This is a genomic window from Embleya sp. NPDC020630, from assembly GCF_044334985.1.
Lineage (GTDB): Bacteria > Actinomycetota > Actinomycetes > Streptomycetales > Streptomycetaceae > Embleya.
The window spans coordinates 115,343-173,013 of the sequence record NZ_JBIRUB010000015.1 but is presented as its reverse complement, the minus strand read 5'-3'; the positions used below and the strand labels follow the sequence as shown (position 1 = coordinate 173,013).

The window sequence follows — 57,671 nt, the reverse complement described above, 5'->3', positions numbered from 1 at the left end:
GCGACCACGCCCCCGGATCCGGCTCGTTCTTGATCCAACTCGCCGCCTGGGCCGGGCCCACGCTCGCCGTCAACGCCAGGACCGTCACTCCCGCCACGAACAGGCGCGCCGGGCGCACTTTTCGTTCGCGCCGAGACTTCGACCCCCACGACCAACGACCCATGCCGAACCCCCACCAGGACAGAACGGGCCCCGCCCCGAACAGGCGAAAGGCCATGGACGGAGCGCACCGTACGCGCCAAGTCCCTTGTCGGTAAAGAGAGTTCCCGCCGCTTGATGTGTGCTTCGTCACTACAACCCTGGTCGCCCATCGAACGTCCTCGCCTTGGCCGAATCACCCGTTGGGATCTATTGGCGACAATCCGTTCGCACGATTCGCCAAGATGAAGACTTGTCGATACCACGATCCACCCAAAGTGATCTGCGCCACATGGATAGGCGCTTTGCCAACCGGTTAGGTTTCGCGCACGCATGCGCGTTCCTGTTCGCCACCCGAACACCACACCCCTGGGAGCACTCCCCATGAGGCACTCGCCTCCCGCAACTTCCCCGAATCCACGACTATCCGCAGCCGTCTGCGGACTCGTCGCCCTGTCGCTGTCCTGTGGCGTGATCACTACCGCTGCGGCCTCCCCCGCAGGCCGCACCACCCCTACAAGCGTCCCGAGTTCGGCCCCGGCCGCGCCTGCGGCACCGTCCGCCGACGCGAAGGCACAGGCCGAGACGACCGCGTCCGAGCAGGCCCGGCGCACCGGACTCCCGGTCCCCGTACCGGAGTCCACCACCGAGACCGACACCGTCACCGCCCTGCCCAACGGCACCCTCGCCCTCAAACGCACCATCGAACCGACCCGAACCAGGAAGTCCGGAACGTGGCGCGATCTCGACCCCACGCTCATACGAGCCGCCGACGGAACCGTGCAGCCGGCAAGCACCACCAGTGATCTGAAGCTCGGCGGCGGCGGTTCCACACTGCTCGCGTCGATGACCAACAACGGGCGCAAACTGACCCTGAGTTGGCCCACCATGCTGCCCAGGCCGATCCTCTCCGGCAACGGCGCCCTCTACCCGGGCGTCCTGCCCGACATCGACCTCAAAGTCGTCGCCGGCGAACAGGGCGGCTTCACCCACACCCTCGTCGTCAAAACCCCCCAGGCAGCGAAGAACCCCCAACTCGCCACCCTGAAACTGGGATTGACCGGCGACGGCGTCACCGTCGCCACCAACCCCGACGGGTCACTGACAGCCAAAACCGCCGACAACAAGATCGCCTTCACCGCACCCACACCCACCATGTGGGACTCACGCACCACCACCGAACCCACCGGCACAACGCTCCGGACCACCCCCAACAGCGCCGGCGCCGAGAGCACGGCCGCAATACCCGCGACCGAACTCGCTTCCACCGAACGGCAACCCGGCGTCCGTGCGGCCACCGCTCCGGTGAAGACCGACGTCACGGCAGGCACTCTGGCGTTGACCCCGGACGCGGGGCTTCTCTTGTCGCCCGACACCGTCTTCCCGCTCTACATCGACCCCTCCTGGATCCCCATGCGGGACAACTCCAGCCTCTACGGCTGGGCCCAGGAGGCCTACCCCGACACCCCCGGCTACGGACGCACCGACTACCAACCCGGCGCCGGATACCAGCACTACCGAACCAAAACCGGCCTCGAACGCACCTACTACCGCGTCGACTACAACTGGCAGGGACGCCTCGACGGCAAAACCATCAACCGCGTCGTCTTCAACACCACCCAGGTCTACTCGGCCATCAGCAGCTGCGAAAACCAATACGCCGAACCCGTCAACCTCTACCTCACCAACGACACACTCACCACCAACACCACCTGGAACAACCGGCCCACCGAAGCCGGCCTGTGGGGCACCGCCTCCGTCCCCAGCTCCAACACCGACTCCCACTGCGGCAACCGACTCGTCGACTTCGACATCACCGCCAACATCGCCCCCCACCAGAACTGGGAATACCTCACCCTCAGCGTCCAGGGCAGGGAAACCCCCAGGACCACCGGCAACAACGGCTTCAAACGCTTCTCCCGCACCGCCGCCGACACCTTCATCTACATCGAATACAACACCCCTCCGGACGCCCCGACGAAGCTTCGGATGAACCCGACCCCGGTCAACGGCGGCGGCACCAACGGATGCGGCTACATCGGCGCGGTCAACCCCGCCGTCGGCGGCGTCACCCTCTACGCCACCCTCACCGACCCCGACGGCCAAGACCTCGACGGCCACTTCGTCATCCGCGACACCGCGAACGACTCCGTCGTCCACGACAGCCCCTGGACCCCACGCGGCCCCAACGGCCACGAAGCCCAAACCGCCATCCCCGTCGGCACGTTGGCCGGAGGCCACACCTACCGCTGGAGCGTGCAGGCCGGAGACGGCATCACCGCCTCCCCCTGGACCGACGGATGCACCTTCACCGTCGACGACACACCACCCACGACACCGACCGTCGCCAGCACCGACTACCCGGTCAACGGCGGCGGCAGGACCGCCGGCGACAAGGGAACGTTCACCCTCACCGCCACCGACGGCCAATCCGGCGTCGACACCATCGAATACGCACTCAACGGCCCCATCCCCGTCGGCGGCGCCACTCGCGCCACCTGGGACGACATCGACAAGACCTGGAAGATCAGGGACCTCCCCGTCGGCCTGTGGGGCACCAACCACCTCTTCGCGCAAACCGTCGACAAGGCCGGAAACCGCTCCCAACCCACCGACTACAAGTTCTACGCGCCCAGTGACCCCAAGGCCACCACCACCCTCGGTGACATCACCGGCGACCGGCGTATCGACCTCGTCGCCATCGACGACACCGGCTCCCTGCGCATGTACACCGCCGACACCGACCCGGCCACGGGTGGCGTCACCGCCTCCGCGCCCATCCACGGGCCGGCGACCGCCGCCGGCCAGGCCACCTGGACCGGGACACTGATCACCCACCGCGGCGGCGCCGGCATCTTCCGCGACAACCTCTACGCATACGCCGGCGGAAACCTGTACATGTACCGCAACAGCGGTGCCGACGCGAACGGCAACTACTTCGCCACCGGCAGCCGCCGCTCCACCGTCCCCCGGCCCTCGACCACACGCTGCGTCGACCCCACCAACCTGCCGACCAGGACCTGCACCGGCTACGCCGGCGACTGGACCAAGGTCGTCGCCATCCTCGCCCCCGGCAACGTCGACGCCGACACCGACGAGGCAGGCAACGCCCGCCTCGATCTGATCACCCTCGAACAGGACAGCACTGGCACCCGCCGCCTGTGGCTCTTCCACGGCACCAGCGGTGCGGCCTCCTTCGACCACGCCACCCTCATCGGCACCGGAACCACCTGGAACAACCTCGACCTCCTCGCCCCCGGCGACACCACCGGCGACGGACTCCCCGACCTGTGGACCCGCGACCGCACCACCGGACAACTCCACCAATACGCATCTCGCAGGAACTCCGACGGCACCGTCGACACCACCGCACTCGGCAACACCGCCACACGGACGATCGTCGGCACCGGGTTCGACGCCGCCGCCTACCCCAAACTCAACTCCGACGGCGACCTCAACGGCGACGGCAAGGTCGATCTGTGGGCACAAGCCGCCGACGGGCGCCTGTACGTCGCACTCGGGACCACCCCCGGACCGAACGGCAACGCGTTCGGGCCGATGCAGCTGATCGCCGACAACCAGACACCGTGGACCACCTGCGAGAAGTTCCCCAGCGCCGGAGACGCGAACGTCAAGATCGACCTGTGCGGACCCATCCTCGCCAAGTACAAGGCCACCGGCGGACCCACCGGGCCGCTGCGCCTGCCGACGACCGGGGTGCGCGACGACGGCAAGGGCGGCAAGTACGCCGACTTCCAAGGCACCGCCCAAGGCGGCACCACCAACGGCAACATCAACTGGTCGCCCACCACCGGCGCCTGGTACCAGCACGGCGGGGCCCGGACGAAGTGGATGCAGTCCGGTGGCCTCGACGGGCCCCTCGGCTACCCCGTCTCCGATGAGACCACGGTCCTGGACGGCGCCGGGAACGGGATCGGCTGGGTCACCCACTACGCCGGAAACAGCGGCGGGCCCGGGGCCATCACCTGGGCCGAGGGCGGGTACCTGATCACCGGCGACATCTACAACCGTTGGCAGGCGACCGGCGGGCCTCGCGGGGTCCTCGGCTTCCCCTCCTCGGACGCGATGCCCACCACGCTCAAGCCCGGGCAGTACCAGAACTTCCGGGCCCCCGGTGCGCAAACCGACACCGGATCCATCTACTGGTCCGCCGCCACCGGCGCCTGGCCCGTGCACGGCGCCAACCGCGCCGCATGGGTCGCCCAGGGCTACGAGGGTGGGCCCCTGGGCTTCCCCACGAGCGGCGAGTACACCGTTGCCGGCGGCGTACGCGGTGACTACCAGGGCGGGTACATCCGCTGGAACGCCCTCACCGGAATCTCCACGGTGCACAACCCTGGCGACAGCACCGCCACGCAACGCACGGAGTACGCCGGGGACTTCAACGGCGACAAACGTGCCGACGTGCTGACCGTGTACGACTACGGACAGGCCTCCACCGCGTTCTACGTCTCCTCCGCCGGGAGTGACGGCACCATCGGCGCACCCCGGCAGGCCTGGGTCAGTCACCTCGGCTGGTTCGACGCGGCCCATGCCAAGTTCGCCGTCGGCGACTACAACGGCGACGGGCGCGACGACGTCGCCGCCTTCTACGGCTACCCCGACGGGTCCACCCGCCTGATCACCTTCCTCGCGCGCCCCGACGGGGCCTTCGACGAAGGCGTCCAGAGCGCGTACACCGCACCCGGTACCCGCGACTGGGCCAAGGCCGTTCTCCTGGGCGGCGACTTCAACGGCGACCACCGCGCCGACCTCGCCATGATGTACGACCACGGCAACGAGACCACCGGTGCCTACACCTGGCTCTCCAAGCCCGACGGTACGTTCGACGACGCCACGGCGAGTTGGCAGAGCGGCGCCTGGAACTGGGGTCAGGCCCGCGGGAAGTACGTCACCGGGGACTTCGACGGCGACGGGCGCGACGACATCGCCGCCATGTACGGCTACGGGGACCCCAACGGCGGCGCGGTCGCCCTGTTCACCCTCAAGTCCCGGCCCGACGGCGGCTTCGACGGCACGGTCAAGTCCTGGAACGTTCCCGCCGGAAACTGGGAATGGAACCGCGTACAACTCGTCGCCGGCGACTTCGACGGCGACCACCGCACCGACATCGGCGCCATGTACGAATACGCGGGACGCGACACGGCCCTGTTCACCTTCCACGCCCGCCCCGACGGCACCTTCGACAACGACGTCAACAAGTGGCGCTCCGGACCCGGCCAATGGTCCAACGCCGAAGCCAAGGCCGTGACCGGGGACTTCGACAACGACGGACACCACGACATCGCCGCCATGTACGAGAACCCCGACGGCTCCACCACCATTCGCACGCTCCACACCAACACCGACGGAACCGTCAACGCGCCGGTCGACGGCTGGAAGGCGTCGCCGGGCACCTGGTAGCCGGTAGCCGGTAGCCGGTAGCCACCATCGAGACGACGGCCCGCTTTCACCCGTACTGGTGGGGGCGGGCCGTCCTGTGTCAGTTGGTGCAACGCGTCCGTGAAGCCGGCCCCGGCGCGGCCGGCCGGCATCAACGCCACCCGCCGAAGGGCCGCCTGTAGTCCCCGGCTCCGTCGGCCGTGGCGGAACGTCGGCGCCGCCATCTGCTCGGCGAACGTGGCCTTCGCGGTCCGTCTGCCGCAGAAGAGCTACGAGAGCGGTGCGCTCCGGCTCTTGATCCATCGCACGAGCACAGGAACCGGCGCCGCCAAAATCACCGAGCAAACCTTCGTTCCGGTAACGCCGCACAACTTCTTCCGGCTTGTGTGGTGATCGGCCTCCCTCCGTTCGGGGAGTGCGACGATTCAGCCCGCTTCGTCCCCAGCGTGCGCCCCCTCTACGTGAGTCTCCGGCGGAATTTCTTGCAGGCTCTCGATGCGTGGGTCACGACCGCTTCCGGGGCTTCGCCGGTTGGACTCGCGGTGGTGAGGCCAGGCGCATGATGGTCTCGTCGAGACGCAGTTTGTCGGGGGTGCTTCGAAACGACCGGATCGCCAGCAGAAGGTCTCGGTCGTCTCGGCGAGTCACTTTCGATTCGAGAATTCCCAGCAGGTCTTCCCACTGTCCTCGGGCCCTTGCCGTCTGAAGCCTGCCGGAGATCGTCGTGTCGACGAAGGCCCGCAAGGCCAGGCTGGCTTGCACCGAGTCAAGGCGTTCCAACATGGCCCTGTAGGTGGGCTCGGCGGCCCAGCACACACCATTCCCGTTGGTGAGGAACGCCTCCACGACGGCTTTCACGTACTTCGTGGACAGACTCTGGGGAACCTCGCCCTTCGCTCCTACCAACGCGTCCAGACGGCGAACGGCGGACGGCTCGGTGGCGAAGTTGTTCCAGCCCCGGTGTGCTTCGAGGAGGCCGTCGATGGCGTGATCGAGTTCGGCCACGCGAACGGGGGCCGGCAGGAAGGCGTCCGCGTCCACCAGGTCGAACAGTTCTCGCGCGCTCGTCGCCTGCGGGTGGTCGGCGTTGGCAACGAAACGCGCGATGCGGGTCCCGAAGTTGTATCTGGCCTCGTCGGAGACGTATGGCCACAGCTCGGGCCACAGGACCCGCACGTTGTCCGCGGTGTCCGGAGTCGAGGAGTCGGCGGTGTACAAGCCGAACAACCCGGCGGCCAGTGCGTCCGCGCGGTCGGGAGGCAACCGATCGAAGAAACCGGCTGTGGAGGACACCTCCTGTGACGACAGCCGTCGCTGCTTGATGTTGCGCAGCAGCTTTCCCGTCTCGGCGGTAACCGTGTCCACCGGGAGGGTAATGACCTGGAGGATGCACGTCTCCAACCACGTCACCAGTTGCAGGCCGGTGAGTTCCGTCTGGTTGGGATGCGCGGCGCTGGCGTGGTTCCGCATGTATCTCACGCTGTCGAGCTGGGCATGTCCGACATCGCTGAGCAGGCCGATGTCGCGTGCGGCGCGTATCAGGTCGACGTCCTGGATCTGATTGAGGTGGTCCGCGGTACTCAGGTGTTTGCGCTTCTCGGGAGCCGATACCGCGACGTCGAAGAAATAGTCGAGGTCGTAGCCGGCCACTCGGCGGCGGAGCTCCGCGATGGTCTCGTCCCAGAGGTAGTTCAGGGCCGCGTCGAAAAGACCGGCCGCAGCCGCGGCGATCATCTTGCTGATGTAGTACGATCGTGCGCGGTCGTCCATGTCCAAGCGCTCCAAGGCCCCATCGAGGTTCCCCAGGACACGCTGGCGTTGTGTCACCTCGACCAGGACGCCGTCCGTGGGCAGTCCCACCGCGCTGATGCTGTCGAGCAGAACCTTCTCGAATCTCTCGATGCCCGCACGTACATCGGTGGGTGCGACATCCGTGGCTTGGTGAAATTCCAACTCGCTCATGGCCGTTCACCGTAGCTCGTGCCCGTTGATGGCGCCCGACCATTACGCAGTTCCCCTGATGCCTCCGTGCATCGCGGTAGCCGGCAAACTCCCGACCTCCACGACGCTACGCTGCCGCACCGGCGCCCCGGCGCGCAGCCACTGTCACAGGCCGTGGAAGGCCTCCGACGCCTGGACGGTGTGCATCGACGGCGGGTGGGAATCCCTCGCTGCTCTGGACCGGGCTCTGTCTCAGGGTGATCCCGCGCACGCGCCCTACGGGCGCGGCGAGCTGTCCCGCACGCTCCGCGGCGAACGCGTCACGAACAAGGCGGACTTCGCCGAGCGTCTGTGCACCGCGCTGACCGGGTCACCGGGGAGGACGTGCGGGGGCGAGCCGCCGAAGGGCGCCGTCTCTTCCACGAGGCGACCCGCGACTCGCACCCGGATCGCTATCAGGCGTATCTCCTCGGTGAGCAACTGACCGCGATGGCTGCGGAACTCGCCGCCCGCGCCGAGCCGGCCGCCCGGCGGAAAGAGGATCTCCGTACCCGGCCGGCCGCCCTCGCGCACGATCACGACGCCCTCGCCGAGGAACTACGCCTCCGGTCGCGGGGTGTCGGAAGCGGAGGCCGCCGCGAGTGCCCGTCTGTGTGCGCTCGAGGAGGGGAACACCCGTCGACAGCCGCGCGCGGTCGGAGTATCGCTTCGCGGCGCGACTCGAACACCCCAACATCGTGCGGATGCTCGACATCCTCCATGAGGACGGCGAACTGTTCCTCGTCATGGAATTGCTGGACGGCGAGTCGCTCGACCGGATCCTGCTCCGACGCCGCCTCGACATCGGCCAGAGCTGCGCGATCGGTGTGGCGCTGGGCAACGCCCTCGACGTCGCACACCGGGCCGGAATCGTGCACCGCGACGTCAAGCCGAGCAACGTCGTCCTCTGCCGCAGCGGCAGGGTGGTACTCCTGGACTTCGGCATCGCCGTGGACTCCGTGGTCGCACGCGGTCTTACCGCCACCGGCCACGTGATCGGCACACCTCTGTACATGGCGCCGGAGACGATCGCCGGGTACGACATCGGGGCCGGCATGGATGTCTACGCGCTCGGCTGCATCGTCTACCGGATGCTCAGGGGGCGTCTGCCCGAGGAGTTCGACGGACGCAACGTCGCCCGCGTCCTGATGGCGAAGGTCTCCCAGGACATCGCTCCTCTGACTCCCGCAGACGTTCCGGGCATCCCGCGGGCGCTCGTGGGGTTGGTGGGCCGGATGCTGGAGCGCGACCCGACCCGGCGTCCGTCCGCGAGCGCGTGCGCGTCCGCCTTCGCCGAGTGGTCCGACGAAATCCCGCTTCAGGGCCTGCTCGTGGACATCGAACACACCCCGCCGATCGCGGCGGGGGAACCCTCCGCGATCGACCGCACGTCCACGCCACGCACTTTCCTGGGGTCGGCGGGCCTGACCGTGACGGGCGGCAACAATCGGTCCGCCGCCGATGTGGGGGCCGTCGAGAGACCTTGGTGGGCCACACCCGGGCTCAGTCACGCACTGCTGGACGAGGCCGGGCACGCGGAGGCGGGTGCGTCGCCGCACTCCATCGCACGCCATCCTCGACCACCTTCCGTGGAACGCATCGACAGTCGCTTCCACGAGGCGGTCGCCCTGGCCAAGCGGGGCGAGCTGTTGCCCGCGCTGCGGTTGCACGAGGACATCGCCGAGCTGCGCGCCACACTCCTGGGCGCCGACCATCCCCTGACCCTGGCCAGCCGCTTCTGGGAGGCGTGGTGTCTGGGCGCCCTCGGGGAACACGACCGCGCCGATGTGCTGTTGCGCCGCGTCGTCGAACAGGCGGAAACATCAGCACTGACCGAAACCACACACACTGCGGTATCCGGGTCTCGCACCCGGCGCGAGACCGGACTCTGACCTTGCCAGACGGGGGACATCGGATGCGCCTTGAGATCATTGTCGACCACCCGGATCGGGAGGGCGAACTCCGCGCCCTGCACGCATGGTTGCTGGCCGACGAGCGGCTCGCGTCGACGGGACCCGAGCTCGCCTCGTTGCGGCCGATCGGGGACGGCGAGATGGGGCCGGCTCTGGATCTGATCCAGCTCGGCATCGACGGAGGCCTCGGGATCGCCGACCTCGCGCTCGCGGTCGCGACCTGGCGCAGAAGTCGGGTCGAGCCGCCGTCCGTCGAACTCAGGCGCGGTGAGGTGTCGGTTGTCCTGCGGGGCGCCGACGACGACGATGTCCGGCGCATCATCGCCGCCCTGGACCGATGACGCGCCGGAGGAAGCACACCGGGAACCCGTAAACCATCCGGCGGTCACGACAAGGACGGGGAGAACCGGGTGCAGCAGCCTCCCGACCCTGAGGCCTCCCGCGCGGTCCTGATCGGCACCGCGGGGTACGCCAACCTGCCCGAACTCACAGCGGTGACACGGAACCTGGCCGCGATGCACACGATGTTGTGCGACGCGGATCTGTGGGGGCCGGCGGATGCGTCGTGCCGGATCATCAAGGACCCCGAACAGCCGGCCGATGTCGTCGACGGGGTGAGCGAGGCGGCGCGCGAGGCGAAGGACACGCTCGTGGTGTATTACGCGGGCCACGGACTCCTGGACGCCGACAACATCGATCTCCACCTCGCGCTGCGGCATTCGCGGGAGTTCCGCGGGTACACGGCGCTGTCCTACCACTACATCCGCCAAGCCGTGATGCGCAGCCCCGCGAGGCGTCGGATCGTCATCCTCGACTGCTGTTACAGCGGCCGAGCGGCACATCCGTTGATGGGCGCGAATGGAGACGACCTCGCCCAGCACGCGGTCGTCGAAGGCACGTATGTCCTGACGTCGTCATCCCGCGACTCCGTCTCCCTTTCGCCTGCCGGAGAGGTACACGGCGTTCACCGGCGAGTTGCTCTCGATCGTGCACGACGGTATCCCCGACGGGCCGGACCTGATCGACCTCGAAACCCTGTACACGCACCTCGACCGCCGGCTGCGTGCCCGCAACCGTCCCCCTCCGCAGCGGAACTGCCCTGTGGGGCGCCCGGGACACCGACAAGCCACCCGACGATCTCCATCTGCACCTGCACCTGCACCTGTCGCAGTTGTTCAACGAACTCGGCCAGGTCGACGAGGCCGCGGAGGTTCTCCGGGAGGTGTACGTGAACCTCGACGACAGGCACTCCCGCGACGTGCTCGCTCGGGTGTCGTTGGCCTACGCCAGGCTCATGCGCGAGCGTGGCGACTACGCGAAGGCATGCGACGTGCTGGAGTCGGCCGTCGAATCACTCGGCGGTACCCCGCCGGTATCAACCCGGTTCCCCGCTGCGAATGCGGGGTATTCGGGCGCCGTCGGCATGCGTCCCGAGGCGGAGGAAACCGCGAGGCTTCGACCGCTCGCCGTCCCGACGACCGACCTCCCGCGTCTTCGAATGTGCAGGGGGTGCGGGGCCCCGGACTCGGGAAAGCCGTTCTGCGCGTCCTGCGGGACCGTGCGGGACAACGGGTGACCCCGCCCGGCTGTCGACGGTGGTTGGTGGCCTCGTACCGGTCGAACGCGCGGGTGCACTCCCGGCGCGGGGCGGTGAGGGATTCGAAGAGGAGGTTGCGGGTCGGGTCGCCGTGGGTGCGTACACCGGGGCCGGTGACCTGGAATTCGGCTCCGTGGAGGTAGACCATGGAGTTGACGGTGGCCGGGTCCGCGGCCGTTTTCTCGACGGCGGCCAGGATGTCGGGCGGCAGGCCCGCGGCGACCTCCTCGAAGCCGGGCGGCCATTCCCAGGACCGGTCACTCACCGGCGATCTCGCGGTGCGCCTCGGCCCGCAGGCGGGCGATCTCGGTGCCCGCGGTCCGGATCTCCTCGGGGTCGTCGGACCGGGCGACGTCGCGTTCCAGTTCCCGCAGACGTCGGGCCAGGGCCGGGCGGCGCTCGATGGCGACGAACACGGCCCACTTGCGCAGGAAGAGCCGGACCGCGTTCGGCTGAAGGTTCTCGGCGACCCAGTCCAGGGCCTCGTCCTCCTCCTGCCGGAACTCGGGCAGGTAGGTCGGGCTCAACACGGCCACCGCCCCACGAAGCGCCCGACCGACCCACAGCCTTCGCGACCACGAACCCGCCGGGCCGAGAGTCGCCCACTGCGGGTTCTCGACCGTGCGTCGGCGTCGGAGCGAGACGATCCGGACGACAACCAAGTACACGGCTATGACTTCGGCATCACCGTCGGACCCCGACCGGCCATGGCCTGTGCCGAAGGGCCCGAACGGCGCTGCGAGATGTGGCCCTCCCCCGGAGCGGCGGCCGGCTCGGGGATCGCGGGGGTTGCGGACCGGCGCGCGTGGGATTGGTCCGGTGCTCCGTTCAGCAGTGCCCCGCCCAGGGGGGTGAGTGCGTGGAGGACGGCGCCGCCGTGGCGGGTTGTGGTGATGAGGCCGCTCTCGCGCAGGACCGTGGCGTGTTCGCTGGCGGTGGCCGGGGACATGGTCAGGCGTTGCGCGAGTTGTCCGGTCGTGCAGTGCCCGTCGCCGACGGCTTCCAGGGCTCTGGCACGTGTTCGGCCGAGCAGGGCCGCGAGGGCGTTGTGGTTTCGTGTGGTCTGTGGATCGGCAAGAAGCTGCGCGGCGTCGGCTGCGGTACGCATGACCGGGAGGAACACGACGGTTTGGTCCCCCTCGCCGCCGACGAACTCGTAGGACAGGGGGTATTGCGCGAACACGGAGGGCACCAGTTGCAGGCCGCGCCCGCCCAGGACGACGTCCCGCGTCACCGGGCCGCGTCCGATTTCCAGGTACGGGGGCCGCCAGCGGAATCCCGGGGGCAGTCCGGCGAGCATGGCCTCGACCCCGTGGGTCGCCAGCGCGTGGGCGCGGTCGGCCTGCTCGGCCAGGAATCGCGGGTGGATGCGCGACCAGTGGGGGGCGATCGCGATCCGGTGATGGTCCCTGAGGAATCGCACCAGGTCGCTCCGCCTGGACCGGTCGTGGGCGAAGTCTCCCATTCCCGCGCCGGGCCCCCGGTCGGGACGGCCGGTGTGCAGGGCTCGGATCCTCTCCCCGTACGCCAGTTCCGTGTGCAGGTGGTCCGGCCCGGCCGCCGACAACGCCTCCAGTCCTTCCTCGAGATGGGGCGTGGCTCCGGTCACGGTGAACAGGTCGAGCGCCTGACTGTCGAACAGGGAAGCGAACGGATGGACGCCCCCGGCGGACTCGCCCCGCACCCGGGTTCGCCAACCGCCCAGCAAAGCATGGGCGTTGCCCCGGCTCAGCGTCGTCAGGCTGAGCATCGTCTCGCCCAAAGGGCCCCAGCCATCCACCACGCGGGTCCGCGCCAGATCGGCGGCGGTGAAATGGATACGTAACATCGCTTCCTCGTTCTGCGGCCATCGGCTGGGACCGAGTCTCACCGCCGCGCGTTCGAAGCCACAAGAACCACTTTCGGTCGTTCCTCCGCCACTGCGGCGGCGATTCCCCGGCAGCGGAAGCCGGTCGGTCGCCGCCTGGATTCGCGCTCGCGGCCGACTGAGCCCTGGATGCTCCGGTATCGATGCGCCGGGTCCGGAACTGCCCGCCCCTGCCCATGTCCGGACGGCCGTCCGACCAGCGACATTCGGTCCGGGCCGAAAGCCTTCGTCGCCGTCGGTGTCGACTCGGGAGACTTCACCCAGGCGCGAGGCACAGGACACCGTGTCCCGCGCCCCTGGGCACAAGACCCCGAAGAGCACCACCGGTTGCTCGCGAATCGTCAATCGGCGTCCCGGTGTTCGGGACATGGGCCGGCCTGTGCCCGCTCACGCCGGGGAGTCCGCTACTGGAGGCTGGGAATGTTGGTGACGGAGTTCAGCACGGACGTCGTGGCAGCACCGGACCGGTTCGCGTTGTGGGAGGAAGCGGCGGAACAGTCGCACATACGCAATCGGCTGCACAGCAACGACCGCGACGACTTCCGCGCCGGGATGCGCGCCCTGGACTTGACGGAACTGGGGGTGGCCGCGCTCGCCTACTCGCATCTGGAGGTCGCCCGGACACCGCGGCTGATCCGACAGTCCGACCCCGAGGTGTATCAGATCAACTACTTTCTCGGTGGACACGGGGCCGTCTCCGTGGGCAAGGACGACACGGCACTGCGTACCGGCGACCTCTTGGTCATGGACAGCAGCCGCCCCTTCCGGGGCGAGGTCCACGCCGATCCCGGCAGTTGGTCGCACATGACTGTGCAGTGTCCGCGGGAGTTGCTGCCGTTACCCGCGAAGACGGTCCAGCGCGTGCTCGCCGTGCCGATCAGCGGGCGCAGCGGCATGGGCGGGGTGTTCGCCCGTTGGTTGTCCGACCTGAACGCGCGCGCCGACGAGTTGACGCCGGCCGATATTCCCACCCTGGCCTCGGTCACCCTGGATCTTTTGGCATCCGTGTTGGCGCGCTGCGTGGAGTCGGAGGAGATGCTGAGTCCGGATGCTCGAAGGACGGCTCTGCGTGCCCGGCTCGTCGCGTTCATGGAACGGCGCCTGGCCGACCCGGATCTCACGCCTCGGGCGGTCGCGGAGGCTCACCACATCTCCTTGCGTCACCTCCAGCAGCTTCTCGCCGAAGAGGACACGTCACCGGCGGCCTGGATACGCCGGCGCCGTCTCGAGCGTTGCCGCCTCGATCTGGCCGACCCCCGCGCGAGCGCCCACCCGGTCCAGGCCGTCGCCGAACGTTGGGGCTTCACCAACCCGACCCACTTCAGCCGCCTGTTCCGGGCGACCTACGGCATGCCGCCGCGAGACTTCCGCAATCTGGTGCTCACGGCATGCGCGAATGGTCAAGGACAGCGCGCGGAATGACTGGTCCGGGTGCTGTGGCGCTCGACATCCTGGATTCCTCGGCGAGAGCGGCTGCGGACGGGAAGCAGCCACCGCGATGCCGGCATTGAGCCCCGTGCTCACGCCGCGCCGGCATGGGCATCGTTCTCCCCGCCCACTCACCGAGGCAGGCCCGGATCCCTCGTTTCCCCATCGGACACTTCCCTGGCGGGCTGCGAGGGCTGACCCAAGAAGGAGTGGTCATGCTCGACAAGATCGGAAATCTCGGAACCTTACTGCTGGATCGGTTCCTCCCCTCCACCGACGCGGAAGCGCTCTCCTGCACGGTGCAGTGCAACTCGCGTCACCACTGGCAGGAGTTCTGCTGCCGCGACGGCGGGGGCTGCTACTGGAGGGGCGACGAGTCGATCAACCGCTGCTGACAGCGCGGTTCCAGTGACCGGGGAGGGCGCACCGCTCGGGACGCCCTCCCCGGCACGACGGGTCTCCGGCCGACGGGTCCCGAACCTGAGAGAGGCCGCGATGGACTACTTCGCTTACGGCGTGCGCGGGTTCGTGATCGCCGTGTTCCTGATCGCCGTTGCCGGCAAGGTCGGCGGGACCGGGGCATTCTCCGCCTTCGTCGACTCGTTGCGGCCCCTCGCCGTGGTGCCCGAGTCGGCCGTTAGGGCGGTGGGGCTCGCGGTGGTCGCGGTGGAGGGCGCGATCTGCCTCGCGCTGGCGTGGCCGTACGCCCCGGCGACACGGGCGGGCCTGGCGGCGGCCACCGCCCTCCTCGCGGTGTTCGCCGTGGTCATCGCCCGGTCGGTGAGCAAAGGAACCCCCGTGCTCTGCCGGTGCTTCGGCCGCTCGACCGCGCCGCTGGGTCGGGTGCACGTCGTACGCAACGGGTTGCTGGCGTCCGTCGCCGGCGCCGGCACCGCGGCGGTGGCGGCCGGCCCGGCGGGCGGATCGCACGTCGGAACGGCCGCGGTGGCGTGGTGCGCGGGCGTGATTGTCGGCGGCGTGGTCACCGTGCTGGAGGACCTGGTGAGCCTGTTCCGACCCGCTGTTCCTTCCTTCCCGACCGAGTGAGTAAGTGACTGAGAGGTGCCGGATGGCTGCTCTGACCGCGGCAGTGGTGCTCGTTGGCGCCCTGTGTGTACTGGATCTGCTGCTTACCATCGGAGTGATCAGGAGGTTACGGGGGTACGGCCCGGCCGGACCCACACCGGGGCGGGGGATGACGCCGCTGCGCCCCGGAGAGGAACTGCCCGCCTTCACCGCCGTCACGGTGGACGGCGCAGCGGTGGACCCGTCCGTGCTGCCGGACGAGGCACTGATCGTTTTCCTTTCGCCCACCTGCGCCCCGTGTCGCGCGAAGCTGCCGGAACTCGTCGCGTACGCCGCCGCCGAGCCCGCCGGCCGGGACCACACGCTCGCCGTCGTCGTCGGCGAACCGTACGAGTGCGAAGGTTTCGTCCGGGAGTTGAGCCCGGTGGCCCGGGTCGTCGTCGAGCCGAAGGGCGGTCCGGTGTGCGCGGCCTTGCGCGTGGACGCGTTCCCCACGAGCCTTCACGTGCGCACGGAACGGAACCGTACCGTCGTCGTCGGTGAATCGGCGGAGTCGGCGGAGTCGGCGCGGAAGGTATCCTCGCGATGAATCCACCCGTACCCGCACGGCGGGGCGGGCTGCGTCTGGCGGTATCGCTGGCGCTCGGGGCCGCTCCCGTCGCGTGCGTGCTGTTGGGCGCGCTGACTCTGGCCACCGGTCTGTTGACGGTCGCCACGGCGTGGTTGACCAAGTCGGTGCTGGACAACCTGGGTTCGGACCAGGGCACGAGCGCGCTGCTCGCCCCGGGTGTCGGCCTTGTGGCCGTCGGGACCGCCGCCGCCCTCGTGCCACACGTGTGCCATTATCTTTCCGCCGAGGTGAACCGGCGTACCGCTCTGCGCGCCGACGCCCGGCTCTTCGCGAAGGCGGCGGGCTTCCCCGGCCTGAGCCGCTTCGAGGACCCGAAGTTCCTGGACCGACTCCAGCTGGCGCGGCGCGGCGGTGGCCACATCCCCGCGCAGGTGCTGAATGCGGCGCTCGGTCTGGCACGGTCCGCGATCACGGTCGCCGGGTTCCTGGGTTCCCTTCTGGTCCTGAACCCGCTACTGGCGGTTTTGGTGGCCGTCGCCGGAGTGCCGACACTCTGTGCGGAGCTGGCCCTGGCCCGCCGACGGGCGAATGTGGCCTGGCATGTCGGGCCGAGGGAGCGACGGGAATGGTTCTACAGCAGTCTCCTGGTGGATGCGGACGCCGCCAAGGAGGTGCGGCTCTTCGCCATCGGCGACTTCCTGCGGGGACGGATGCTCACCGAGCGGCGAACGGCCAACGCGGCGCGACGGGCCGTGGACCGGCGCGAGGTCGCCGTGCAGTCGTTCCTCGGACTGCTCGCCTCGCTGATCTCGGGCGGAAGTCTGCTGTGGGCGGTGTTCGCGGCGTCCCGGGGCCGGTTGTCGGCGGGTGACGTCACGCTCCTGGTCGCCGCCATCGCCGGCACCCAGTCCTCGTTCGCCGCGCTGGCGCAGGAGGCGGCCCGCGCCAACGAGTCGCTGCTGAACTTCAGTCACTACCAGTACGTGATGGACGCCCCGCCCGACCTGGCACTCGCACCAAAACCCCGGCCCCTGCCCGCCCTGCGCCGCGGCATCGAACTGCGCGACGTGTGGTTCCGGTACTCGGAGCAGCACCCGTGGGTCCTCAAGGGCGTCGATCTGACGATTCCCCACGGGAGTTCGGTCGCGCTGGTGGGCCTCAACGGGGCGGGCAAGACGACGCTGGTCAAACTGCTGTGCAGGTTCTACGACCCCACCCGGGGCGCCATCCTGTGGGACGGCGTCGACCTGCGCGAGGTCGATCCGGCAAGGTTGCGCGACCGGATCACCGCGGTGTTCCAGGACTTCGTCCAGTACGACCTGACGGCGGCGGAGAACATCGCACTGGGTGAACTGGACGCGCTGGACGACGAGGAGCAGATCGTGGCGGCCGCCCGGCGAGCCGGGGCGCACGACACTCTCGAAGCGTTGCCGGAGGGCTATCGGACGCCGCTCACCAGGACGTTCTTCATGGAGGCGGACAAGGACGATCCCGAGTCGGGTGTGCTGCTCTCCGGTGGCCAGAGCCAGCGGTTGGCATTGGCCCGGGCCTTTCTGCGGGGCACCCGGGACCTGATGATCCTCGACGAGCCGTCGGCGCGACTGGACGCCGAGGCCGAGTACGCGATCCACACCTCGATCACGCGGTACCGCCGCGGCCGGACCAGCGTCCTGATCTCCCACCGGATGGGTTCGCTCCGCAACGCCGACGTCATCGTGGTCCTCTCCGAGGGGCGCGTGGTCGAACGCGGCGACCACGCGCGACTGCTGGCGCTCGGCGGCGAGTACGCGCGGCTCTTCGCCATCCAGGCCGCGGGCTATCTGCCCGACGCCGTCGAGCCGCCCGAGGGAACAGCGCTGACGCAGGTGTCGCCGTGACCGGTCGGCGGAGCGTCCGGTGGTCGGCGGTGACGCTGGCCGTCCTCGCGGCCTGCGGCGCGGGCGCCGCCCGCCGGCTGCTCGTCGTCACCGTGCGAGGGGCGAGCATGGTCCCCACACACCACCACGGGGATCGGCTGCTGGTGCGCCGGACGCGTACGGTGCGCCGGGGGCAGGTCGTGGTGGTGCTGCGCCCCCGGTCACCGGCGGTCTGGCGGGAGGACCGGCGCAGTCCGCTGATCGTGAAGAGGGTGGCGGCGGTACCGGGAGAGCCACTGCCGCGTGGGACGGTACCGCCGTCCACGGAGAGCCGTGACGGGCGGGTTCCTCCGGGATTCGTGGTGCTCCTCGGCGACAACGCCGCCGCCAGCGTGGACTCGCGCCAGTTGGGCTTCTTCCTGTACGGCGACGTGGTCGGCGTGGTGACGCGATCCCTGCCCCGCCTCGAAGACGCACACCGACGGTGAGCCCCCTGCCCTTTGACGGCCCCGGGAGGCCGGGGGCCGGGCGTACACCCGGCGCGATGGGTCGAGCGGTCGCGGCAACTCTCGTGTCGGGCACCGCGCGAGCCTCCCGGGACGGAGCGGACCGGAGGGGGGCGCGTTCGAGTTCCACACGTTCGACGCGGCGGACCCGTGTACGTTCCGCGCCGCCGGAGACCGGATCACGATCGTGGGCCTGGAGATTCCCAAGGCGCTGATCGGGATGTCCGCGGCCCGGGCAACGCGTGCGATGGAACACCCCGTGTCGGGCCGGAAGGGATCGGGCCCCTGTTGGCCCAGACGCTCCTGCGCCTGGCGTCCGACACCACCGCCCACCGTCCGCCGGACGCCCGGCGTCTGGGCATGGTCGTCGCCCATCTGGTCACGGCGATGTTCGCCCACACCCTCCGGGCCGACTCCGGGTACCACGCCTCCTCGACCGTGTGGATCCGTGCCGATGGTGTACGCGGCCCCGCGATGGAGCCGTGGCCGGCGAGTGGCCTGCGGGTTGTGGGGTAGCCGCGCCCGTAGGCCCCATCACCCGGGGAGCGAGTTCGTTGGCCGCAGTCGCGCTGAGGAGCCGCACCAGGCGCGGGGAGGAAAGTGAGGATTCCATGAGCACCGTTGGACAGTCGGGCCGCGGCAATTCCCAGGAGTCGATGGGCAATCTCGTTTCACGAGCGTCGCAGCAGATTTCCGAGTTGGTCCGCGAAGAAATGCAGCTTGCCCGGGCGGAGATGACCCAAAAGGGTAAACGTTTCGGGGTCGGCGGTGGCCTGTTCGGCGGCGCCGGCCTGGTCGGCGTCCTGGCTGCGGAGGCCCTCGTCGTCACCGTGGTCGCAGCCCTGGCCCTGCTTCTGCCGGTGTGGGCTTCGGCCCTGATCACCGCTGCCCTGTTGACGGCCGTCGCCGCGGGAATGGCCGCCGCCGGGAAGAAGCAGATCGCCGAGGCCGGCGCTCCCGCACCGGAACGGACCATCGACAGCTTCAGGGCCGACGTCGCCGTAATCAAGGAGAAGGCACACCGATGACCCACCAGCCGCAGGACAAGGAATCCGCGCCCACACGCGAGCAATTGCGCGAGAAGATCGAGGACACCCGCGACGAACTCGGCCGCACGGTGGAGGCGCCGGCGGCCAAGGCCGACGTCAAGTCCCAAGTCAAGACCAAAGCGGCCGACATCAAGGATCAAACCGCCGAGAAGGCCGCCCACGTCACCGACCGGCTCCGGGACAAGGCGGCGGAGGCCACCGAGTCGGTCAAGGACAAGACGCCCGACCCGGTCCTCGACAAGGCGGCCCATACCGCCACCCACCTCCGCGACAGTGTGGCCCGAGTCGGACACCTCGCGGCCGACAAGACCCCGGACCCGGTCCGCGAGAAGGCCCACATGGCCGCGACCACGGCAAAGGCCAACCGCACGCCGCTGATCGCCGCGGCAACCGTCGCGGTCGCCGTGGTGGTGCTGCTGCGCCGAGGCCGGAGCCGCCGGTGAAGGCGTCCAAGATCGCGTACAAGCCGGTCGGCCTGGTGCTCGGTGCCGCCGCCGGCATGATTTCCGGCGTGGTCTTCAAGCAGACGTGGAAGATGATCGCCGACGACGGCGCCCCCGATGCCACGGACGAGGACCACACCTGGGCCCAGGTTCTGCTTGCCGCGGGCTTGCAAGGCGCGATCTTCGCCGTCGTCAAGGCCGCCGTCGACCGGGCCGGAGCGGTAACCACCCGGCGCCTGACCGGCACTTGGCCCGGCTGAAGCCGGGTGAGCCGGGTACGACCCCGCGCTGTCCCGATGGCGAACAGAGCAGGCCGTAGCGTTCCAAGGCCTTGATCACCCCACGCGGCAGACGTACCTCCGGTGAACGAGGCGGCCGGGACGCCGAGTTGTCGGGCGGTGTAGTCCACGACGGCATCGCGATGAGTCCCGGCCGCCGAACTCCGAACACCGAACGCGAGCACCACGCCGGGGAGTCGTGAACCGAACACGACGAACAGCGCGGTGGCCGCGCGCAGATCGCGGACGACCATGCCGCACACGACAGGAAGCCCGCAGCCGGCCGGCTCGTCCTGCCCGCCGGGCGTGGCCGCGCGGCGGCTCGGAGTGCCGTCGGCGAAAGGCGCATCGGAGCGGCGGGTGGGGCACGGTTATCGCGCCTCGAAGGCGGTGCGCAAGATGTCGCGATGGGCGCGGACATGGCGGATGTCCGCCTCGTAGAGGTCGGCGTGGCCGTCGGCGATGTGTTGCCGGAACGCCTCGTTGCCCCGTGCGGCCTGGTCGCGCATGAAGTCGATCAGGGCTTGCAGACGGTCGGGGACGGTGTCGATGACCTCGGCGCCCACGCCCGGCCCGTACGCCCGGCAGAAGGCGGCCACCCGGCGTCCCTGCTCGTGTGGCGTGCCGAAGCTCTCCGGGTTGTCCGGCGCCTGCAGCGGCGCGAACCGGTAGACGGTGTAGGCGACGTCCCAGACGCGTGGCCCCGGGTGTGCGGCGTCGAAGTCGATGAAACCGACTGCCGCGCCGTCCTTGACCACGCAGTTGTACTGGGCGGCGTCGCCGTGGCACATGACCTCGGCCGGCTGCCGGACGGGGAACAGCCAGGGGTCCTCGGGGTCCGGCCGGAACGTGACGCTCGCATCGTGGAGGTCTCGCAGCAGTGTGGCCGCGGAGGTGAGAAGTTCGGGGCTTCTGAGGTCCGGAGTGAGCGCGTTGTGCACCTCGCCGTCGAGGAAGGTGAGCATCTCGTTGCCGTCGGCGTCGAAGCCCCGTGGCTCCGGTACGCCGTGGAACCCCTGGTCGTGGATGTGGCGTAGCAGCCGGTGGATCGCCGGCGTCGCCGGGGATGCCGGCCGGTGGACGACGTCACCGTGGCGGCGCACGACGTTCACGCCGCCGCGGAATTCCTGCCATTCGGTCATTCGTGCCTCACTGTCGCCGCGCACTGGACACCGCTGTGGGTCGTAGGTCGTGGATCGTGGGTCGAGTTGCAGGGCCGGCCAGGTATCGATGCGTCGCCGCTGTCGCGCCTGTGCCGATTATGGGTCGGACTTCGGAAAAGCCGACTGGCTCAAGCGTGACGGTGGCCGCCCACCCCAGCGGAAACGCCTCCGCCCGGTGGGCGGCCCTCGCCGTGAAGCGTGACCCTGTTCGGTCGTCGGCACCGAAGACACCACCCACCGCGCGGTCGTCGCGCCGCCTCGAGAGCCACCACCGCTCCTCCGCCACAGGCGCCACGGCGAAGCGGAGTTCGGCTCCGGCCCCGACGGGCCGGGGCCGGACTTCCGACGTCTTCGGGGGCTTTCAGACCCGCGTGGCGGCGACCGTGGTGGGGAGCGCCCAGCGCTGGGACGGGGAGCCGTCACACGTGGTCAGGTCCAGTTGGGTGCCGCTCGAACCGATGCCCGACGGGTCATGGAGACACAGCCCCGAGCCCAGATTCCACAGGCCGCCCTCGAACGCGGGCAGCCAGACCTGCTGCGGTCCCCCGTTGCACGGATACAGCGCGACCTGCGTGCCCGTCGTCCCGACGCACATCCCCGCGTGGCTGATCGTCCCGTCGATCCCGGCGGTCCACTGCTGCGCCGCCGAAGTGGTGCACGCCTCGACGGTGATCGGGTTGCCTGCCGTGTTCGCGCCGTTGCGGTTGTTCAGGCACGTGTTCGACGCGCCGGAGCGGGTCTGTCCCACCGGATAGCCCGGCTTCGACGTCGACGAGAACGACGTCGTGGCCAACCCCGTACCGCCGCTCCACACCTCGAACCCGGCCTCGACCGCGGTCAGGTACCACTCCGGTTTGACCGCCCCGCGCACGACCGCGTCACGCACGAACGCCCGCAGGTCGAGGTTCGTGACGGTGTCGGTCGGGTTCACGAGCCGGTACCCGACGAGCGGCCAGGTCTTGCCGTTGGCGGACATGCTCGTCTGCCACGCGACGTACTGGACGCCGTTGATGCTGGCGATGCTCCCCGGCGGGCTGTCCGACACCGGGCGCCGGTCGAGCCAGATCATCAGCTCGGCACCGTCGGGCTGCCCGCTCGTACCGGGCGTGGAGTTGAACCACAGGTCGTACGCCGTGTTGTAGTTCCCCGTCGGTGTCTGCCTCGTCGACCAGCTGGACGTGGCACTGCCGATGCGATCGACGCGCAGGGGAAGGTTCGTGTTCGACGAACAGGTGCTCCAGTGGCAGCCCTCGAAGATCTCCGGGTAGCTGACCGGACCCTGCGGGGGACTCGCGGACGCCGTCGACGAGACCACGGTGAAGTTCGCGCCCCCGTCGGTGGTCAGGCACTGATCGACGTTGGCGCCGTAGTTGTTGTTGTCGACGATGTAGCGCCCGTTCGCGACGGAGGCTGTCTGGTATTGCCCGCATAGCGTCTGCGTCGTGGCCTGCGCCGACGTCGGAGCGGTGAGCGTCCCGATCGCGGCGAGGACCAGGCCGGCAAGCCCGAGTTGCCTGCGTCTGCGCGTACGAGTACCGATTGGCATGACGATCGACCTTCCCCGTGGTTCGGTTCCGCCGGATCCGCCGGGGAGGATCGGTACGGCCGGGTTCGTGGTCGACCCTTGCGGACCTCGCCCACACCGCCGAAGCCAACCAACTCGTCGAGCTGGTAACGGCCGGGCGGAACCCGCGTATTCGAGCGCTCCCCCGCAGCCCGAGCGCCGTTGCCCGAGACACCGTACCCGGTCGGACCCGCAACTCGACCCGGCCCGTCTCGACCCGGACCACCGGGTGGCGGGCTTGCCCCCGGTGAAGAGCCGGGAGTGGAACCCGGGTCAGGTCGGAGATCGACTCGGCTTGGCCCACGAACGGGATCCCCGACCGACGCCGAGCACGAGATCCCGACGCCCACGAGCCCGAGGCGGCGGCTGGGATCGGTGGGGTCGGGTGTTCAGGCGGGGACGGACCCGGGGCGGGCAGGTGTCAGCCGGCGAAGGTGCGGCGGTATCCGGACGGGCTGGGTCCGGGTCATCACGGAGAAGTGGATTTCCGGTCGAACCGAGGCGGCCGACCCCGAGACCCGGGACCTCGTGGCCGACTTCGACGCCGACCCCGACGCCGCGCGCGACGCGGTGCTCGCCTCGGTTCGACCGTGATGCCCAGGGCACCAGTTCCTCCGGCCGGCGGGCGGCTCGCCACGCGGTGGTGGGCCGACCGGGTGCGTCACCGAGGTCGCTCCGGATCGGCCCCCACGCGTCCCGGGAGCTGCTCGTTCGCCCATTTGGTTACCGTATGTCATGTATGCGGCAAGAAAGTTGGTACGCTCCCGGTCGTGACGTTGACACCCAGTTTTCGGGCGCACGGACTCGACCGCATGTTCCTCGGATGGGAGGAGCGCGATCCGGGGCGCTCGGATGTCTCGGGAATCGCACATTTCGAGGGCGCCCCTCCGCGTGTGGAGGATCTGCGCGCATGGCTGGCGGGCTTCGTCGATGTTCTGCCGGGACTGACCTGCCGGCTCGTGGGCTCGTCGCGGCGCGCCCGGTGGGTCCACGATCCTCACTTCGACCTCGGCCGGCACGTCGTGGAGGTCGAGGTGGCGATGAACACGCCCCTCGAAGCGGTGGCGGCCTCCGTGCTCGACCGCCCGCTGGAACGGGATCGGCCCGACTGGGACCTGTCGCTGATCCACGGCTACGAACCCGGCTGCTACAGCCTGTGTTACCGCGTCCATCACTGCTGCCAGGACGGCGGCGCGGCGTCCCACACTCTGCGCACCGTGCTCACCGGCGCCGCCCGGGCCGGGACGAGCCGGCCCGCACCGCTGCCGGGCCGGGTGATGCGGGCCGCCGGGCTGTTCGGCCGGCTGCTGGGCGAGATCGCCGGAACGAGCCTCGCCGGGACGAGCGCGGCGACACCGCTGTCGGGGCGACGTCGTCTCCTGTACGCCCACGTGGACACCGCACGCCTGCGACGCGTGGCCCAGCCGCTCGGCGGCGGCCCGAACGAGGCCCATCTCGCCGCGCTCACCGGCATGTTGCACCGGTGGTCGGAGGCGTCCGGAGTACGGCTACACCGGCCCGCGCTGTTCCTGGCCGTCGATGCCCGCCGTCCCGACGACCTGCCGTCGTGGGGCAACCGTGTGCTCGCCCTGCGGCTGCCCCTGCTCGGCGCGTTCAGTTCGCCCCGGGAGCGCCTGGTGGACCTCATCGCCCGAGGCGCCGCCGCGCGAGGTCGTCGCGCGGCCGCACAGGACCTCGTGCGGTGGCTGCCCGGTCGCCTCTGCGGTTGGCTACTGAGGCGGCAATTGCACCCCCGGCATGTGATCGGCGGCAGCACCACGCTCCTGTTCACCGCCGGCGCGGGCTTCGACCCGAAGTCGGTGGCCTTCCATCCCGCTCTGCCGCCCGGCCACCTGTTCGTGGCGGCCCTGCTCGTCCACGGCACGAGTGCACAACTGTGTCTCGTCGTCGACGAGGCGCTGCCCCTCGGGGAGCGGATGGCCGACTTCTACCTCCAGGCACTGGCCGACCTCGAAGCGCCGGCGCCGCCGGTCATCCCGACACAACCTCCGCGGGCGAAGCCGACCCACTCGTGAGGCTGCTGATTCTCGGCGGAACCTGGTTCCTCGGCCGCGCCCTGGCCGAGGAGGCCGTCCGGCGCGGCCTGTGCGTCACCACGTTCAACCGCGGCCTCTCAGGCCCCGACACACCCGGCGTCCGGGCCCTGCGCGGCGACCGCTCGTCGCCCGACGCCATGCGGAGCCTCTCGGCGTGTGGCCCGTGGGACGCCGTGATCGACACCAGCGGTTACATCCCCCACACCGTCCTGCACGGCGCACGCGGCCTCCACGAGGCCGTCGGCCGGTACGTGTTCGTGTCGAGCGCCGCCGCCTACCGCGACTGGCCCGAGCGGCACGTGAGCGACGAGTCGGCGATCCGGAACTGCCCACCGGACGCCACCGGTTCACTGCCGGGCTCCGTGCGGCCGTTCGCACCGCAACGGTACGGAGAGCTCAAGGCGGGCTGCGAACGCGCCGTTCGCTCCGTTTTCGGCGACCGGTCGACGATGCTGCGGGCCGGCGTTCTGGTCGGCCCGTACGAATACGTCGGCCGGCTGCCGTGGTGGCTGCGGCGCGTGCAGCGCGGCGGGACCGTACTCGCCCCGGGTGATCCGAACCGGCAGGTACAGGTCACGGACGTGCGCGACATCGCCGCCTTCGCCCTCGACGTGGCCGTACGCTCGCAGGACACGTCGTTCAACCTCACCACGCCCCTGGACGGATCGCTCACCTTCGCCAGACTGCTCCATGCCTGCCGCCTGACCACCGGCTCCACGGCCTCCTTCACCTGGGTGGACGACGGCCACCTCCAGCGCTGCGGCATCAGCCCTTTCACCGAGCTGCCCCTGTGGCAGCCCGGACCCCGGGCGTGGACCATCGCGGGCGACCGCGCGCGTGCCGCCGGATTCTCCTGCCGTCCGATCGAGGAGACCATCCACGACACCTGGGCATGGATGACCACCGGCGACCCCGCCGTGGCACACCCCCGCCACGACGAACACGGAATGGAACCCGCGAAGGAGCGGCGGATCCTCACCACCTGGCGCCTGCGAAAGGACCTCGGGCACGTACACGAAGCCGCGCGAGGTACCGGGCCGGAAGCCGTCCCGCCTCCTCGACGACAGCGCCGCGTCCCTGACCGGAGGGACTGAAGGCACTGAACTCGCGGATGAACGTCCGGAGCCCAGTGGGGGGATCGGGGTCCGGCGAGAGGCGGTGGCCGGTTCGATGCGCGGGGTGCGTATGACGCGGCTGCGGCCGTGCTCGATCACGGTTGTGGGAAACGCCCTTGGGCTTCGTGGTCCCGGGTGGACGCGATGGCCGTCTGTACTGCCTCCAGTAGGGTTTCCAGGCCCTGGGCCTGTTGCCACTCCTCGGCCGAAAAGTGCCATGTGTGCCGCGATGCCGGGGCTTCGGGCGGGCCGGCGATGACCTCGATGGTTCGCCTCCCCTTCCGGTCGGGGGGCGTGACGCGCAGGGCCGTGTTCCGGATGTGGAAGCGCTTCGGATAGCCGCCGAAGATCTCCAGGATCCGGCCGTCGAATGTGTAGAACTCTCTGCCTGCCCTGGCCGTGATCTCGTCGTTCATGCGGTGACGCTACACGCGGGGATTCGTGGCTGTCAGGAGTCGGAAAGCACCGGGCGATCCCGGCCCGTCGCGCCGCCGCCCCGGGCCATCGTTCCCCGGCCCCGCCCCGACCGGGGGGGTAGCCCCCCCGGTGGATACGGCCACGAGCCCCATCGTCGGTCGGCTGCGTTGCCCGACAAGCTTGTTGCCGACGGGGCGCGGCCCCGAGGTTCACGACGCGAACGAATCGGGGGCTGGGATGAAGCGTGTATATCGGGTGTTGGTGACTGCGGCGACGGCATTGGCGGTGGTCGCGGTGCCCTCGGCCGCGCTTGCCTCGCCCGGGAAGGCGGATCGGGGCGGGCTGCAGAAGGGGCTGGACGAGATCGTCGCGAACGGCGCCGTGGGTGCGGTGATGGAGGTGGGCGGCTACGGCGGCGGCGTGTGGCGGGGCGCCAGTGGTGTCGCCGAGTTGGGTACAACGCGGGAGATGCCGGCGCACGGCCGGTTCCGGGCGGGCAGCATTACGAAGACGTTCGTCGCCACCGTCGTGTTGCAACTCGTGGACAAGGGCTCGTTGCGCCTGGACGACACCGTCGAGAAGTGGCTGCCCGGCGTCGTCCCCGGAGGTCATCGGATCACCGTGCGACAGCTCCTCAACCACACGAGTGGGGTGCCCGACTACCGTGGGACGCTGCCGATGCCACCGACGCCGGAGTTCGAGGCCGACCGGTTCCGGACCTGGTCCGCGACCGAGCTGATCCGGCGGGCGGTGAGCCGGCCGCCGACTTCCGAGACACCCGAACCGGGAACCAAGTACGCGTACTCCAACACCGGTTACCTCCTGCTCGGCGAGATCATCCGGAAGGTGACCGGCCGGTCGTATGCCCGGGAGATCGAGCGCCGGATCATCGAACCGCTGCGGTTGCACGGGACTTCGTTGCCGGGGACGTCCTCGCGTATTCGTGGCCCGCACCCCCACGGGTACATACCGGTTCGGCAGGGCGACGAGACGCGACTCGTCGACTTCACGGAGATGAATCCGTCGCTGATGGGCGCGGGTGGCGAAATGATCTCCACGACCGAGGACCTCAACCGGTTCATGGCCGAACTGGTCGGTGGGCGCCTGCTGCCGCGTCATCTGCTCGACGAAATGAAGACGGCGGGCGTCGAGGGGAAGCAGTACGGGCTGGGACTGCGGTGGCAGGGCACCTCGTGCGGGGTGCCCGTGTACGGCAACGACGGGGATGCACTGGCGTATCAGGCATGGTCGTTCTCCACGGAGGACCGGAGGCGCCAGGTCACGATCGCGCTCACGCCCGACTTCCGTGGTGATCCCGACGATGCCGTGAAAGCCCTTCTGGACAGGGCGATCTGCGGCTGACCGTCACAACGATGGTCGCCCGGGGGCGGGTCGGCTTCGGCGGGGAGCCGGCCGCCGACCTGGTCGCCGCGCAAGCGCCCGTGCCGCGAGGCCCGTTGCCCGCTGTCGAGCCGCCGTGAGAAGATCAAGGTTTTGAGCAAATCATCAAGTTCTGGGAACGTGCGAACGGCAGGTGGCGTTGATGTACACACCAGAGTCGGCGGAAGCCCGCATCGAGGATACGAGCAACATCCTGGTCGCGCCTTCGGTGTTGCATGACGACGACTCGGTCAGAGATTTCTTCGGATCCACGATCACGCCCGAGGATCTTGCCTCCGGTTCGCCCGATCTCACGCAGAAGACTGTCTATCTGTGTGGCGACATATCCGGGATCGGCAGCCGTCAACTGCGAGCGGCTGCCCGGGTATTCGTCATCAGGGAGCTGTCACACGGCTTCCACGAGGGCGTCGACGAACCCTGGGCGCTCGTCGACCTCGGCCGGGTTCCCCTCCGGGTGCACGGCATCGGCGTGTACTACCGCCGCTTTTTCGGGCTCGGCGGCGATCACTTCGGGCGGATCCGTACCGAGCACGCGTTCCAGTCCCTGACGGAGTCCACCAAGCCTGGGACGGCGCACCGCAGCGGCATCTATCTGACGCCCGTCACACAGGACGGTGACGAGCTACATTTCCGCCTGCTCCGGTGCTCCACGAATCTCTCGGGCCCGACCGAGAACTTTCGCGCGACCGACACGCACATCGTCGAGGCCCTGAACCGTGAGGCCGCCACCGTCTTCCGGGACCAGGCACCACTGAACCACGTCCTCGCCCAGACCTACCACAACACCCTTGCCACGGCCGAGCGCAAGCAGTCCAAGGCCAAGATCTCGGCCCACGCCGACAAGACCAAGGACATGCCGGTCAATGGCATCATGGCCTTTTGTACTTTCTATGACGAGCTGGACAAGCTGCATCCTCTGGCCGAAGACGCGTTCGACTACGGCGTGAAGGGTGTCAGCGGCCTGACCAAACTCCGCTTTCACCTCAAGGAGCCGACCGAAGGGCGCGATGGGGTCGCACTCCCCTCGCAGTTCACGCTGACCCTCCATCCCGGCTCCGTGTTCTTCATGCCGTTGTCCACCAACCGCCTGTATACACACGAGATTCGGCCCTCGACGTTGGATGCCGAACTCCTCCCGACCCGCCTGGGATACGTGGTGCGCTGTTCGAGCGCCGAAGCCGTTCACAAGAACGGCCACACGTTCCTCAAAGTGGCCGAAGACTTGGTGAAGTTGGCTCCACCCACGCCGGCCGGCATGGACGAGCTGCGCAGGCTGTACGCAGAGGAGAACCGGACCACGTCCTTCATCGACTACGGTGACCAGTTTCTTTTCAGCATGAACACGGGAGACTACGTTGCCCCGCACGTCTAGAATCCCGGACGAGATCCTCTCCTGCACTTTGTCAACCGACGAGAATCTCTTTGCGGAGCTGTCCGCGTCGGCTCATTGGGAAGACATCGGAAAAGGCCGGCGAGGCGCCGTGCTGACCAAGGTCGACGATGCCGGCGGTGTACCCCTCGTACGTACCACCACTCGGTACGGCAGCCCGGCGCAGCGTTTCCGAGCGGTGCACGAACGGCTGGCACAGGGGATTCAAGAGCGCGCGGCGCTTTCGGCCGATTTCAACAACGCTCTCATCGAGATCTACACGAACGCCTACACGACCATGGGCAGCCACTCCGACCAGGCCCTCGATCTCGCCGACGAGTCGTTTATCGCCGTCTTTTCCAGCTACCGGTATCCCGATGCAAGCCCGCCGAGGAAGCTGATCTTCGAGACAAAGGGGCCCGGCGGCGAGAGGTTCGAGATTCCTCTCGCCCACAACAGTATCGTCGCTTTTTCTGTCGACTCGAATCGGCGATTCAAACACAAAATCGTATTGGAAACGCCGGCCCAACAGGCGGATAATCAATGGTTGGGCGTAACGTTTCGCACGTCCAAAACCTTCGTTCGTTTTCACGACGGACACGCATACCTTTCGCAGGGCGCGCGTCTCATGTCGGCCGACGATGAGCAGAGGCAAGAGTTCTACCACCTGCGGCGCCGCGAGAACAACGAAACGGACTTCACCTATCCCCTGCTGTCCTACACCATCAGCGAGAGCGATCTGATGCCGCCGGTCTGACCGTACGAGTTCGCGCTGCGCGGGTCGTCCGGGTCGACCGATACACGGTAACCGGGAGCCGCTTGCGCTGCATCGACGACACGGGGTTCACCGCGACGGGCGACGTCCGGGACGGAGTGCTCTACCACGAACACCTCGTGCTGTACCGGGAGCGGACGTCGCCGTGATGGTCGACGGCGGGCTTACCGCGCGCTGAGCGGTCGCGAGAAGGGCGGCACGAGGTGCTCGGCCGGTGCGGTCGGTCAGGCGGCGAGGCGGCGTGCGAGGGTCGGGATGACGATCGTGGCGGCGACGAGGTGCGTCACGGCGAGGAGTGCCTTCGTCGACGGAGCGGCGTCGATGACGATGTCGGGGACGACCGACAGTGCGGTGAGCGCCAGGGTGGTCCGGACGAAGGTGCGGCGCGGGGTGCGTGCCCGACGGTTGAGGACGGCGGCGAGCGCGAGGCCGAACAGCGAGAAGACGGCGGTCAGCACGGCGAAGCCGGTGACGGGAATCGGTGATCCGTCGATGTCGAGGCTGATGCCGGCGGCGTTGCCCACAGCGGCGACCACGGGGGTCGCGGCGGCGGCGAGTGCGATCGCCGGAATGCCGGTGCGGACGAGCGAGCGAGGCGCGACGGCGGGAGCGGTGGTGGGGGCGGTGGTGGGGGCCGTGATGGTCATGGTGTCCTCTTCGGTGCGATCTGCCAACGGTGATGTACGCGATGCAGGTAAGACCCGCTCCGCCGCCACAACTCATCGGTCACCCGGGAAACAACTTTTGCGAACCTCGAAGACACAGCTCGGTCGACGTGGCACCAGCGGGTTCCTCCGCCGAATTCGATGCCCAGGGACGTGCGGAAGGGGCTGACCAGCGGCAGGGAGATGCGTCGGAGGCGGACGCGCTCGATCCTCATCGTCCCTCGCCTCGGGTGAGGACGTAACCGCATGCCGCGCGGTCGAAGTCGACCAGTCGGGCGCCGTCGGCCGGCAGGGTGCCCAGGGTGTCCCGTCAGCCGATCCGACTCGTCGGCGGCGTTGAGTCCGTCCGACAGGGGGCCGTAGTAGTCGGGCAGGTACGTGTCCGCCGTGCCGCCGAGTTTGTGGAGGTTGAAGTGGGCGTTGCGGGCGACGAGCGGGTCGAAGGTCCAGGTGATGTGATCGACGCCGTGTTCCAGGGCGTGCGCGCGCTGGTCCAGTTTGAGCGCGTAACCGACATCGCGTCCGCGAGCGGTGACGTGAACGCCCGCGATGTGGCTGTGCATTCCGGGTCGGCCGGGTGGGCCCCACAGGCCGATGCACGCTCCGAGCAGCCGATCGTCGCCCTCCGCCTCCTCGAAGGCACCCACCACGTGGAACTCCGATGTCCTCCCGGCGATGTGTGGAAGCGGGCCACGGCGGCGGTCACCGAGATGCACACCGAACTGCTGGGCGCGGTTCTGGCCGACCCGGACCTGGACCTCCACGAACTCGCCGCACTGTCCCGGGACACCGAGTCGGCGGTGCTCGGCCCGTTCGCGGTAACACGCGTGGACCACGGCCCCTACCGCAGTGTCCCGGAACGGATTCTGTCCGTCAGCCGGACACTTCCGGATGCCGTCGCGGTGCATTGGTACCCATCCTCGTCGCCGACGGCCTCGCCTTCCTGATTCGGGCCCTGTCGCGCAAGGCAAAAGGGCAACCGACGACTACGCCCCACCTGTCGTGCGCCCGGCCCCGCCACGGTCCCGGGTCGAAGGCGTCCGCATGGGAACCGGACGTCTCGTGTGGCGGGATGTGTGGCGGGGCCGGCCTCAGGCGGGTCCGACAGCGGATTGCGCCTGACCGAAACCATGCTCCGTTACGACAGGTTGTGAAACGGAGCCGAACTGTCTACAGGCCCTGGGCTCGGAAGCTGCCGGCGGGCACGGTCCAGACCATGTTGCCCGTACGAGCGCAGGGTTCGATGTCGAGTCGGGCACCGTTGGTCGCGTTGCCGTTGGGAACGTTGACGCAGAGGCTGGACGCGGGGTTGTACAGGCGGTCGAAGTTGAGGCGACGCCACTCCTGGTTGGCACCGCCGGTGCAGTCCCGAATGGCGAGTTGCGTCCCGGGCAGCAGATTGCCGCCGTCGAGACATTTGGCCTTGGACACGATGGTGCCGTTGGCGATGGTCCACTGTTGTGCCGCGGAGCCGGGGCTGCAGGCGTCGAGTCGTACGGGGGCGCCGTCGACGTCGCCTGCACCGGCGACGTCCATGCACTTGCCGCTGACCCAGTGCACGATCGGACCGGTGCCGGCGAGCGGGGTGACCCCGCCGTTCGGGCTCGATCCGACCGCGGAGGCCGTCGCGCCGGAAAGTACCAGGGCAGCGAAGGAGGTCGCGCAAACCGCTGCCGTGGTGACGAACTTGCTGGCTTTGCTCATTTCCGCCTCTTGGTGGTGGTTCGGTTCTCGGTACGGGCCGTCGCGGCGACCGAGGGCACACCCTGGGCGTTGTGCGGGTACACGATGTGGTCCTGCCCGTCCGGCGCGAACCGGGCCCGACCCAGCCGCATTTCCCTCACCCACCGGCAGATGCCGGACACACGGAGGTTGCCTCCCTCGGGTTCGTTGACGGCCTCTGGCACCGTAGGCGGATCCGAATCACCGTCACCAGAAGAGTTCAGGACAATCCCCACCCCACGGGAACCTCCCATATCACGGGAACTGCGACGCGATGCCTGCCTTCGACCCAATGGACCCGATGGTCAACAGGTCGACAGGACAAGGTTGTTCGGCATGTCGTGGGAGAAGGTTCGAGATGCGACTCACATCTTCGCCGCGGACAAACCTCGTGACGTGGATCGATCGGCACGGGATGATGCCTCGGACGCCCGGCCGAACCCGTGCGGCCGACGCGGATCGGCGCCGGCACACGATGCGGGCGGTCCGAACTCATCGACAGGAGAACCTGCTTCGTGCTGTGCCCGTTCTGTGGTGGACGACCCGTCGTTTCCGCCGCGCCCGCGTTCGGCACACCGGCCCCGACCTTCGCACCCTACGCCGTCGAACACGCGACGGCAGGAGACCCCGTCCTCCCCGGCGCCCCCAACACACCGCCCCCGCTCAGGCTTGGGTAACACCCGCGTCGGCGGAAACACGAAGCCGGACGTGGTGCTCGACGCCGCAGTTCGCACCGCGACGGGTCGTCTGCGGCGTCACGCCCAGGCGTGAGACACGGGTGGCGGCTGACGCCGTGCTCACCTGCACGGTGGCCTCCATCGGCTCCGCCGTCAGACCCGCGTCGAGGACGCTCCCGACCCGGGCGGAGCCCTCCCGGACGGGCGACAGGGTTACCTTGGGCTCCTGGCACGATCCGGCCCGACACAGCCGTATCGAGATGTCGGTGACCCGATCAGCCACTTCGGAGCCGATGTCGATGCTCACCGGCACCCGCCAATCGGCGGTGCACACGGTTTCGGGGGCGGAGCCCGTGCAGCCCCCGAGGGTGATCGCCATGCCGGAAGCGACCACGGCTCGTAACAAGGTGGAGTGCACCGTTCGTACCTCTCGGGTGACCTGGGCTGCGCCGCGGGATCGTCGGGTCCGTTGATCCTGGCAGCGCGCGTCCGAGGTTGTTGCGGGGGCGGGTCATCGGGGACGGCGGGTCGCCGGCTCGGCGGCTTTGGAAAAAGTTTGGGGGGAGTGGGAACCCCCGGGGCCGTCGGGCGTCTGGATGGCTGTCGTCGGATGGTGGCGGCCTCGGCCCCGTGTGTTCCTGGCTCGGGGATCCGGGTGGTTGATGGTCCTTGAGGAGAATGGTGACTATTCGTTCGCCGCGTGTTTCGGGTTCCGTGATCGGCTCCCCGCCGGGTGGTCGTCGAGGTCGGGTTCGGGTCGGTCGGGTGTTCGGGGCCGGGTTGTTGGCGGCGGCCTCCGCTGTGGTGTTGGCGCAGGGGGTGGCCGTGGCCGACGAGGGCGCGGCGCCTGGGTCGGCCGGCCGGGTTCCGCCGGCCACCGCCCCGCCGACCGCCGCCCCGCCCGCCACCGCCCCGCCGGCGACCAGGGCGCCGAGCGCCGTACCGCCCAGCTCGTCGCCCCGGGGCGAGCGGTCGACCATTGCCCCGACGCCGTCGGGCGCGGTCTCGGGTGGGCGCGAAGGTGTGCCGTCCACTCCGCCGACGACGGCGCCTCGACTGGCGGAAACCGGGGGCGACGACAAGACCGCCTGGTACATCGGCGGCGCGGGCGGCCTGCTGCTCCTCGGAGGCGGGGCCGTGGTGGCCGGCCGGCGGCGCGGGCGAACCGCGGTCTGACCGGTGCGGGAACCGGCCGGTGCGCCGGGGATGTCCTTGTCCCCGGTACACCGGCCGTGCACCCGGTGCCGAGTATGGCGCCGGTGGTTCATCGGTTCGCGTCCGAGGAGTTCACGGCCATCCAGGAATCCCACATCAGGGTCCGATACGACCCGACCCCGCCCTCTCGGGTACCGCCCGCCGAGGCCCCGCCGCCCCGGCGGCGGGCCTTCGGCCTGTTCCGGCGCCGGCCCCGGGAGGCGGGCGAGCCGCCCCCGACGATGACGCAGCTCTATCACGCGCATCGGATCCGGTTGGTGCGCCTGGCCACGTTGTTGGTGGACGACCAGGAGACGGCGGAGGACGTCGTCCAGGAGGCGTTCACCGCCGCCTTCCGACGGTACGGCGCACGGCTGGGCGAGCTGGACGACCCGCCCGCGTATCTGCGGCGTTGTGTGGTCAACGGCGCACGATCGGTATTGCGCCGCCGACGTACCGCCCGGGCCTGGGTACCGCCGGTACTGCCGCCGGTGGCCTCGCCCGAGGACGACGCGCTTCGCGCGGAGCGCGATCGGCGACTGCGCCAGGCATTGGCACAGCTCACCCGGCGGCAGCGCGAGGTACTGGTGTTGCGCTATTGGGAGAACCTGAGCGAGAGCGAGATCGCCGGCACGCTGGGGATACCGTCCGGCACCGTGAAATCCACCGCGAGTCGCGGGTTGACCGCGCTGCATCGGCTGCTGAGGGAGGAGGACACGTGAACCGACGCCGTGACCGTGGCGAACCCCTGCGCTCGGGGGTACCGGAACACGCGGCTTTGGAAACGGAGTTGCGAGACTGGATGGCCCGACGGGCCGATGCCGTGACACCCGCGACGCTCCGTGCGCGCGAGGTACCGCTGCCGGCCGCGTCGGCGCGTCGGCTGCGTGTTCCGTTGCGGCCTGCGGCGGCGGCGATCGTGGTGGCCGCGGCGGCTTGGATGGTGACGGGGTCGACCTCGACGCCGGACGGCCCGCGCCCCGTGACCGTACCGCCGGCCGTGCCCGCGCCGCCCACCGGCGCACCCGTCGAGAGTACGCCGCCGAGCACCGGCGCGCCGAGCCCGTCCACGGCCGCCACGACGCCGCCGACGAGAGCGGCCGGGTCGAACTCCCCGACGCCCCCGGAGACGATCCCCGGGTCCGACCGCCGGACCACTCCCCCGGAGAACCAACCGCCACGCACCGCACCGCCCTCCGGTCCCGCGGGTGGTCGGCGTACCGGCTGAACCGTGCGCCCGGGTGAACGTGACGAGGTCGCCGGCTCCCGGACGGCGACCTCGTCCGTCCCGCGCGGAGCCCACCCGGCCGGGCGGCACCGCGCCGTCCGTCAGGCGAAGGCCGCCGTCCAGTCGACCGTGACGCCATGTACGTACGCCTCGGCCAGTGCGGCCAGGAACCGGCCCATCCCGCCGTCCTCGTTGCGGAGCGTGGCCAGCAACACGGCCGGGCGGCCCAGCTCCTCGGCGGTGTCCTGGATCCCGACCGAGAGCACCGGTTGCGCGCTGCACTCGACGAAGAGCCGGTGGCCGTCGGCGACCAGCGCGCGGACCGCGTCGTCGAAGCGCACCGTCTGACGCAGGTTGCGGTACCAGTACTCCGCGGTCAACTCGTCGGTCTCCACCGGCCCTCCGGTCACCGTCGAGTAGAACGGCACGTCGCTGCGGGCCGGTTCGATCCCGGCCGCCAGGTCGAGCAGCGTCTCGCGCAGATCCTCCACGTGCGGGGAGTGTGCCGCGAAGTCCACTCCGGGTACTCGCCAGCGCATCATCCGGGCCGCGGACAGCGCGGCGCCGAACTCCTTCATCGCCGCCACGTCGCCCGAGACCGTCATGGTGGCCGGGCCGTTCACCGCCGCGACCGCCAACACGCCGTCCCAGTCGGCCAGCATCGTCCGCACGCGGTCGTTGGGGGCCAGTACGGTCAACATCTCGCCGCGGCCCCGAATCGCGGTCAGAGCGCGGCTGCGCAGCGCCACGATCCGCGCCGCGTCCGCCAGGGACAACGCTCCCGCGATGTGCGCGGCCACGATCTCGCCCTGGGAGTGGCCGACGGTCGCGGCCGGTCGCACGCCGAAGCGGCACCACAGGCGGGCCAGCGACACCATCATCGAGAACAGCACGGGTTGCACGACATCCACCCGGTCCAGCGGCGGAGTATCCGGGGCTCCCCGCAGAACGTCCTCCAGGGACCAGTCCACGTGCGGCGCCAGCGCCTCCGCACAGGCCCGGATCTCGTGGGCGAATTCGGGGCAGGTGTCCAGGAGTGCCACCGCCATGCCGACCCACTGGGTGCCCTGGCCCGGGAAGACGAACACCGGCCGGGAATCCGCCTGTGCCTGCCGGGTCGCCTGCCCGGTGAACACGTTCGGCGCGGCCTGTTCGTCGACGAGCGCCCGTACCCCGGCGACCAGTTCGGTCCGGTCGCCGCCCAGCACGACGGCCCGGTGCTCGTGGGTCGCGCCGGCCGCCACGAGGGATCGGCCGACTTCGGCGACATCGGCGGCGACGTCGCGCGCCGCGTCGGATTCCAGTCTGGACAGCAGGCGGGCGGCCTGGCCGCGCAGGCCCGCCGCGCTGCGCCCGGACAACACCCACGGCACGGTGCCGGCCGCGGCACCGATCCGAACGTCTTGAATGGCCGGCTTGCTCACGAGCACTCCTCGTCGGTGCCGAACGGTGGACTGTGCGTGCTTCGCAAGATATCCACGAGGCCGCGTCTTCGGCCCACCGCGCGGTAATCGGGACGCCCGGACACGATTACCGACTGATTACCGAACGCGCGTGAAATCGTGGAAGGCTGCCGAGCCCCAGCCGCGCCGGCTTTCCAGTACGGAGGCTATCCGTGTCGGGCAATCCGATATCGCAGGCGAGTAATCCTGCGCAGACATCCGCGCGCACATCCGCGCACTCCCTCGTGCACCCGTCCACTCTGTCGAGAGTGCACTCACCTGCGCACTCTCTCGCGCACACACCGAAGCACACTTCGCAGCACACTTCCAAGCGCACTCCGAAGCGCAGTCCGAAGCGCCCTCCGAAGCACGCACCCGAGCAGACACCGGTGTGCCCGCCGACCGCGTCCGCCCATTCCCGGTCCGGTCCCCCGCACTTCGGGAAAACGATTGTGCGCCGACCGGTCATCCGACTTCGACCCGCGACGCCGACATGGTGACCCGGGAGACCCGCCCGAACTCCGCCGGCCGGGCGAACGAGTCCACGGATCCCGAACCATCCCGACTGCCGTCGTTGACGGGACTGCGTTTCGTGGCGGCGCTGCTGGTCTTCACCACGCATGTCCTTTGGTACACCCCTCAGTTGGTCCCGGGCGACACCGGGGACCACCTCCGCAAGACCTTCGCCCTCGCGGGCTCGTACGGCGTCGGCTTCTTCTTCATCCTCAGCGGCTTCGTGCTGACCTGGACCGCGAGCGCGGGCGACACGACCCGGTCGTTCTGGCGCCGCCGCATCGTCAAGATCGGCCCGATGCACCTGGTCACCTTCGGGTTGGCCGCCCTGCTCGTACTGCACACGGATCGGCCGACCCGCGGGGTCGACTGGTTCGCCGCCCTGAGCATGCAGCAGGCGTGGATTCCCGACATCCGGTCCGTGTCGGCGGTCAACGGCGTGGCCTGGTCGCTGTGTTGCGAGTTCTTCTTCTACCTCGCCTTCCCGCTCCTGCATCCCCTCCTGCGCCGCGTCCGCGAGGCGTGGTTGTGGCCGGCGCTGGCCACCGTACTCGCGCTGATCGTGGGGGCATTCCTGGTCGCCACCTTCGTGGTGGACGACCAACCGCGCCTCGCCGCCTTCGCCGTGTCCGGTGACGTGTCGTTCGACCAGGTGTGGTTCGTGTACTTCTTCCCGCCCGTCCGCGCGCTCGAATTCGTCCTGGGCATCCTGCTGGCCCGGATCGTGGCCGCGGGGCGGTGGCCGAATATCGGCCTCGTGCCGGCGTTCGCGATCGCCGTCGCCGGCTACGTGATCGTGCAGTACGAACCGTATCTGGCGGGCACCGCCGGGGTCGCGACGGTGTGGACCGCGCCGCTGATCGCCTCCGCGGCGGTGGCGGACCGCCGGCGCACCGCCTCGGTGTTCCGCAGACCGACGATGGTCCTGCTGGGCGAACTCTCCTTCGCCTTCTACATGGTCCACTGGATCGTCATCGGCGCGGCCGCCGACTGGATCGGGCCCACCCGTACCTTCTCGTCGACAACCGGCGCGCTGCTGATCGTCCCGCTGTTCCTGGTGGCGCTCGCGTGTTCCTTCGTCCTCTATCGCTTCGTGGAGGTGCCGCTGGTGCGACGCTTCGGACGGCACCGAGCGAATTCCGTCAAGGCCGCCGGATTTTCCTCCCGGGTGACGACACCGCTGAGTACGGACGGCCTCGGCGTGACGAAATAGCGAACGCGCCGTCTTCCAAACGATCCGAACAACCGTTGTTTTCCGGGTTCCGCGCAGTGCGGCACGGGTGGCGTCAGGTAAGCGCCGAGCACGCGAGATCCGAGGTCTGGCGGAGGCGGTGTCCTACCGTCTCCGCCCGTTCCCGGGCGGCGAATCACACCACATCGCGCAAGTCGGCCGCTCTCGCCCACCGGCCGGTAATCCTGTTCCGAGCGTGCGGTTACCGGATGATTACCCCCCACGAGAGAAACCGTGCCAGGCTGCCGACACCCAGTCGCGTCCGCTTTCCGGTACGGAGGCAACTCGTTGTCGGGCTATTCGATATCGCAGGCCACCATTCCCGCGCCACGACAGATAACGTCCACCTATTCCCTGCTCCACCTACTTCATCCCGTCGACGATTCCGTACTCCACTTACCGGCGACGAACCCGCAGCTGATCGAGGAGGTCGTCGCCCGCGTCGGCTCCGGGGCGACCGGTTGGGCCATCGAGAACAGCCGGCTGTTACTCGCCGAGTTGGCCGAGGAACCGTTCGCCCGCTTCGATCGCAAGTCGTGCAGTGAAACCCGGTTGGTCGAGGCGATCGCACTGTGGGTCGTCCTGCGGCTCAGCGGCGTGCGGTCCATCACCGGTCTGCTCTCCGCCGAACTCACCAACGCCATCCGGGAACGGATCGCCGACAACACGACCGTCGACCTCCTGCTCCGCTACGTCCGGGCCACGCACGCGAACTTCACCCGCGAGTTGTTCGAGTTCCGCGAGACGATGATCCCCGCCGAGGACCAGCCGGCCATGATGCGCTCCATCTCGGCCGACCTGTTCGAGGGCATGGAGACCCTGTCCGCTTCGGTGACCGAGAAGTTCGCCACCGAACGCAACCGCTGGTTCGCCGGATCCGTGGGCGAGCGCTTCGAGTTGGTCTCGGCGATCCTCAAGGGCAAGCCGATCGACACCCGCAAGGCCCTGCACCAGCTGCGCTATGACCTGACGCTGCATCACGTCGCACTGATCCTGTGGCAGGACGAGATCACCCCGGACAGCAGACGCGACCTGGAGACGACCGCGCTGCGCCTGCTCGACCAGGTGGGCTGCTCCTCGATGCTGCTGCTTCCGGCCGGCCCGGGACGCCTGTGGGCATGGGGTGGGCGCGCCACCGACCATCCGGGCGAACTGCGGCGCTCCGCCAAGCCGATGGACCTGCCCGCACACGTGCATGTCGCCTCGGGGCTGCCCGGCGACGGCATCGCGGGCTTCCGGCGCTCGCACCAGCAGGCGATCACCGCCGAGCGGGTCGGCCGCATCACCGAGCCCGGCCCGTCGAGGTTGTGCGACTACGGCGACCTGGAACTGGTCATCCTGCTCGGCAACGACGCCGATGCCGCCGCCGACTTCGTACGCCGCGAACTCGGACCGCTCGCCGCCGACAACCGCACCATGGCCGCGTTGCGCGAGACCGTGCGGTGCCTGCTGGACAACGAGCGGGGTGTGGCGACCACGGCCAAACACCTGCACATCGCGAAGAACACCGTGGTGTATCGGGTCAAGAAGGCGGAGCAGTTGCTCGGGCGGTCGTTGCGCGAGGACCACCTGCGCCTGCACTTCGCGCTGTATCTGGCGGAGCGGCTCGGCTCGTCCGTACTGGCCAAACAGGGCCCTGCGGCGGGACTGGAACACTCGATTCGGGCGGTGTCCTCATGAGCGGTGGTGGGCGCGGGATGAACGGCGGTCGGGAGACGGACGGCGGTCAGGGGACGAACGGCGGTCGGGACATGAACAAGGACGAGAAGCTGCTCGACTATCTCAAGTGGGTCACCGCCGACCTGCACAAGGCCCGAACCCGGGTCGAGGAGTTGGAGTCGAGCCGAACGGAACCCATCGCGATCGTGGGCATGGGCTGCCGCTACCCCGGGAACGTGTCCACGCCCGAGGAGTTGTGGCGCCTGGCCGCCGACGGCGTCGATGCGATCTCGGGTTTTCCCACCGACCGCGACTGGGACGTCGAGGGCGGATACGACCCGGACCCCGACGCCATGGGCAAGTTCTACGCACGGGAAGGCGGATTCCTCGACGACGTCAAGGGATTCGACGCGGCCTTCTTCGGCATCTCGCCGCGTGAGGCACTGGCGATGGACCCCCAGCAGCGACTGCTCCTGGAGACCACCTGGGAGGCCATCGAACGGGCCCGGATGGACCCGCGGTCCCTGCGCGGCAGCGACACCGGGGTGTTCGTCGGCGTGATGTACACCGGCTACGCCTCGACGGTCAGCGCGTCGGCGACCGGCATCGAGGGCTACGCGATGACGGGAATGTTGACCAGCGTCGCGTCCGGTCGGCTCTCTTACGTCCTGGGTCTGGAGGGGCCGACGGTCAGCATGGACACGGCCTGCTCGTCGTCCCTGGTGTCCATCCACCACGCCGTCACCGCGCTGCGCAACGGCGAGTGCTCGCTGGCGCTCACGGGCGGCGCGATGGTGATCCCGGTACCGGACGGCTTCGTCGAGTTCTCCCGGCAGCGCGGACTCGCGCCCGACGGCCGCTGCAAGGCGTTCGCGGCGGCGGCGGACGGCACCGGGTTCTCCGAGGGTGTCGGGATGTTGGTGCTGGCCCGGCTGTCCGACGCGCGGCGGCTCGGCCATCCGGTGCTCGCGGTGATCCGGGGCAGCGCGGTGAACTCCGACGGCGCGTCCAACGGCCTGACCGCGCCGAGCGGTCCGGCGCAGCAGCGGGTGATCCGTCGCGCACTGGCGAACGCCGGCCTCTCCCCTGCCGAGGTCGACGTCATCGATGCGCACGGCACGGGCACGATGCTCGGCGACCCGATCGAGGCGCAGGCGCTGTTGGCGACGTACGGGCAGTCGCGGCCGGCCGGCGAGCCGCTGTTGTTGGGCTCGTTGAAGTCGAACATCGGACACACGCAGGCCGCCGCGGGGGTGGCCGGGGTGATCAAGATGGTCATGGCCATGCGCCACGGGGTGGTGCCCAAGACGCTGCACGTGGACGCGCCGACACCCGCGGTGGACTGGTCGTCCGGGGCGATCGAGCTGGTCACGGAGCAGCGCGCGTGGCCTTCGACCGGGCGGCCGAGGCGGGCGGCGGTGTCGTCGTTCGGGGTGAGCGGGACGAACGCGCATCTTGTCGTCGAGCAGGCGCCGGTCGACGATCCGGAGCCGGTGGAGCCGGCGGCCGGGTCGGTGTTGCCGGTGGTTCCGGTGGTGTTGTCGGCGCGGTCCGCCGGCGCGTTGCGGGCGCAGGCGGAGCGGTTGGTGTCCGTGGTGGACGGCGCCGACGGCGCGTCGTTGCCGGATGTGGGCTTGTCGGCGGCGGTGTCGCGGTCGATGTTCGAGCACCGTGCGGTCGTGGTGGCCGGGGATCGGGACGAACTCGTCTCGGGGTTGCGGGCGTTGGCGGCCGGTGAGTCGGCGGCTGGGGTGGTGTCCGGGCCGGTGGGCGAGGGGCGTCTGGCGTTCCTGTTCACCGGTCAGGGGGCACAACGTGTCGGCATGGGGCGGGAGTTGTACGACGCCTTCCCGGTGTTCGCGGCGGCGTTCGACGAGGTATGTGGTCACTTCGACGCCGTGTTGCCCGGGAGGGTGAAGGACGTCGTCTTCGGGGACAGCGAGGGGCTGGATCAGACCGAGTGGACCCAGCCCGCGTTGTTCGCGGTCGAGGTGGCGATGTTCCGGCTGTTGGAATCGTGGGGTGTACGGCCGGACTTCGTGACCGGGCACTCGATCGGGGAGTTGGCCGCCGCGCATGTCGCGGGTGTGCTGAGCCTGGCCGACGCGTGCCGGGTCGTCGCCGCTCGCGGCCGGTTGATGCAGGCGTTGCCGGCCGGCGGGGCGATGGTCGCGGTGCGGGCCACCGAGGCCGAGGTACGCGAACTGCTGCGCGGGCACGAGGACCGGGCCGGGGTCGCGGCGGTCAACGGGCCGGCGTCGGTGGTGATCTCCGGCGCCGAGGACGTGGTCCTCGCGGTCGCGGACGCCTTGCGGGAGCGCGGCCACAAGACGAATCGGCTCACCGTCAGCCACGCCTTCCACTCGCCGGCGATGGATCCGATCCTCGACGAGTTCGCCGGTGTTCTGGATTCGGTCGAACTCGGCGAGCCCGGCGTTCCCATGGCGGCCGACTCGGCCGAGGTGCGCTCGGCGCGGTATTGGGTCGACCATGTCCGCGAGCCGGTGCGCTTCGCGGAGCACATCGCCCGCCTGCGGGAGCAGGGCGTCACGCGGTTCCTGGAGATCGGCCCCGACGGAGTACTCACGGCCCTGGGCCCGGAGACAGCGCCGGACGGGTTGTTCGTCGCCCTCCAGCACCGCGACCGCGCCCAGGCCCGTACGGCTCTCACCGCGCTCGCGCGCCTGCACACCCACGGGCACACCATCGATTGGCGACGCCTGTTCGCCGACACGAACGCCTCGCTCGTCGATCTGCCGACCTACCCCTTCGAGCACCGGCCGTACTGGCTGGACGGAACCTCCCCCGGCGGACGCCGGACCACCGGCCTCGGGTTGATCACGCCGGAGCACCCGCTGCTGACGACCGCCATCGAGCTCGCGGGCGGTGCCGGGCTCGTACTCACCGGTCGGCTCTCCCTGCACACCCATCCCTGGCTCGCCGACCACCGCGTCGACGACACCGTGACGCTGCCCCCGGCGGCTCTGGTGGAGTTGGCGGTCCGGGCCGGCGACGAGGTGGGCTGCTCCGGCGTCGCGGATCTGACGATGCGTGCTCCGCTGGTCGTCCCGGACAGCGGCGGAGTGCAGGTCCAGGTGACCCTGGGGCCGCCCGACGAGGACGGTTGTCGACCGGTCACGATCGGCTCCCGACCGGATCGTGACGAGCCGGGCGCGGCATGGGTGGTGCACTCCGTCGGGCTGCTCACCGAGCCGGCGCCGGCGCCGCTGATCTCGCCGGCCGCCTGGCCTCCGCCCGACGCGGTCCCGGTCGGGCTGGACGACCTCTACGCGCGGCTGGACGGCAAGGGTCGCGCGTATGGGCCGGTGTTCCGGGGGCTGCGGGCCCTGTGGCGGCAGGGGGCGGATCTGTTCGCCGAGGTGCGGCTTCCCGACGACACGGCCCCGGACACGTTCGGGATCCATCCGGCACTGCTCGACGCTGCGCTGCACGCGTTGCTCGCGGTGGGGCAGGACGTCGCCGAGCTGTCGTGGCGCGGGTTCGACCTGTACGCCGCCGGTTCGCGTGCGCTCAGGGTTCGGATCAGGCCCGGGGAGCGGGACGGGTTTCGGGTGTGGTTGGCCGACGAGGCGGGTGAACCGGTCGCCGAGGTGCGTGCGTTGCGGCGTCGGCGGGCCCCCGTCACCCGCCGGCACGACCGGGTGATGGCGAGCTCCCTTTTCCACACGGCGTGGTCGCCGATCACCCTCCCCGACCCGGACGACCTCGACCCGACCGGCTGGGCCGTGCTCGGGGATTCGCCGCCTGTCGGGCACGCGCGACGTATCGGGCAGGTCGCGGAAGCCACCGGGGACGTCCTCGTCGCGATGATCGACGAACCGGCCGGGGCGGATCTGGCGGACGCGGCGCACCGGGCCACCGGGCGCGCGCTGGAACTGGTCCAGGAGGGACTGGCGTTCGGCACCTCCCGCCTCGTGGTGGTGACACGCAACGCGGTCGCCACGCACGAGTACGCGGACGTCGAACTCGGCTCGGCCCCGGTCTGGGGTCTGGTCAGGTCGGCCCAGGTCGAGAACCCGGGGCGGATCACGCTGATCGACGTCGACGACAGCCCGGCCAGCGCCGCACGGCTCGGCGCGGCGATCATGTCCGGGCACGAGCAGGTGGCCATCCGTGGCGGGCACGCGAGTACTCCCCGGTTGGCCAGGGTGTGCCCGGAGGCCGTGGCCGGGCCGGAGTTGAAGCCCGACGGCACGGTCCTGGTCACCGGCGGAACGGGCGCGCTGGGCGCGCTGTTCGCCCGCCACCTGGTCACCGCGTACGGCGTGCGGAACCTGGTCCTGACCAGTCGACGCGGGCCAAACGCGCCCGGGGCGCGGGAGTTGCGGGACGAACTCGCCGCGCTCGGCGCCCGGGTCACCGTCGTCGCGGCCGACATCACCGACCGCGACGCCGTCGACCGGCTGCTCGCCGCGATCCCCTCGGAGCACGCGCTGACGGGGATCGTGCACACCGCCGGTGTCATCGACGACGGCATCGTCACCGCGCTCACGCGCGAACGAGTCGCCTCCGTACTGCGGCCCAAGGTCGACGCCGCGCTGCATCTGCACGAGGCGACCCTCGACGACGACCTGGCCATGTTCGTGCTGTTCTCCTCCGTCGCCGGCGTGGTCGGATCGCCGGGGCAGGCGAACTACTCGGCCGCCAACCAGTTCCTGGACGCGCTCGCGCAACACCGTCGGGCCAACGGGCTGCCGGGCCACTCGCTCGCCTGGGCGGCATGGGCGCAGGAGCACGGCATGGCGTCCCGGCTGTCCGAGGTGGACCGCGGTCGCGCGACGCAGGCCGGGCTGCGGCCGATCGAACCGGCCGAGGGCCCCGACCTGTTCGACGCGGCGCTGGTGACCGTGCACCCGACGACGGTGCCGATGCATCTCGACATCGCCCGGATCGAGCGGCAACCCGGCCCGGTCATGCCCGTGTTGCGTGGCCTGGTGCGCACGTCGGCCCGGCGGATGATCACCGCGACGACTCAAGACACCGGGCACCTCGCGGAGCGCCTGGCCCCGCTCGACGACGCCGGCCGGCGCGAACTCCTGCTCGATCTGGTGCGCGTGGCCGTGGCCGCGATCCTGGGCCACCGCGGCACCGACCACATCACCCCCGGCGTCGTCTTCACCGAGTTGGGCTTCGACTCGCTGACCGCGGTCGAGTTGCGCAACCGGCTGGAGGGCGAGACGGGGCTGCGCCTGCCGCCGACCCTGCTGTTCGACCACAACACCCCGGCGGCACTGATCGGTCGCCTTCTCGCCGAACTCTCCAGTCGAGCCGACTCTCCGGCGCGCTCCACCGTGGACTTCGCGGCCGAGGTGCGGCTGGCCGAGGATGTGGTCCCGGCCGCCGAGGTCGTCGACGTGGTCGCCGATCCGGGGCGGGTGTTCCTCACCGGAGCGACCGGATTCGTCGGCGCCTTCCTGCTCCGGGACCTGATGCGCGAGACCCGGGCCGTCGTGCACTGCCTGGTCCGGGGTGCCGACGAGGCGATCGCGCTGGAGCGGCTGCGGGCGAATCTGAGCTGGTACGGCATCTGGGACGACATCGATCGGGACCGGCTGTCGGTGGTCACCGGCGACCTCGCCGAGCCGCGCTTCGGGCTGGCTGCCGAGCGGTACGAACACCTGGCCCGTGAGGTCGACGTGGTGTACCACGCGGGCGCGACGGTGAACTGGCTGCACCCGTACACGTCGTTGAAGGCGGCCAACGTGACCGGTACGGAGGAGGCGCTGCGGCTCGCGGCGCTGTACCGCACGGTTCCGCTGCACTACGTCTCCAGCACGGGCGTCTTCGCTCGCCCGGCACCCGGCTGCGCCGGGCTGACCCCGCAGGATCCCACCGGGCCGCCGGAGGAGTTGACCAACGGGTACCGGCAGAGCAAGTACGTCGCCGAGAAGGTGATCGGACTGGCCTGGGAACGCGGCCTGCCCGTGTCGATCTACCGCGCCGACGTCGTCTCGGGAGCACAGACCAACGGCGCCTGCCAGACCCGCGACTTCGTCTGGTTGAGCCTGAAGGGCAGCCTCCAGGCCCGGGCGGTGCCGGTGGGGGCGAACGCACTGTTCCCGATGGTGCCGGTGGACTACGTCGCCGCGGCCGTGCTGGCACTGTCGCGCACGACGACCGGGCGCACGTTCCACCTGTTCAATCCCGTGGCGATCGGATTCGCCGACATGGTGGCGCAGTTGCGGGCGTCCGGCCATGTCCTGGACGAGGTGTCCTGGGATGATTTCGTCGCCGGTGTGCGTGCCGATCGGGACAACGCGCTGTTCCCGACGATCGACATCTTCCGGAGCTACATGACGGCGGGCGAGGCGCTGTACATGCGGATGGATGTGGACGCGACGGAGGCCGCGTTGGCCGGTACCGGCATCTCCTGCCCGGAGATCGACGCGGAACTGTTCGGCAGGTACGCGGAGTTCTTCGCCCGGGTCGGGTACTTCCCGACGCCCGCGCGGGTCGGGTAGCCGGGTAGGCGGGTCGGGCCGCCGGGCCCGGCACACGGCACACGGCACACGACCAAGGGTCCGCCGGGGCTTCGAAGCCCCGGCGGACCCTTGGTCGTTCGGTGCTACCGGCCGTCGAGGAACTGGAAGAGTTCCTCGTCCGTCGCGGCGGTGACGTCCAGCTTGGCGTCGGGGCGGTCGGCCGAGTCGCGGAACGTGCGCAGCTTCAGCAGCAGGCCCTCGATACGATCGGCGATCTCGTCTCCGTCCGGACCGGTCGCCGAGTCCATGGTGAGCGCCGATTCGACCCGGTCCAGCTCGACCAGTACCGACCCCGCCGGCGCCTGGCCGCGAACCGCGAGCGTGCGGACCAGTTCGCGGGCCACCGCGGCGGCCGTGGGGTGGTCGAACACCAGCGTCTGGGCCAGCCGCAGGCCCGTCTCGGCGCCGAGCCGGTTGCGGAACTCGACGGCGGACACCGAGTCGACGCCGAGGTCGGAGAAGGCCCGGTCGGGGTCGACCGTGCGCCCCGCCGGGTACTGCAACACCTCGGCCATCCGGGTGCACACCAGGTCGAGCAGCACTTCGTAGCGGCCGTCCTCCGGCAGGCCGGCCAGGCGATCCGACACCGGAACGGGGCCCGAGCCGGCCGGTGCCCGTCGCGGCGTTCGGGCCACGACCTCGCGCCCGGCCAGGCGGCGCAGCAGCGGCGGTACGTCCGCCTGGGCGCGCACCTGGGCCAGGTCGAGGGCGACCGGGACCAGCGTCGGCTCGTCCATCCCCAGCGCGGCGTCCAGCAGCGCGACGCCCTCCGCCGAGGAGGACAGGGCCACCCCGAGCCGGGCCAACCGGGCCAGGTCGACGTCGGTCAGCCGCTCGGTCATCGTGCTGCGCTCGGCCCACATGCCCCAGGCCAGGGACACTGCGGGCAGCCCTCGGGCCCGCCGGTGGTGCGCGAGGGCGTCCAGGTAGGTGTTGCCCGCCGCGTAGTTCGCCTGGCCGGCCGGGCCGATCAGGCCGGACATCGAGGAGAACAGCACGAACGCGGACAGGTCGAGGTCGCGGGTCGCCTCGTGCAGGTTCCGGGCGGCGACGATCTTGGGGTTCAGTGCCGCGTCGAGCCGCTGCGGGGTCAGTTCGGTGAGGACCCCGTCGTCCAGGACGCCGGCCGCGTGCACGACCGCGGTCAGCGGGGCCTCGGCCGGGATGTCGGCCAGGACCCGGGACAGCGCGGCACGGTCGGTCGTGTCGCAGGCGGCCAACACGACCTCGGCGCCCGCCGCGGTCAGTTCGGCCGCGAGTTCCGCGCCCCTCGGGGAATCCGCGCCGGCGCGGCTGACCAGCACCAACCGCCGCACCCCGTGCGTGGCGACCAGGTGGCGGGCGACGACCACGCCGAGCGTGCCGGTCCCGCCGGTGACGAGCACCGTCCCGGACCCGAACGCCGTTGCCGGCGCGGTGCCGGAGCCGACCTCCGCGCGGACGAGCCTGGGTACCAGTACCCGGCCGGACCGCACGGCCAGTTGTGGCTCCTGCGGGATCAGCGCGGCGAGGGTGTTCCACGGCGGCGACTGGGAGTCCGTGTCCGTGACCGCGTCGGTGTCGACGTCGACCAGGCCGAATCGGCCCGGGTTCTCGGTCTGCGCGGACCTTACGAGACCCCATACGCCCGCCTGGGCGAGCCCGTCGACCGGATCCTTCGCGTCGGTGCCCACCGCTGCCCGGGTCACCGGGACGAGCGTCCCGGAGGCGTACCGTTCGTCGGCCAGCCACTCCTGCATGACCGCGAGCACCGCGCCGGTGACCTCCCGGGCGTCCGATCCGACCGGACAGCGCAGGAACACCACGCCCGGGTCGGCGGGCACCTCCGCAAGGGCGGAGACGAGCGTCCACCGGGCGGCGGGCAGCGTCGGCTGCGTCGGCGCCGGCGGCCAGTCCACCCGGAACATCGACTCCGCGGGCGTGCCCCGGCCGCCGGCCGGCATCCGCCGAAAGCGCAGGCCCTCGACCGACGCCACCGGCGCGCCGGTCGGGTCGGCGAGCTCGATCGAGACCGTGTCCGGGCCTGCCGGCGACATCCGCAGGCGCAGCGCGGACGCGCCGACCGCCGACAGGGACACGCCGGACCAGGCGAACGGGAGCACGGCGCCGTCCATGCCGGCCAGGAACGATCCGTACCAGACCGCGTGCAGCGCCGCGTCGAGCAGCGCCGGATGCAGGCCGAATCGCTCCGCGTCGACCATCGACTCCGGCGGCGGGGCGATCTCGGCGAACACCTCGTCCTCGCGCCGCCACACCGCCGCGAGCCCCCGGAATGCCGGGCCGTAGTCGTAGCCGCGCGCGGCGAGGTCCGCGTACACGTCGCCGATCGCGACCTCCTCCGCCCCCTCCGGCGGCCACTCGGCGGCCTCGAACACCGCCGGTTCGGCCCGCTCGACCAGCGAACCGGCGGCGTGCCGGACCCACTCGCCGTCGTCCTCGTGCCGGGCGTACACCGACACCGCACGCCGGCCCGACTCGTCGGCGTCCTCGACCACGACCTGGACCGGGACCCCGCCCCGCTCACCCAGGACCAGCGGGGTCTGCAGGGTGAGTTCGTCGAGCAAGTCGCAGTCCACCTCGCGGGCGGCGCGCAGCGCCATCTCCACGAACGCCGCACCGGGTACGATCACCCGGCCGAGGACCGCGTGGTCGGCCAGCCAGGGGTGGGTTGCCAGGGACAGTCGGCCGGTCAACACCGCACCGCCGGCCTCCGGGCGGGCCAACACCGCGCCGAGCAGCGGGTGTTCGCCGGCGGCCAGGCCGACCGCCCGCAGGTCGCCCGGCGACGCGGGCGCGTCCATCCAGTAGCGGTCGTGCCGGAAGGCGTAGGTCGGCAGGGTCACGGTGGTCGCGCCGGTGCCGGCGAACACGCGGTGCCAGTCCACCTCCACGCCGTGCACGTGTGCCGTGGCCAGCGCGGTCAGCGCGGTGTGCGGTTCCGGACGGTCCGCGCGCAGCACCGGTACCGCGAAGGGGGCCGCGTCCCGTTCGGGGGACGTGGTGAGGCAGCCCTCGGCCATCGTGCTCACCGCGGCGTCCGGGCCGATGCCGACGAAGCGGGTGGCGCCGTCGTGCTGCAACCGGCGGATCGATGCGGCGAATCGCACCGGCTCGCGGACCTGGCGCACCCAGTACTCGGGCGCGCAGATCGTCTCCGCCGTCAACGGCTCGCCGGTGACGGTCGACACGATCGGCAACACGGGTTCGTGGTAGTCGACTTCGGCGAGAACCTTGCGGTAGGACGCCAACATCGGGTCCATCAGGGGCGAGTGGAAGGCGTGGCTGACCCGCAGGCGCCTGGTGCGGCGGCCCAGGGCGTCGAAGTGTTCGGCGAGGCGCAGTACGGCGTCCCACTCGCCGGAGACGACCACCGACTCGGGTCCGTTCACGGCGGCGATGCCGGCCGGACCGTCCGCCGAGGCCGCCGCGACCTCGTCCTCCGTGGCCTGGATGGACACCATCGCGCCGCCCTCGGGCAGCCGTTCCATCAGCAGTCCGCGAGCCGCCACGACGCGGCAGGCGTCCTCCAGCGTCCACAGGCCCGCGACGAAGGCCGCGGACAGTTCGCCGATGGAGTGTCCGGCGAGGACCTCCGGACGCACGCCCCACGAGCCGAGCAGCCGGGTCAGCGCGACCTCGATCGCGAACAGCGCGGGTTGCGCCCAGCCGGTGCGGTCCAGCAACCCCGCCGCGTTCTCCGGTTGTTCGACGAGGAGTTCGCGCAGCGGGCGGTCGAGCAGGCCGTCGAAGCCGGCACACACCTCGTCCAGGGCCGTCGCGAAGGCCGGAAAGGCGGCATACAACTCGCGACCCATGCGCGCGCGTTGGGTGCCCTGGCCGGCGAAGACGAACGCGGTGCGGCCGGGGTGGGCGACGCCGCGCAGGACGCCGGGACCGGATCCGCCGGCGGCGATCTCCCGGAGACCGGATCGCATTTCGTCGCGATCCCCGGCCACGAGCGCGGCCCGATACTCGAACGCCGTCCGGGTGGTGGCCAGCGAGAAGCCGGCGTCGAGCGGGTCGATGGCGTCGGCCCTGGACAGCAGTCGCGCGGCCTGGCGGGCGGGCGCGTCGGGGGTGGGGCCGGAGAGGATCAGCGGGACGAGCGGCAACTCGGTGCGGGTCGGCGGCGCGGCCGGTTCGGGCTCCGGGGCCTGCTCCAGGATCAGATGCGCGTTGGTGCCGCTGATCCCGAACGAGGACACCGCGGCCCGTCTCGGCGCGCCGGTCACCGGCCATTCCCGACGCTCCGTCAGCAGCCGTACCGTGCCCGTCGACCAGTCCACATGCGAGGACGGGGTGTCCACGTGCAGCGTCCTCGGCAGCACGCCGTGGCGCAGCGCGAGCACCATCTTGATCACGCCGCCGATCCCGGCGGCGGCCTGGGTGTGGCCGATGTTGGACTTCAACGAGCCCAACCACAAAGGGCGTTCGCGGTCGAGGCCGTAGGTGTCCAGCACGGCCTGGGCCTCGATCGGGTCGCCGAGGCCGGTGCCGGTGCCGTGTGCCTCGACCGCGTCCACGTCGGACGGCGACAGGTCGGCGTCGTCGAGCGCCTGGCGGATCACCCGCTGCTGGGCCGGGCCGTTCGGGGCGGTCAGTCCGTTCGAGGCGCCGTCCTGGTTGACCGCGCTGCCGCGGAGCACGGCCAACACCGGGTGTCCGAGCCGCCGGGCGTCGGAGAGGCGTTCCACCAGGAGCATCCCCACGCCCTCGGCCCAGCCCGTGCCGTCGGCCGAGTCGGCGAACGACTTGCAGTGCCCGTCGGCGGCCAGTCCGCGGTGTCGGCTGAACGCGACGAGCATGCCCGGCGTGGACATCACGGTGGCGCCGCCGGCCAGGGCCATGGTGCACTCGCCCCGGCGCAGGGAGCGCATCGCCAGGTGCAGGGCGACCAGTGACGACGAGCACGCGGTGTCGACGGTGACGGCGGGGCCCTCGAATCCGAGGGTGTAGGAGATCCGGCCGGACGCGGCGCTGTTGGCGGTGCCGGTGAGCAGGTGTGCCTCCGCACCGCCGACGGCCTGGTGCAGCCGGGGGCCGTAGTCCGGGGCCATCGCCCCGGCGAACACCCCCACTCCGGCGCCGCGCAGTGAGGCGGGGCGGATCCCGGCGCGCTCCAGCGCCTCCCAGGAGGTTTCCAGGAGCAGGCGCTGCTGTGGGTCCATGGCCGTCGCCTCGCGGGGCGAGATGCCGAAGAACTCGGGGTCGAACTCGGTGGCGCCGCGCAGGAATCCGCCGCGCCGCGTGTAGGTGCGGCCGGGGGTGTCGGGGTTCGGGTCGTAGAGCGCGTCGAGGTCCCAGCCCCGATCCGCGGGAAACTCGCCGATCGCGTCGCCGCCGGCGTCGAGCAGCCGCCACAGGTCCTCGGGGGAGCCGATGTCGCCGGGGAATCGGCAGGCCATGCCGACCACGGCGATCGGTTCGCGGGTCGCCTGTTCGGCGTCGCGCAGCCGCTGCTTGGTCTGCTGCAACTCGGCCGTGACCCGCTTGAGGTATTCCACCAATTTCTCTTCGTTGCTCACAAGCGCTCCGTTCGGGGCGGGCCGAGTTCTCAGGACAGGCCGAGTTCGCCGTCGATGAGGTCGAACAGTTCGTCGAGCTCCAACCCGCTCAACTCGGGTATGGGCAGGGGGGGTTGCTCGGGTTGCTCGGGTTGCTCGCGTTGCCCGGGTCGCGCGGCCGGCTTCGCCGGGGCGAGTGCCGTGCCGAGATGGCCGGCGAGGGCCGACGGGGTCGGGTAGTCGAAGACCAGCGTGGCGCGCAGACGCAGTCCGGTGGCCGCGCCGAGTCGGTTGCGCAGGTCCACCGCCGTCAGCGAGTCGAATCCGAGTTCCTTGAAGGTGCGGCCGGGGGCGATCGTGCCCGGGGTGCCGTGGGCCAGCACGGTGGCGGTGTGCTCGCGGACCAGGTCGAGCAGCGCCTCGGCGCGGTCCGCGTCGGGCATTCCCGCCAGGCGGTCGGCCAGGGAGGCGACGTCGGTGGTCGTGCCGCCGGCCGCCTCCGCGCGCCGGACCCGTTCGCGGATCACGCCGCGCAGCAGCGCCGGTACCGGGCCCTGTGCGTGGATCGCGGCCTGGTCGATCCGGGCCGGGACGAGCAGGGCGGCGCCCGAGGAGATCGCGGCGTCGAACAGGGCCAGGCCGTCGGCCGAGGTCAGCGGGGCCACGCCGGCGCGGCGCAGCCGGCTCAGGTCGGTGTCGGCGAGGCGGCCGGTCATCCCGCCGGGTTGCGCCCACAGTCCCCAGGCGAGCGAGAGAGCAGGCAGGCCATGGGCGGCGCGGTGTTGGGCGAGGGTGTCCAGGAAGGTGTTGGCGGCGGCGTAGTTGGCCTGTCCGGGCAGTCCGAGGATGCCGGCGACCGAGGAGAACAGCACGAACATGGACAGGTCGAGTTCACGGGTCAGTTCGTGCAGGTTCAGCGCCGCATCGACCTTCGGTCGCAGTACGCGGGCCAGTTGCTCGGGGCGCATGGCCTCGATCACGCTGTCGTCGAGCAGGCCCGCGGCGTGCACGACGCCGGTCAGCGGGTGTTCGGCGGGGATCGACGCCAGCAGCGCGGCCAGCGCGTCCCGGTCGGCGATGTCGCAACCGACCACGGTCGCGGTGGCGCCCGACTCGGCCAGTTCGGCGACGAGTTGGGCGGTGCCGGGGGTGTTCGGCCCGCGTCGGCCCGCCAGCAGCAGGCGGGTCACGCCGTAGTGGGCGACCAGGTGGCGGGCGAACAGGGCGCCGAGCGTGCCCGTGCCGCCGGTGATCAGTACGGTACCCGCCGCGAGGTCGGGGCGCGGCGCGGCTGTCCCGGTGACCCGGGCCAGCCGGGGAATCAACGAACGCCCCTTGCGCAGGGCCAGTTGCGGCTCCGCGCCGGCCAGGGCCAGGGGCAGGGCGGTGGTGGAGGCCTCGTGGTCGTCCAGGTCGACGACGACGAAGCGGTCCGGGTGTTCGCGCTGGGCCGAGCGCACCAGGCCCCACACGCCGGCGCCCGCCATCCCCGCGGCCGCCTCGGCGGGCTCCACGGCCATCGCGTCGCGAGTGAGCAGGACCAGCCTGGACGCGGCACAACGTTCGTCGGCGAGCCAGTCCTGGATCAGGCGCAGCGCGCCGCCGGCCACGGCATGCGCGCCGGCGGCGGTGGGCTCGCCGGTCAGCGGGGCGAGCACCAGGTCCGGGACGGGCCCGGCGGCGGCCAGCGTGTCGAGGTCGGGGTGGGTGGGCCCGCCGAGCCCGAGGTCGTCGGCGCCGATCAGCGCCCACGGGCCGGTCCCGGGGGCGGCCTCCGGCAGGCGGGCCTCGATCCAGTCCACGCGGAACAGCGCGTCGGCCGGCCCGGTGATCGGCGCGCCGGCCGGGATCGGCCGCAGGGCCAGCGATTCCACCGACGCCACCGGCGCTCCGGTGCCGTCGGCGAGCCGCAGTGTGACCGTGTCCTCGCCGTCGGGCGTGATCCACACCCGCAGGCCGGTCGCGCCGCCGGCCCGCAGCGACACGCCCTGCCAGGAGAACGGCAGGCGGGTGTCGGGGGCGTCGCCGACCACGGCGTGCAGCGCGGCGTCCAGCAGGGCCGGGTGCAGCCCGAACCGGCGCGCGTCCGCCTCGATTCCCGGCGGCGGCGCGACTTCGGCGAAGATCTCCGTACCGCGTCGCCACCAGGCGCGCAGGCCCTGAAACGCCGGGCCGTAGTGGTAGCCCAGCTCGGTCCAACGCGCGTAGTCGCCGTCCCAGTCGACCGCGACCGCGCCGGGCGGCGGCCAGGCGGTGAGGTCGAACTCCTCGGTCGGGCCGTGGTCGAGCAGCCCGCTCGCGTGCCGGATCCAGTCGCCGGAACCGTCGCCCGGGCGCGCGTGGACGGCCAACGACCGGCGTCCGGACCCGTCCGGCTCGGACACCGTGACCCGAAGGTCCACCCCTCCGTGCGCCGGCAGCACCAGCGGGACCTCGCAGGTGAGTTCGGCCAGGCGGTCGCACCCGACCTCGTCGCCGGCGCGGATCGCCAGTTCGACGAACGCGGTGCCGGGCAGCAGGACCGTGTCGCCGAGACCGTGGTCGGCCAGCCAGGGGTGGGCCCGGCGGGAGAGCCGGCCCGTGAGCAGGACACCGCCGGAGTCCGGAAGTTCGATCACGGCGCCGAGGAACGGATGCCCTGCGGCGACCAGTCCGGCCGCCGCGACGTCCGCCGCGCCGCCGTCGGGCGTCGGTTCGAGCCAGAAGCGGCGCCGGCGGAACACCGTGGTGGGCACGTCGATCCGCCGCGCGTCGGGGAAGACGGCCCGCCAGTCGGGGGCCGCTCCGCGTACGTACGCCTCGGCCAGCGAGGACAGGAAACGCGCGATGCCCCCCTCGTCGCGGCGCAACGAGCCGACGGCCACCGCGTGTTCGACCACGTCCTCGATCGCCGCAGTGAGTACCGGGTGCGGGCTGACCTCGACGAACAACGAGTGCCCGCGTTCGGCCAGCACGTCGACGGTCTCGGCGAAGCGGACCTGTTCGCGGAGGTTGCGGTACCAGTAGCCGGCGTCGAGGGCGGTGGTGTCCAGCGGGGCGGCGGTCACCGTCGAGTAGAAGGGGATCACGGACGGGTGCGGATCGGTATCCGCCAGCACCTCGGCCAATTCGTCTGCTATTGCGGCTACTTGCGCCGAATGGGACGCGTAGTCCACCGGCAGTCGTTTGACCCGCACCTCGGCGGCCTCGCACTCGGCGATCAGCTGCTCCAGCGCGTCCACGTCGCCGGAGACCACGACCGCCCCCGGGCCGTTGACCACCGCCGTCGAGAGCCGACCGGCGTGGCGGCGCAGACGTACGGCCACCTCGTCCTCGGACAGCGCGACCGAGACCATGCCGCCCGCGCCGGACAGGGCCAGGATGGCCCTGCTGCGCAGCGCGACGACCCTGGCCGCGTCCGCCAGGTCCAGCGCGCCGGCAACGCATGCGGCGGCGATCTCGCCCTGCGAATGGCCCACCACGGCAGCCGGTTCGATCCCGTACGAACGCCAGAGCGCGGCCAGCGACACCATCACCGCGAACAACACGGGCTGGACCACGTCCACCCGCTCCAGCGCGGCGGGGTCGCGCAACACGTCGAACAGGTTCCAGTCCACATGGGGCGCGAGCGCCTGCGAGCAGGCCCGCATCGAACGGGCGAACACGGGTGCGTCGTCGAGAAGCTCGGTGGCCATGCCGACCCATTGGGAGCCTTGGCCGGGGAAGACGAAGACCACGCCGCCCGTCGCCCGCGCGCTGCCGCGCACGAGGGTTGGGGTGTCCGCGCCGGTGGCGAGTGCGCTCAGGCCCAGGCGGCGCGCGGCCGGGTCGGGGGCGATCACGGCGGCGCGGTGCGGCAGGCCGGAGCGGGCGGTGGCCAGGGAGAAGCCGACATCCGCCGGGTTCGCGTCGGGATCGGCGTCCAGGAAGGACAGCAGCGCATCGGCCTGCGCGGCCATCGCGTCCTCGCTGCTCGCGGAGAGCACCCACGGGAGCACGCGCGCACGGGAGCCCCCCGGCGCAGCGCACACGGAGTCCGTCACATCGCACACAGGTTCCGGCGCATCGCGCCCGGGTTCCGGCCCATCGCACGCAGGTTCCGCCGCATCGCACCCGGGCTCCGGCGCCCGCCCGCTCCTCGCGGCCCGCGCACCCTCCGGCGCGCGCGCCGACTCGCCCCCCGGCCCCGAGCCCGCCTTCGGCTCGCCCTGTTCGAGGATCACGTGGGCATTGGTCCCGCTGATCCCGAACGACGACACCGCGGCTCGGCGCGGCCGTCCGGTCGACGGCCACTCGCGCGTCTCGGTCGCCAACTCCAATCCCCCGCCGGCCCAGTCCACATGCGGACTCGGCTCGTCGGCGTGCAGCGTCCTCGGCACCACGCCGTGCCGCAGCGCCTGCACCGTCTTGATCACGCCCGCCACCCCGGCGGCGGCCTGGGCGTGGCCGATGTTGGACTTCAGCGAGCCCAGGAGCAGCGGGCGGTCCGCGGCCCGGCCGCGCCCGTACGTGGCCGCCAGGGCCTCGGCCTCGATCGGGTCGCCGAGGGTCGTCCCGGTCCCGTGTGCCTCGACCACGTCGACGTCCGTCGCGGCCATCCCGGCACCGGCCAGCGCCCGGCGGATCACCCGCTCCTGGGCGCGCCCGTTCGGCGCGGTCAGCCCGTTCGACGCACCGTCCTGATTGATCGCGCTGCCCCGGACCACGGCCAACACCCGGTGCCCGTCGCGCCGCGCGTCCGACAATCGTTGCAGCACCACGATCCCGGCACCCTCGGCCCATCCGGTACCGTCCGCGCCCGCCGAGAACGCCTTGCATCGGCCGTCCTCGGCCAACCCGCGCTGCCGGCTGAACTCCACGAACATGCCGGGACCGGACATCACCGCGACCCCGCCGGCCAGCGCCAACGAGCACTCCCCCGCCCGCAAAGCCTGCGCCGCCAGGTGCAGCGCCACCAACGACGAGGAGCACGCGGTGTCCACGGTGACCGCGGGCCCCTGAAGGCCCAGCGTGTAGGCGATCCGACCGGACGCGACGCTGATCGTGCTGCCGGTGAGCCGATACCCGTCCGACTCGGCGTGCGCGGCGTGCAGCGGCGGGCCGTAGTCCTGCGCCATCGCCCCGACGAAGACCCCCACGGATGTGCCGCGCCGGCCGACGGGATCGATGCCGGCCCGCTCCAGCGCCTCCCAGGATGTCTCCAGGAGCAGTCGCTGCTGCGGATCCATCGCCAGCGCCTCCCTCGGCGAGATGCCGAAGAACTCCGGGTCGAACAGGTCCGCGTCGTGCAGGAATCCGCCGTGCCGGGTGTAGGACGTGCCCGCCCGGTCCGGGTCGGCGGCGTGGAGCCGGTCGAGGTCCCAGCCCCGGTTGTCGGGGAACTCCGTGACGGCGTCGGTCCCTTCCGTCACCAACCGCCACAGGTCCTCCGGCGACGC

The 57,671-nt window shown here is 70.7% G+C and carries 39 protein-coding genes and 2 pseudogenes (2 of these 41 running past the window's edge); 27 read left to right on the top strand and 14 right to left on the bottom strand.

All coding sequences use genetic code 11. The features are described from left to right. Positions 1–217, bottom strand: the 5' end (the start) of a protein-coding gene (locus ACH4XV_RS36265; protein ID WP_395796779.1) for an RHS repeat-associated core domain-containing protein. 6,398 nt of this gene lie to the left of the window's left edge; the window shows 217 of its 6,615 coding nt (coding positions 1–217); it begins with the start codon at positions 215–217; the stop codon falls past the left edge of the window. Between the two features lie 392 nt (positions 218–609). Here ACH4XV_RS36265 and ACH4XV_RS36260 point away from each other — a divergent pair, with 392 nt between their 5' ends. Beyond that, on the top strand, positions 610–5,562 hold the full coding sequence (locus ACH4XV_RS36260) for an FG-GAP-like repeat-containing protein (protein WP_395796777.1): 4,953 nt from the start codon (positions 610–612) through the stop codon (positions 5,560–5,562). A 483-nt stretch (positions 5,563–6,045) separates the two neighbouring features. Here the strand turns inward: ACH4XV_RS36260 and ACH4XV_RS36255 are convergent, their stop codons facing one another. After that, complete coding sequence (locus ACH4XV_RS36255) at positions 6,046–7,503, bottom strand: hypothetical protein (RefSeq protein ID WP_395796775.1); 1,458 nt, start codon at positions 7,501–7,503, stop codon at positions 6,046–6,048. 255 nt (positions 7,504–7,758) lie between these two features. Further along, positions 7,759–8,061 carry a hypothetical protein gene (locus ACH4XV_RS36250; RefSeq protein WP_395796773.1) on the bottom strand — a complete coding sequence of 101 codons (303 nt, stop codon included), beginning with the start codon at positions 8,059–8,061 and terminating at the stop codon, positions 7,759–7,761. A 62-nt stretch (positions 8,062–8,123) separates the two neighbouring features. On the opposite strand from ACH4XV_RS36250, the gene ACH4XV_RS36245 reads away from it, so the two are divergent. The 4 genes from ACH4XV_RS36245 to ACH4XV_RS36230 all read left to right on the top strand — a co-directional run bounded on the left by ACH4XV_RS36245 (position 8,124) and on the right by ACH4XV_RS36230 (position 11,010). Then, on the top strand, positions 8,124–9,413 hold the full coding sequence (locus tag ACH4XV_RS36245; protein ID WP_395796772.1) for a protein kinase: 1,290 nt from the start codon (positions 8,124–8,126) through the stop codon (positions 9,411–9,413). Between the two features lie 23 nt (positions 9,414–9,436). Then, positions 9,437–9,775, top strand: a complete 339-nt coding sequence (locus ACH4XV_RS36240) for a hypothetical protein (protein ID WP_395796770.1) — start codon at positions 9,437–9,439, stop codon at positions 9,773–9,775. 69 nt (positions 9,776–9,844) lie between these two features. Further along, complete coding sequence (locus tag ACH4XV_RS36235) at positions 9,845–10,666, top strand: caspase family protein (protein WP_395796768.1); 822 nt, start codon at positions 9,845–9,847, stop codon at positions 10,664–10,666. Then, complete coding sequence (locus ACH4XV_RS36230) at positions 10,606–11,010, top strand: hypothetical protein (protein ID WP_395796766.1); 405 nt, start codon at positions 10,606–10,608, stop codon at positions 11,008–11,010. The genes ACH4XV_RS36235 and ACH4XV_RS36230 overlap by 61 nt, the downstream gene beginning before the upstream one ends. A gap of 278 nt (positions 11,011–11,288) precedes the next feature. Here ACH4XV_RS36230 and ACH4XV_RS36225 read toward each other — a convergent pair whose 3' ends face one another. Together ACH4XV_RS36225 and ACH4XV_RS36220 are read right to left on the bottom strand one after the other, a co-directional pair. After that, positions 11,289–11,567: a hypothetical protein gene (locus ACH4XV_RS36225; protein ID WP_395796764.1), complete on the bottom strand. Its 279-nt coding sequence runs from the start codon at positions 11,565–11,567 to the stop codon at positions 11,289–11,291. 134 nt (positions 11,568–11,701) lie between these two features. Continuing rightward, on the bottom strand, positions 11,702–12,859 hold the full coding sequence (locus ACH4XV_RS36220; protein WP_395796762.1) for an ArsR family transcriptional regulator: 1,158 nt from the start codon (positions 12,857–12,859) through the stop codon (positions 11,702–11,704). A gap of 459 nt (positions 12,860–13,318) precedes the next feature. Here ACH4XV_RS36220 and ACH4XV_RS36215 point away from each other — a divergent pair, with 459 nt between their 5' ends. The 10 genes from ACH4XV_RS36215 to ACH4XV_RS36170 all read left to right on the top strand — a co-directional run bounded on the left by ACH4XV_RS36215 (position 13,319) and on the right by ACH4XV_RS36170 (position 20,037). Beyond that, positions 13,319–14,320 carry a helix-turn-helix domain-containing protein gene (locus tag ACH4XV_RS36215; protein WP_395796760.1) on the top strand — a complete coding sequence of 334 codons (1,002 nt, stop codon included), beginning with the start codon at positions 13,319–13,321 and terminating at the stop codon, positions 14,318–14,320. A gap of 221 nt (positions 14,321–14,541) precedes the next feature. Continuing rightward, complete coding sequence (locus tag ACH4XV_RS36210) at positions 14,542–14,721, top strand: hypothetical protein (protein ID WP_395796758.1); 180 nt, start codon at positions 14,542–14,544, stop codon at positions 14,719–14,721. Positions 14,722–14,821: 100 nt separating this feature from the next. Beyond that, positions 14,822–15,373: a MauE/DoxX family redox-associated membrane protein gene (locus tag ACH4XV_RS36205; RefSeq protein ID WP_395796756.1), complete on the top strand. Its 552-nt coding sequence runs from the start codon at positions 14,822–14,824 to the stop codon at positions 15,371–15,373. Positions 15,374–15,395: 22 nt separating this feature from the next. Continuing rightward, positions 15,396–15,941 (top strand): TlpA family protein disulfide reductase, encoded by a 546-nt coding sequence (locus ACH4XV_RS36200; protein WP_395796754.1) that lies wholly within the window; start codon positions 15,396–15,398, stop codon positions 15,939–15,941. Beyond that, entirely contained in the window at positions 15,938–17,800 is a 1,863-nt protein-coding gene (locus tag ACH4XV_RS36195; RefSeq protein WP_395796752.1) for an ABC transporter ATP-binding protein, read from the top strand. The genes ACH4XV_RS36200 and ACH4XV_RS36195 overlap by 4 nt, the downstream gene beginning before the upstream one ends. Continuing rightward, positions 17,797–18,267: a S26 family signal peptidase gene (locus ACH4XV_RS36190; RefSeq protein ID WP_395796750.1), complete on the top strand. Its 471-nt coding sequence runs from the start codon at positions 17,797–17,799 to the stop codon at positions 18,265–18,267. The genes ACH4XV_RS36195 and ACH4XV_RS36190 overlap by 4 nt, the downstream gene beginning before the upstream one ends. A 306-nt stretch (positions 18,268–18,573) precedes the next feature. Next, positions 18,574–18,801 (top strand): hypothetical protein, encoded by a 228-nt coding sequence (locus tag ACH4XV_RS36185; RefSeq protein ID WP_395796748.1) that lies wholly within the window; start codon positions 18,574–18,576, stop codon positions 18,799–18,801. Between the two features lie 95 nt (positions 18,802–18,896). Next, a complete protein-coding gene (locus ACH4XV_RS36180) occupies positions 18,897–19,313 on the top strand; it encodes a phage holin family protein (protein WP_395796746.1) in 417 nt (138 codons plus the stop codon). Next, complete coding sequence (locus ACH4XV_RS36175; protein ID WP_395796744.1) at positions 19,310–19,777, top strand: DUF3618 domain-containing protein; 468 nt, start codon at positions 19,310–19,312, stop codon at positions 19,775–19,777. Before ACH4XV_RS36180 ends, ACH4XV_RS36175 begins: the two co-directional genes overlap by 4 nt. After that, complete coding sequence (locus tag ACH4XV_RS36170; RefSeq protein ID WP_395796742.1) at positions 19,774–20,037, top strand: DUF4235 domain-containing protein; 264 nt, start codon at positions 19,774–19,776, stop codon at positions 20,035–20,037. The genes ACH4XV_RS36175 and ACH4XV_RS36170 overlap by 4 nt, the downstream gene beginning before the upstream one ends. 389 nt (positions 20,038–20,426) lie before the next feature. Here the strand turns inward: ACH4XV_RS36170 and ACH4XV_RS36165 are convergent, their stop codons facing one another. Together ACH4XV_RS36165 and ACH4XV_RS36160 are read right to left on the bottom strand one after the other, a co-directional pair. Next, the gene (locus tag ACH4XV_RS36165; protein ID WP_395796740.1) at positions 20,427–21,197 is read right to left on the bottom strand and encodes a phosphotransferase; all 771 of its coding nucleotides are present in this window, start codon (positions 21,195–21,197) and stop codon (positions 20,427–20,429) included. A 382-nt stretch (positions 21,198–21,579) separates the two neighbouring features. After that, complete coding sequence (locus ACH4XV_RS36160) at positions 21,580–22,764, bottom strand: ricin-type beta-trefoil lectin domain protein (RefSeq protein ID WP_395796738.1); 1,185 nt, start codon at positions 22,762–22,764, stop codon at positions 21,580–21,582. Between the two features lie 788 nt (positions 22,765–23,552). Here ACH4XV_RS36160 and ACH4XV_RS36155 point away from each other — a divergent pair. Continuing rightward, entirely contained in the window at positions 23,553–24,818 is a 1,266-nt protein-coding gene (locus tag ACH4XV_RS36155) for a wax ester/triacylglycerol synthase domain-containing protein (RefSeq protein ID WP_395796736.1), read from the top strand. Beyond that, positions 24,815–25,933, top strand: coding sequence for an NAD-dependent epimerase/dehydratase family protein (locus ACH4XV_RS36150; RefSeq protein WP_395796734.1), 1,119 nt, complete (start codon positions 24,815–24,817; stop codon positions 25,931–25,933). Before ACH4XV_RS36155 ends, ACH4XV_RS36150 begins: the two co-directional genes overlap by 4 nt. 116 nt (positions 25,934–26,049) lie before the next feature. On the opposite strand, the gene ACH4XV_RS36145 is transcribed toward ACH4XV_RS36150, so the two are convergent. Beyond that, the gene (locus ACH4XV_RS36145) at positions 26,050–26,370 is read right to left on the bottom strand and encodes a hypothetical protein (RefSeq protein WP_395796732.1); all 321 of its coding nucleotides are present in this window, start codon (positions 26,368–26,370) and stop codon (positions 26,050–26,052) included. Positions 26,371–26,608: 238 nt separating this feature from the next. Between ACH4XV_RS36145 and ACH4XV_RS36140 the strand changes: the two genes are divergently transcribed. From ACH4XV_RS36140 to ACH4XV_RS36125, 4 genes and pseudogenes are all read left to right on the top strand, one after another. Then, positions 26,609–27,733, top strand: coding sequence for a serine hydrolase domain-containing protein (locus tag ACH4XV_RS36140; RefSeq protein ID WP_395796730.1), 1,125 nt, complete (start codon positions 26,609–26,611; stop codon positions 27,731–27,733). Between the two features lie 181 nt (positions 27,734–27,914). Continuing rightward, positions 27,915–29,144 carry a hypothetical protein gene (locus tag ACH4XV_RS36135; RefSeq protein ID WP_395796728.1) on the top strand — a complete coding sequence of 410 codons (1,230 nt, stop codon included), beginning with the start codon at positions 27,915–27,917 and terminating at the stop codon, positions 29,142–29,144. Then, on the top strand, positions 29,128–29,898 hold the full coding sequence (locus tag ACH4XV_RS36130; protein WP_395796726.1) for an alpha-ketoglutarate-dependent dioxygenase AlkB: 771 nt from the start codon (positions 29,128–29,130) through the stop codon (positions 29,896–29,898). The genes ACH4XV_RS36135 and ACH4XV_RS36130 overlap by 17 nt, the downstream gene beginning before the upstream one ends. Positions 29,899–29,936: 38 nt before the next feature. Then, positions 29,937–30,065: pseudogene (locus tag ACH4XV_RS36125) on the top strand (Atu4866 domain-containing protein); the annotation flags it as partial. A 75-nt stretch (positions 30,066–30,140) separates the two neighbouring features. Here ACH4XV_RS36125 and ACH4XV_RS36120 read toward each other — a convergent pair. Next, positions 30,141–30,563 (bottom strand): DUF6069 family protein, encoded by a 423-nt coding sequence (locus tag ACH4XV_RS36120; protein ID WP_395796724.1) that lies wholly within the window; start codon positions 30,561–30,563, stop codon positions 30,141–30,143. Positions 30,564–30,883: 320 nt separating this feature from the next. On the opposite strand from ACH4XV_RS36120, the gene ACH4XV_RS36115 reads away from it, so the two are divergent. Beyond that, the gene (locus tag ACH4XV_RS36115) at positions 30,884–31,528 is read left to right on the top strand and encodes a hypothetical protein (protein WP_395796722.1); all 645 of its coding nucleotides are present in this window, start codon (positions 30,884–30,886) and stop codon (positions 31,526–31,528) included. Positions 31,529–31,751: 223 nt separating this feature from the next. Here ACH4XV_RS36115 and ACH4XV_RS36110 read toward each other — a convergent pair whose 3' ends face one another. Together ACH4XV_RS36110 and ACH4XV_RS36105 are read right to left on the bottom strand one after the other, a co-directional pair. Beyond that, a complete protein-coding gene (locus tag ACH4XV_RS36110; RefSeq protein ID WP_395796720.1) occupies positions 31,752–32,285 on the bottom strand; it encodes an RICIN domain-containing protein in 534 nt (177 codons plus the stop codon). A 681-nt stretch (positions 32,286–32,966) separates the two neighbouring features. Beyond that, positions 32,967–33,398 carry a hypothetical protein gene (locus tag ACH4XV_RS36105; protein WP_395796718.1) on the bottom strand — a complete coding sequence of 144 codons (432 nt, stop codon included), beginning with the start codon at positions 33,396–33,398 and terminating at the stop codon, positions 32,967–32,969. A 347-nt stretch (positions 33,399–33,745) separates the two neighbouring features. Between ACH4XV_RS36105 and ACH4XV_RS36100 the strand changes: the two genes are divergently transcribed. Beyond that, positions 33,746–34,156: an LAETG motif-containing sortase-dependent surface protein gene (locus ACH4XV_RS36100; RefSeq protein ID WP_395796716.1), complete on the top strand. Its 411-nt coding sequence runs from the start codon at positions 33,746–33,748 to the stop codon at positions 34,154–34,156. An 83-nt stretch (positions 34,157–34,239) separates the two neighbouring features. Further along, positions 34,240–34,896 (top strand): RNA polymerase sigma factor, encoded by a 657-nt coding sequence (locus tag ACH4XV_RS36095; protein WP_395796714.1) that lies wholly within the window; start codon positions 34,240–34,242, stop codon positions 34,894–34,896. A 607-nt stretch (positions 34,897–35,503) separates the two neighbouring features. On the opposite strand, the gene ACH4XV_RS36090 is transcribed toward ACH4XV_RS36095, so the two are convergent. Then, a complete protein-coding gene (locus ACH4XV_RS36090; RefSeq protein WP_395796712.1) occupies positions 35,504–36,826 on the bottom strand; it encodes an acyltransferase domain-containing protein in 1,323 nt (440 codons plus the stop codon). Positions 36,827–37,337: 511 nt separating this feature from the next. On the opposite strand from ACH4XV_RS36090, the gene ACH4XV_RS36085 reads away from it, so the two are divergent. From ACH4XV_RS36085 to ACH4XV_RS36075, 3 genes are all read left to right on the top strand, one after another. Next, positions 37,338–38,570, top strand: coding sequence for an acyltransferase family protein (locus ACH4XV_RS36085; RefSeq protein ID WP_395796710.1), 1,233 nt, complete (start codon positions 37,338–37,340; stop codon positions 38,568–38,570). A 306-nt stretch (positions 38,571–38,876) separates the two neighbouring features. Then, the gene (locus tag ACH4XV_RS36080) at positions 38,877–40,268 is read left to right on the top strand and encodes a PucR family transcriptional regulator (protein ID WP_395796709.1); all 1,392 of its coding nucleotides are present in this window, start codon (positions 38,877–38,879) and stop codon (positions 40,266–40,268) included. Positions 40,269–40,285: 17 nt separating this feature from the next. Then, a complete protein-coding gene (locus ACH4XV_RS36075) occupies positions 40,286–46,729 on the top strand; it encodes a thioester reductase domain-containing protein (protein WP_395796810.1) in 6,444 nt (2,147 codons plus the stop codon). 104 nt (positions 46,730–46,833) lie between these two features. Here ACH4XV_RS36075 and ACH4XV_RS36070 read toward each other — a convergent pair. Both ACH4XV_RS36070 and ACH4XV_RS36065 read right to left on the bottom strand, forming a co-directional pair. Next, positions 46,834–52,275, bottom strand: a pseudogene (locus ACH4XV_RS36070) (SDR family NAD(P)-dependent oxidoreductase); the annotation flags it as partial. Between the two features lie 29 nt (positions 52,276–52,304). Continuing rightward, positions 52,305–57,671, bottom strand: the 3' portion of a protein-coding gene (locus ACH4XV_RS36065; RefSeq protein WP_395796707.1) for a type I polyketide synthase. 3,030 nt of this gene lie beyond the right edge of the window; 5,367 of the gene's 8,397 nt are visible here — the last part of the coding sequence; its start codon lies beyond the right edge, outside the window; it ends in the stop codon at positions 52,305–52,307.

What these genes read in the sequence shown, in the direction of transcription:
- ACH4XV_RS36140 (WP_395796730.1), top strand. Translation starts at nt 26,609, where the DNA reads ATGAAGCGTGTATATCGGGTGTTGGTGACTGCGGCGACGGCATTGGCG.
- ACH4XV_RS36220 (WP_395796762.1), bottom strand. Translation starts at nt 12,859, where the DNA reads ATGTTACGTATCCATTTCACCGCCGCCGATCTGGCGCGGACCCGCGTG.
- ACH4XV_RS36165 (WP_395796740.1), bottom strand. Translation starts at nt 21,197, where the DNA reads ATGACCGAATGGCAGGAATTCCGCGGCGGCGTGAACGTCGTGCGCCGC.
- ACH4XV_RS36205 (WP_395796756.1), top strand. Translation starts at nt 14,822, where the DNA reads ATGGACTACTTCGCTTACGGCGTGCGCGGGTTCGTGATCGCCGTGTTC.
- ACH4XV_RS36145 (WP_395796732.1), bottom strand. Translation starts at nt 26,370, where the DNA reads ATGAACGACGAGATCACGGCCAGGGCAGGCAGAGAGTTCTACACATTC.
- ACH4XV_RS36175 (WP_395796744.1), top strand. Translation starts at nt 19,310, where the DNA reads ATGACCCACCAGCCGCAGGACAAGGAATCCGCGCCCACACGCGAGCAA.
- ACH4XV_RS36255 (WP_395796775.1), bottom strand. Translation starts at nt 7,503, where the DNA reads ATGAGCGAGTTGGAATTTCACCAAGCCACGGATGTCGCACCCACCGAT.
- ACH4XV_RS36160 (WP_395796738.1), bottom strand. Translation starts at nt 22,764, where the DNA reads ATGCCAATCGGTACTCGTACGCGCAGACGCAGGCAACTCGGGCTTGCC.
- ACH4XV_RS36180 (WP_395796746.1), top strand. Translation starts at nt 18,897, where the DNA reads ATGAGCACCGTTGGACAGTCGGGCCGCGGCAATTCCCAGGAGTCGATG.
- ACH4XV_RS36075 (WP_395796810.1), top strand. Translation starts at nt 40,286, where the DNA reads ATGAACGGCGGTCGGGAGACGGACGGCGGTCAGGGGACGAACGGCGGT.
- ACH4XV_RS36135 (WP_395796728.1), top strand. Translation starts at nt 27,915, where the DNA reads ATGTACACACCAGAGTCGGCGGAAGCCCGCATCGAGGATACGAGCAAC.
- ACH4XV_RS36195 (WP_395796752.1), top strand. Translation starts at nt 15,938, where the DNA reads ATGAATCCACCCGTACCCGCACGGCGGGGCGGGCTGCGTCTGGCGGTA.
- ACH4XV_RS36120 (WP_395796724.1), bottom strand. Translation starts at nt 30,563, where the DNA reads ATGACCATCACGGCCCCCACCACCGCCCCCACCACCGCTCCCGCCGTC.
- ACH4XV_RS36240 (WP_395796770.1), top strand. Translation starts at nt 9,437, where the DNA reads ATGCGCCTTGAGATCATTGTCGACCACCCGGATCGGGAGGGCGAACTC.
- ACH4XV_RS36110 (WP_395796720.1), bottom strand. Translation starts at nt 32,285, where the DNA reads ATGAGCAAAGCCAGCAAGTTCGTCACCACGGCAGCGGTTTGCGCGACC.
- ACH4XV_RS36200 (WP_395796754.1), top strand. Translation starts at nt 15,396, where the DNA reads ATGGCTGCTCTGACCGCGGCAGTGGTGCTCGTTGGCGCCCTGTGTGTA.
- ACH4XV_RS36210 (WP_395796758.1), top strand. Translation starts at nt 14,542, where the DNA reads ATGCTCGACAAGATCGGAAATCTCGGAACCTTACTGCTGGATCGGTTC.
- ACH4XV_RS36215 (WP_395796760.1), top strand. Translation starts at nt 13,319, where the DNA reads ATGTTGGTGACGGAGTTCAGCACGGACGTCGTGGCAGCACCGGACCGG.
- ACH4XV_RS36085 (WP_395796710.1), top strand. Translation starts at nt 37,338, where the DNA reads ATGGTGACCCGGGAGACCCGCCCGAACTCCGCCGGCCGGGCGAACGAG.